The 54,351-nt window shown below is 61.7% G+C and carries 63 protein-coding genes, 2 tRNA genes and 1 other RNA gene (2 of these 66 only partly in view); 36 read left to right on the forward strand and 30 right to left on the reverse strand.

The annotated features are described in order from the left end of the window. The 3 genes from O7A05_RS34375 to O7A05_RS09095 all read left to right on the forward strand — a co-directional run. Positions 1-186 carry the 3' portion of a DUF6894 family protein gene (locus O7A05_RS34375; RefSeq protein ID WP_415926981.1) on the forward strand. It extends 51 nt beyond the left edge of the window, so the window shows 186 of its 237 coding nt (coding positions 52-237); its start codon lies beyond the left edge, outside the window; its stop codon occupies positions 184-186. Positions 187-372: 186 nt separating this feature from the next. After that, complete coding sequence (locus tag O7A05_RS09090) at positions 373-1,158, forward strand: ATP-dependent DNA ligase (RefSeq protein ID WP_337092655.1); 786 nt, start codon at positions 373-375, stop codon at positions 1,156-1,158. Between the two features lie 151 nt (positions 1,159-1,309). Beyond that, positions 1,310-1,696, forward strand: a complete 387-nt coding sequence (locus tag O7A05_RS09095) for a hypothetical protein (RefSeq protein ID WP_337092656.1) — start codon at positions 1,310-1,312, stop codon at positions 1,694-1,696. 387 nt (positions 1,697-2,083) lie between these two features. Here O7A05_RS09095 and O7A05_RS09100 read toward each other — a convergent pair whose 3' ends face one another. After that, complete coding sequence (locus O7A05_RS09100) at positions 2,084-2,578, reverse strand: phage tail protein (protein ID WP_337092657.1); 495 nt, start codon at positions 2,576-2,578, stop codon at positions 2,084-2,086. Positions 2,579-2,637: 59 nt separating this feature from the next. Next, positions 2,638-2,919 (reverse strand): hypothetical protein, encoded by a 282-nt coding sequence (locus O7A05_RS09105; protein WP_337092658.1) that lies wholly within the window; start codon positions 2,917-2,919, stop codon positions 2,638-2,640. Between the two features lie 382 nt (positions 2,920-3,301). On the opposite strand from O7A05_RS09105, the gene O7A05_RS09110 reads away from it, so the two are divergent. The 7 genes from O7A05_RS09110 to O7A05_RS09140 all read left to right on the forward strand — a co-directional run bounded on the left by O7A05_RS09110 (position 3,302) and on the right by O7A05_RS09140 (position 6,291). Beyond that, positions 3,302-3,511 carry a hypothetical protein gene (locus O7A05_RS09110; protein WP_337092659.1) on the forward strand — a complete coding sequence of 70 codons (210 nt, stop codon included), beginning with the start codon at positions 3,302-3,304 and terminating at the stop codon, positions 3,509-3,511. 27 nt (positions 3,512-3,538) lie between these two features. Continuing rightward, positions 3,539-4,009, forward strand: coding sequence for a hypothetical protein (locus tag O7A05_RS09115; protein ID WP_337092660.1), 471 nt, complete (start codon positions 3,539-3,541; stop codon positions 4,007-4,009). A 62-nt stretch (positions 4,010-4,071) separates the two neighbouring features. Then, entirely contained in the window at positions 4,072-4,260 is a 189-nt protein-coding gene (locus O7A05_RS09120) for a hypothetical protein (protein WP_337092662.1), read from the forward strand. 42 nt (positions 4,261-4,302) lie between these two features. Further along, on the forward strand, positions 4,303-4,812 hold the full coding sequence (locus O7A05_RS09125) for a superinfection exclusion B family protein (protein WP_337092663.1): 510 nt from the start codon (positions 4,303-4,305) through the stop codon (positions 4,810-4,812). 124 nt (positions 4,813-4,936) lie between these two features. Next, complete coding sequence (locus O7A05_RS09130) at positions 4,937-5,158, forward strand: hypothetical protein (RefSeq protein ID WP_337092664.1); 222 nt, start codon at positions 4,937-4,939, stop codon at positions 5,156-5,158. Positions 5,159-5,168: 10 nt separating this feature from the next. Further along, positions 5,169-6,035 (forward strand): DUF6011 domain-containing protein, encoded by an 867-nt coding sequence (locus O7A05_RS09135; RefSeq protein WP_337092665.1) that lies wholly within the window; start codon positions 5,169-5,171, stop codon positions 6,033-6,035. A gap of 34 nt (positions 6,036-6,069) precedes the next feature. Next, positions 6,070-6,291 (forward strand): hypothetical protein, encoded by a 222-nt coding sequence (locus tag O7A05_RS09140; RefSeq protein WP_337092666.1) that lies wholly within the window; start codon positions 6,070-6,072, stop codon positions 6,289-6,291. Positions 6,292-6,353: 62 nt separating this feature from the next. On the opposite strand, the gene O7A05_RS09145 is transcribed toward O7A05_RS09140, so the two are convergent. Continuing rightward, complete coding sequence (locus tag O7A05_RS09145) at positions 6,354-6,869, reverse strand: hypothetical protein (RefSeq protein WP_337092667.1); 516 nt, start codon at positions 6,867-6,869, stop codon at positions 6,354-6,356. A gap of 17 nt (positions 6,870-6,886) precedes the next feature. Continuing rightward, positions 6,887-7,594, reverse strand: a complete 708-nt coding sequence (locus tag O7A05_RS09150) for a hypothetical protein (RefSeq protein ID WP_337092668.1) — start codon at positions 7,592-7,594, stop codon at positions 6,887-6,889. A 730-nt stretch (positions 7,595-8,324) separates the two neighbouring features. On the opposite strand from O7A05_RS09150, the gene O7A05_RS09155 reads away from it, so the two are divergent. The 5 genes from O7A05_RS09155 to O7A05_RS09175 all read left to right on the forward strand — a co-directional run bounded on the left by O7A05_RS09155 (position 8,325) and on the right by O7A05_RS09175 (position 11,791). Next, on the forward strand, positions 8,325-8,708 hold the full coding sequence (locus tag O7A05_RS09155) for a hypothetical protein (RefSeq protein ID WP_337092669.1): 384 nt from the start codon (positions 8,325-8,327) through the stop codon (positions 8,706-8,708). An 18-nt stretch (positions 8,709-8,726) separates the two neighbouring features. Further along, complete coding sequence (locus O7A05_RS09160) at positions 8,727-9,062, forward strand: hypothetical protein (protein ID WP_337092670.1); 336 nt, start codon at positions 8,727-8,729, stop codon at positions 9,060-9,062. Positions 9,063-9,921: 859 nt separating this feature from the next. Then, positions 9,922-10,197, forward strand: coding sequence for a type II toxin-antitoxin system RelE/ParE family toxin (locus O7A05_RS09165; protein ID WP_337092671.1), 276 nt, complete (start codon positions 9,922-9,924; stop codon positions 10,195-10,197). Between the two features lie 12 nt (positions 10,198-10,209). Continuing rightward, on the forward strand, positions 10,210-10,545 hold the full coding sequence (locus tag O7A05_RS09170; protein ID WP_337092672.1) for a HigA family addiction module antitoxin: 336 nt from the start codon (positions 10,210-10,212) through the stop codon (positions 10,543-10,545). A gap of 136 nt (positions 10,546-10,681) precedes the next feature. After that, a complete protein-coding gene (locus tag O7A05_RS09175) occupies positions 10,682-11,791 on the forward strand; it encodes a RelA/SpoT domain-containing protein (RefSeq protein WP_337092673.1) in 1,110 nt (369 codons plus the stop codon). 37 nt (positions 11,792-11,828) lie between these two features. Here the strand turns inward: O7A05_RS09175 and O7A05_RS09180 are convergent, their stop codons facing one another. From O7A05_RS09180 to O7A05_RS09230, 11 genes are all read right to left on the reverse strand, one after another. Beyond that, positions 11,829-12,122 (reverse strand): hypothetical protein, encoded by a 294-nt coding sequence (locus tag O7A05_RS09180; RefSeq protein ID WP_337092674.1) that lies wholly within the window; start codon positions 12,120-12,122, stop codon positions 11,829-11,831. Then, positions 12,119-12,862 (reverse strand): hypothetical protein, encoded by a 744-nt coding sequence (locus tag O7A05_RS09185; RefSeq protein WP_337092675.1) that lies wholly within the window; start codon positions 12,860-12,862, stop codon positions 12,119-12,121. Before O7A05_RS09185 ends, O7A05_RS09180 begins: the two co-directional genes overlap by 4 nt. Before the next feature lie 343 nt (positions 12,863-13,205). Beyond that, positions 13,206-13,282 (reverse strand) — tRNA-Met (locus O7A05_RS09190). 100 nt (positions 13,283-13,382) lie between these two features. Further along, positions 13,383-13,667 carry a hypothetical protein gene (locus O7A05_RS09195; protein WP_337092677.1) on the reverse strand — a complete coding sequence of 95 codons (285 nt, stop codon included), beginning with the start codon at positions 13,665-13,667 and terminating at the stop codon, positions 13,383-13,385. A 129-nt stretch (positions 13,668-13,796) separates the two neighbouring features. Continuing rightward, complete coding sequence (locus O7A05_RS09200) at positions 13,797-16,664, reverse strand: hypothetical protein (protein ID WP_337092678.1); 2,868 nt, start codon at positions 16,662-16,664, stop codon at positions 13,797-13,799. Then, entirely contained in the window at positions 16,654-17,073 is a 420-nt protein-coding gene (locus tag O7A05_RS09205; RefSeq protein WP_337092680.1) for a hypothetical protein, read from the reverse strand. The genes O7A05_RS09200 and O7A05_RS09205 overlap by 11 nt, the downstream gene beginning before the upstream one ends. Next, on the reverse strand, positions 17,070-17,909 hold the full coding sequence (locus tag O7A05_RS09210; RefSeq protein WP_337092681.1) for a hypothetical protein: 840 nt from the start codon (positions 17,907-17,909) through the stop codon (positions 17,070-17,072). Before O7A05_RS09210 ends, O7A05_RS09205 begins: the two co-directional genes overlap by 4 nt. Continuing rightward, the gene (locus tag O7A05_RS09215; RefSeq protein ID WP_337092682.1) at positions 17,902-18,180 is read right to left on the reverse strand and encodes a hypothetical protein; all 279 of its coding nucleotides are present in this window, start codon (positions 18,178-18,180) and stop codon (positions 17,902-17,904) included. Before O7A05_RS09215 ends, O7A05_RS09210 begins: the two co-directional genes overlap by 8 nt. Before the next feature lie 11 nt (positions 18,181-18,191). After that, positions 18,192-19,670, reverse strand: a complete 1,479-nt coding sequence (locus O7A05_RS09220; protein ID WP_337092684.1) for a DEAD/DEAH box helicase — start codon at positions 19,668-19,670, stop codon at positions 18,192-18,194. 1 nt (position 19,671) lies between these two features. Then, positions 19,672-20,163 carry a hypothetical protein gene (locus O7A05_RS09225; RefSeq protein ID WP_337092685.1) on the reverse strand — a complete coding sequence of 164 codons (492 nt, stop codon included), beginning with the start codon at positions 20,161-20,163 and terminating at the stop codon, positions 19,672-19,674. A gap of 40 nt (positions 20,164-20,203) precedes the next feature. After that, positions 20,204-21,853, reverse strand: coding sequence for a site-specific DNA-methyltransferase (locus O7A05_RS09230; RefSeq protein ID WP_337092687.1), 1,650 nt, complete (start codon positions 21,851-21,853; stop codon positions 20,204-20,206). 620 nt (positions 21,854-22,473) lie between these two features. On the opposite strand from O7A05_RS09230, the gene O7A05_RS09235 reads away from it, so the two are divergent. The 9 genes from O7A05_RS09235 to O7A05_RS09275 all read left to right on the forward strand — a co-directional run bounded on the left by O7A05_RS09235 (position 22,474) and on the right by O7A05_RS09275 (position 26,862). Beyond that, positions 22,474-23,103, forward strand: a complete 630-nt coding sequence (locus O7A05_RS09235) for a helix-turn-helix domain-containing protein (protein WP_337092688.1) — start codon at positions 22,474-22,476, stop codon at positions 23,101-23,103. 127 nt (positions 23,104-23,230) lie between these two features. After that, entirely contained in the window at positions 23,231-23,713 is a 483-nt protein-coding gene (locus O7A05_RS09240) for a hypothetical protein (protein WP_337092689.1), read from the forward strand. Then, positions 23,710-24,693, forward strand: coding sequence for a YqaJ viral recombinase family nuclease (locus O7A05_RS09245; protein WP_337092690.1), 984 nt, complete (start codon positions 23,710-23,712; stop codon positions 24,691-24,693). The genes O7A05_RS09240 and O7A05_RS09245 overlap by 4 nt, the downstream gene beginning before the upstream one ends. Before the next feature lie 2 nt (positions 24,694-24,695). Then, complete coding sequence (locus O7A05_RS09250; RefSeq protein WP_337092691.1) at positions 24,696-25,658, forward strand: hypothetical protein; 963 nt, start codon at positions 24,696-24,698, stop codon at positions 25,656-25,658. 11 nt (positions 25,659-25,669) lie between these two features. Further along, a complete protein-coding gene (locus tag O7A05_RS09255) occupies positions 25,670-26,035 on the forward strand; it encodes a helix-turn-helix transcriptional regulator (RefSeq protein WP_337092692.1) in 366 nt (121 codons plus the stop codon). After that, the gene (locus O7A05_RS09260) at positions 26,032-26,232 is read left to right on the forward strand and encodes a hypothetical protein (RefSeq protein WP_337092693.1); all 201 of its coding nucleotides are present in this window, start codon (positions 26,032-26,034) and stop codon (positions 26,230-26,232) included. Before O7A05_RS09255 ends, O7A05_RS09260 begins: the two co-directional genes overlap by 4 nt. 12 nt (positions 26,233-26,244) lie before the next feature. Continuing rightward, positions 26,245-26,496, forward strand: coding sequence for a hypothetical protein (locus tag O7A05_RS09265; protein ID WP_337092694.1), 252 nt, complete (start codon positions 26,245-26,247; stop codon positions 26,494-26,496). 14 nt (positions 26,497-26,510) lie between these two features. Then, positions 26,511-26,735, forward strand: coding sequence for a hypothetical protein (locus O7A05_RS09270; protein WP_337092695.1), 225 nt, complete (start codon positions 26,511-26,513; stop codon positions 26,733-26,735). Next, complete coding sequence (locus O7A05_RS09275) at positions 26,722-26,862, forward strand: hypothetical protein (RefSeq protein WP_337092696.1); 141 nt, start codon at positions 26,722-26,724, stop codon at positions 26,860-26,862. The genes O7A05_RS09270 and O7A05_RS09275 overlap by 14 nt, the downstream gene beginning before the upstream one ends. Before the next feature lie 85 nt (positions 26,863-26,947). Here O7A05_RS09275 and O7A05_RS09280 read toward each other — a convergent pair whose 3' ends face one another. The 3 genes from O7A05_RS09280 to O7A05_RS09290 form a co-directional block, all read right to left on the reverse strand. Continuing rightward, a complete protein-coding gene (locus O7A05_RS09280) occupies positions 26,948-27,379 on the reverse strand; it encodes a YybH family protein (RefSeq protein ID WP_337092697.1) in 432 nt (143 codons plus the stop codon). A gap of 106 nt (positions 27,380-27,485) precedes the next feature. After that, positions 27,486-28,031 carry a group I truncated hemoglobin gene (locus O7A05_RS09285; RefSeq protein ID WP_337092699.1) on the reverse strand — a complete coding sequence of 182 codons (546 nt, stop codon included), beginning with the start codon at positions 28,029-28,031 and terminating at the stop codon, positions 27,486-27,488. 324 nt (positions 28,032-28,355) lie between these two features. Beyond that, a tRNA-Thr gene (locus O7A05_RS09290) sits at positions 28,356-28,431 on the reverse strand. Positions 28,432-28,767: 336 nt separating this feature from the next. Between O7A05_RS09290 and O7A05_RS09295 the strand changes: the two genes are divergently transcribed. Continuing rightward, on the forward strand, positions 28,768-29,964 hold the full coding sequence (locus O7A05_RS09295) for a hypothetical protein (RefSeq protein WP_337092700.1): 1,197 nt from the start codon (positions 28,768-28,770) through the stop codon (positions 29,962-29,964). 154 nt (positions 29,965-30,118) lie between these two features. On the opposite strand, the gene O7A05_RS09300 is transcribed toward O7A05_RS09295, so the two are convergent. Then, positions 30,119-31,720 (reverse strand): cisplatin damage response ATP-dependent DNA ligase, encoded by a 1,602-nt coding sequence (locus O7A05_RS09300; RefSeq protein WP_337092702.1) that lies wholly within the window; start codon positions 31,718-31,720, stop codon positions 30,119-30,121. Between the two features lie 67 nt (positions 31,721-31,787). Then, positions 31,788-32,798: a ligase-associated DNA damage response exonuclease gene (locus tag O7A05_RS09305; protein ID WP_337092802.1), complete on the reverse strand. Its 1,011-nt coding sequence runs from the start codon at positions 32,796-32,798 to the stop codon at positions 31,788-31,790. 110 nt (positions 32,799-32,908) lie between these two features. On the opposite strand from O7A05_RS09305, the gene O7A05_RS09310 reads away from it, so the two are divergent. Both O7A05_RS09310 and O7A05_RS09315 read left to right on the forward strand, forming a co-directional pair. Beyond that, complete coding sequence (locus O7A05_RS09310; protein ID WP_337092703.1) at positions 32,909-33,850, forward strand: class I SAM-dependent DNA methyltransferase; 942 nt, start codon at positions 32,909-32,911, stop codon at positions 33,848-33,850. A 74-nt stretch (positions 33,851-33,924) separates the two neighbouring features. Then, positions 33,925-34,299 (forward strand): hypothetical protein, encoded by a 375-nt coding sequence (locus O7A05_RS09315; RefSeq protein ID WP_224514169.1) that lies wholly within the window; start codon positions 33,925-33,927, stop codon positions 34,297-34,299. Positions 34,300-34,422: 123 nt separating this feature from the next. On the opposite strand, the gene O7A05_RS09320 is transcribed toward O7A05_RS09315, so the two are convergent. The 7 genes from O7A05_RS09320 to O7A05_RS09350 form a co-directional block, all read right to left on the reverse strand. Further along, entirely contained in the window at positions 34,423-35,364 is a 942-nt protein-coding gene (locus O7A05_RS09320; RefSeq protein ID WP_337092704.1) for a 2-hydroxyacid dehydrogenase, read from the reverse strand. Positions 35,365-35,404: 40 nt separating this feature from the next. Next, positions 35,405-37,033 carry an ABC transporter ATP-binding protein gene (locus O7A05_RS09325; RefSeq protein WP_337092705.1) on the reverse strand — a complete coding sequence of 543 codons (1,629 nt, stop codon included), beginning with the start codon at positions 37,031-37,033 and terminating at the stop codon, positions 35,405-35,407. Continuing rightward, a complete protein-coding gene (locus tag O7A05_RS09330) occupies positions 37,030-38,169 on the reverse strand; it encodes an ABC transporter permease (protein ID WP_337092707.1) in 1,140 nt (379 codons plus the stop codon). Before O7A05_RS09330 ends, O7A05_RS09325 begins: the two co-directional genes overlap by 4 nt. After that, positions 38,169-39,263: a microcin C ABC transporter permease YejB gene (locus O7A05_RS09335; protein ID WP_337092708.1), complete on the reverse strand. Its 1,095-nt coding sequence runs from the start codon at positions 39,261-39,263 to the stop codon at positions 38,169-38,171. Before O7A05_RS09335 ends, O7A05_RS09330 begins: the two co-directional genes overlap by 1 nt. A 30-nt stretch (positions 39,264-39,293) precedes the next feature. Further along, a complete protein-coding gene (locus tag O7A05_RS09340) occupies positions 39,294-41,171 on the reverse strand; it encodes an extracellular solute-binding protein (protein WP_337092709.1) in 1,878 nt (625 codons plus the stop codon). After that, entirely contained in the window at positions 41,171-43,051 is a 1,881-nt protein-coding gene (locus O7A05_RS09345) for an extracellular solute-binding protein (RefSeq protein WP_337092710.1), read from the reverse strand. Before O7A05_RS09345 ends, O7A05_RS09340 begins: the two co-directional genes overlap by 1 nt. Positions 43,052-43,307: 256 nt before the next feature. Beyond that, on the reverse strand, positions 43,308-43,946 hold the full coding sequence (locus O7A05_RS09350; RefSeq protein ID WP_337092711.1) for a c-type cytochrome: 639 nt from the start codon (positions 43,944-43,946) through the stop codon (positions 43,308-43,310). A gap of 192 nt (positions 43,947-44,138) precedes the next feature. Here O7A05_RS09350 and O7A05_RS09355 point away from each other — a divergent pair, with 192 nt between their 5' ends. Together O7A05_RS09355 and O7A05_RS09360 are read left to right on the forward strand one after the other, a co-directional pair. Next, positions 44,139-44,867 carry a 3-deoxy-manno-octulosonate cytidylyltransferase gene (locus O7A05_RS09355; RefSeq protein ID WP_337092712.1) on the forward strand — a complete coding sequence of 243 codons (729 nt, stop codon included), beginning with the start codon at positions 44,139-44,141 and terminating at the stop codon, positions 44,865-44,867. Between the two features lie 9 nt (positions 44,868-44,876). Further along, on the forward strand, positions 44,877-45,740 hold the full coding sequence (locus O7A05_RS09360) for a prephenate dehydratase (RefSeq protein ID WP_337092714.1): 864 nt from the start codon (positions 44,877-44,879) through the stop codon (positions 45,738-45,740). Between the two features lie 251 nt (positions 45,741-45,991). Here the strand turns inward: O7A05_RS09360 and O7A05_RS09365 are convergent, their stop codons facing one another. Genes O7A05_RS09365 through O7A05_RS09375 form a run of 3 tightly spaced genes read right to left on the reverse strand, consistent with a single transcriptional unit; the run spans position 45,992 to position 47,720 of the window. Continuing rightward, positions 45,992-46,294 (reverse strand): Dabb family protein, encoded by a 303-nt coding sequence (locus tag O7A05_RS09365; protein WP_337092716.1) that lies wholly within the window; start codon positions 46,292-46,294, stop codon positions 45,992-45,994. A gap of 10 nt (positions 46,295-46,304) precedes the next feature. Then, positions 46,305-47,246, reverse strand: coding sequence for an NAD(+) diphosphatase (gene nudC, locus O7A05_RS09370; protein ID WP_337092718.1), 942 nt, complete (start codon positions 47,244-47,246; stop codon positions 46,305-46,307). 54 nt (positions 47,247-47,300) lie between these two features. After that, positions 47,301-47,720: an HIT family protein gene (locus O7A05_RS09375; RefSeq protein ID WP_337092719.1), complete on the reverse strand. Its 420-nt coding sequence runs from the start codon at positions 47,718-47,720 to the stop codon at positions 47,301-47,303. 182 nt (positions 47,721-47,902) lie between these two features. On the opposite strand from O7A05_RS09375, the gene ffs reads away from it, so the two are divergent. The 7 genes from ffs to O7A05_RS09410 all read left to right on the forward strand — a co-directional run. Beyond that, positions 47,903-47,999, forward strand: an RNA gene (ffs, locus tag O7A05_RS09380) — signal recognition particle sRNA small type. 105 nt (positions 48,000-48,104) lie between these two features. Then, positions 48,105-49,916 carry a DNA polymerase III subunit gamma/tau gene (locus tag O7A05_RS09385; protein WP_337092720.1) on the forward strand — a complete coding sequence of 604 codons (1,812 nt, stop codon included), beginning with the start codon at positions 48,105-48,107 and terminating at the stop codon, positions 49,914-49,916. A gap of 22 nt (positions 49,917-49,938) precedes the next feature. Continuing rightward, on the forward strand, positions 49,939-50,262 hold the full coding sequence (locus O7A05_RS09390) for a YbaB/EbfC family nucleoid-associated protein (protein ID WP_040993963.1): 324 nt from the start codon (positions 49,939-49,941) through the stop codon (positions 50,260-50,262). A 216-nt stretch (positions 50,263-50,478) separates the two neighbouring features. Then, complete coding sequence (locus O7A05_RS09395; RefSeq protein WP_337092721.1) at positions 50,479-51,462, forward strand: cell wall hydrolase; 984 nt, start codon at positions 50,479-50,481, stop codon at positions 51,460-51,462. A gap of 100 nt (positions 51,463-51,562) precedes the next feature. Further along, a complete protein-coding gene (recR, locus tag O7A05_RS09400) occupies positions 51,563-52,168 on the forward strand; it encodes a recombination mediator RecR (protein ID WP_224514127.1) in 606 nt (201 codons plus the stop codon). A gap of 59 nt (positions 52,169-52,227) precedes the next feature. Continuing rightward, complete coding sequence (locus tag O7A05_RS09405) at positions 52,228-53,475, forward strand: lytic murein transglycosylase (RefSeq protein WP_337092723.1); 1,248 nt, start codon at positions 52,228-52,230, stop codon at positions 53,473-53,475. Positions 53,476-53,739: 264 nt separating this feature from the next. Continuing rightward, positions 53,740-54,351, forward strand: partial view of an ABC transporter substrate-binding protein gene (locus O7A05_RS09410; RefSeq protein WP_415926982.1) — the 5' end (the start) only. The gene runs 1,026 nt beyond the window's last position; the window shows 612 of its 1,638 coding nt (coding positions 1-612); its start codon is at positions 53,740-53,742; its stop codon lies beyond the right edge, outside the window.

Consider the following 54,351-nt stretch of genomic DNA (forward strand, 5'->3'; position numbering starts at 1 on the left):
GCACACGGAACCAGCCTCCCAAGCGAAGAGGCGGCCAAGATCAGAGGCTTCGCAATCGTCAGCAAACTTATGCTCCAAAAGGGCCGCACCGAGGGCGATGACGTAGTCTGTACAATCCGCGACATTACCGGCCACCAGATCATGCAGATTGCACTTGTGTCCGGAGCGCCCGTTGTCCGCGCTTAACCGTTGCGCTTTCGTCACCAATCCCGTCTTGCCGCGCTATTTCGTCTCGCAAGGCTCTGGGGGAAGCGGAGGAACGGGAAGGGGACGGGAACCAGACCCGTGGCGGCCCTACCCACCGCTGACGACGGAAGGAATTCGGAACTATTTTAGTAAATGCTGATTGAATCGCGTTCTTGCGAGTCAGTCATGCGTCTTGTGTTCATTCCGCCAATGAAGCCCAAGCTCGTGAAGAGCCCACCCCTCGGCGACGACTGGATTCATGAGATCAAGCTGGACGGCTATCGAACGCAAGTCGTCATCAACAGCCCCGATGATATCCGCGCCTATTCGAGTTCCGGTGCGGACTGGACGAAACGTTACCTCGGCATCGTTGAGGCCGCCCGCGAGCTAGGCGTTGAGTCCGCCATCATTGACGGCGAAGCCGTGGTGCCTGGCGACGATGGCCGGCCCGACTTCCACAAGATGCAACGGGTTATCCAGAAAGACCCGTACGCCGCCATCCTTGGCGCCTTCGATATCCTGCACCTCAATGGCCACGATTTGCGAGACATCGGCTGTAAGGCGAGGCGGGAAATGCTCTACAGCATCGTGAAGCCCGGCACCCGGATTCAATTCAGCGAGGCGTTGCCAGGCGACGCCGCCTCGATCTTCTATCTGGTCGATCAAGCCGGGATTGAGGGCGTGGTGTCTAAGCGCGCTCATAGCATCTATCGCAGCGGCCCGACTGCGAACTGGGTGAAGACGAAAAGTTACAAGCACACTGATCTTGATCTTGTCGGGGTCGAGCGCGAGGCCGGGAAGCCAACCATTGCCAGGTTCGTGGAACCGGGCACCCACCATTATGCGGGGCCGCCGTCATCACCCTCGGCCGTGAAGCTCGCGAACGGCTATGGGCGAAGGTCAAGGCGAAGGCCGGCGGCGCCCCGCCAAGCGAGGCGATGCGAAAAAAATACCCGGCGACGCAATGGGTGAAACCTGGCTTGCGGGCCACAGTGAAACACTTGCGAGGCGAAGAGTTCTTGCGGCACGGGTCGGTTATAGGGTGGTCAAACGAAGCTACGAGCGGTTGACTCTACATAAGATAACGCTAATGTTTTATTTTCGAACAAGAGGGGGACGATCGATGTCTATTCGTGCTTATCGTGACCTGTCCTTCGCACTTTCCCTGAGCGGGATCGACGACATAGCTTCGCAAGATGCATTTCTACAAGAATTGAATGACGCGTATGATATTAAGTCAAATCCGGCGCTGGCGAAACCCGACGACGAAGAATTAAACGCCCTTGCGACACTTTTGCGCGCCTTATTCGCCAAGTATGGTGTTTCGGATACGCAGGAGCAAGACTTTGCAATTTCTATTATAGGCGCTGTTGTCTTTCGTAATATCCACGACGATGCCGGGAAATTCACGCCGTTTAACCCTGTTATTGTCGGGGCCGTTATTGCGGTTGGAGCCACCGTTGCGATTTACCTCGTCTGGAAGTATCTGGTTCGGTATCAGCCTCCATGATCTCGCGCCCGTGATATGTCGGCAGCATGCTGATGACCGCCACATGACGAAGTCTCACGGGCGCGCTATCGTCAACTGATTGATGTCGTTGTAGGAATCCGCTGGGCTCGGGCACGCCGGGACCGGTGCGACGCATTCGCAAAATCAATGGATGATACACGCCGCGTATATTACAGGTATGCTTTTCCGGTTTTCAGACGCTAGAGAGAATGTGCGCCGCAGCGTCCCCCTCACCCCTGGCACCGCCGGCGGAGGACCCGCGAAATCGTAAGCGATTGATATGATTGATGTTTCGGCTCTTTGGCCCTCTGGCATTGATCCTTCCGCCGAGGGGTGCAGCGCGATAGGCCGAGGCCTGATGCATCAACGTTTGTGAAGGGTCGAGGATCAACCCTTGAAGGCGTATCGCTTCAACTGCCGCACCACGTTGGCGGTGAGCCGGTCTTGAGCATCGGCGATGATCTCGCCTTGCTCAATGGCTTGGGTCATGACCTGGGTAACACCTGACCCCCATAGTTCTTTGATCGGGAATCGCTTTTTCGTGGTGCGGGCGAATACCCCCTCATGCCCTGACCGCATTATCGCAATGAAGGTGTGCTTATACAGCTTTCGGACGCCCCAGGCGTTTGCGGTGACACCCGCTTTCGTTTGCCTCGCCGCGAACTTTATCAGGGCGATGGGTCGGCCCGAACCTCGGATAACAGCGGTTAGGGTTGTGGGTTTCGAATAGGGATAGATGTGGATTGAGGGATCAACGTCGGCCCGCTTCAATCCCCCTTGCTTCGCTACGATGCGAGCCGCGTTGGTGCGGACCTGTTTAGCCGTGGTGTTGACTGCCACGGAAAGCGCCTGATGGAGCCGGGCGCCCTGCAGCTTGCGCATGAGGGCGCGGACCTCCGTCGTATTCCAGTCCGCGCGTATCTCAAGGCCGGACATCGGCCCTACTTCGTCTTGCCTTTGCGGACCTCGGCCACGGGCTCGACCTGGGCGACCTCGGCGGCCTCACGCGGCAGAGCACCGGCGCGGCGCAACCGGGCGATGGTATCGGCCCCGACATCCTCGGGTAGCGGGCCTTTGCGGAACTGCCTCGGGCTACCACGGTCAGCCACGATCATGTCGCGTATGATGTCCATTGCGGGAATCCTTCTATGGGCTCGGGAATGACGCGCATAAAGCCGGATTCGTTTGCGGTTCGTCAACATCCACGCTTCGCGGTTCGGCATGTATTTTTCCTGAAATCGTCCATACGCCCGAAAAATACAGCTAACCCGTTGTTTCTATATATATAAATTTATTTGTATGAAAATATATAAATAAATAAACCCCGTCACGCTTATGCCTATGCGCTACGCGCCTCGCATTTGCCTGTATGCGCTGAATAGCTATTTGTTTTTGCCCGATTTTCCATACACTCAAATAAGCGCTGCGAAATCAGCGGATTAGGTGTATTTTCCGGCCTATTTTTCCTTGTATTTTCCGCGATGTATACGTGTGGACATGGCGTCATGGCCGAAAGAGTTGGCATTCTGCAAACTGGGCTCTTGCGCTTTCGATATTCGCAGCGTATATCAACGTTATCGAAACGCAAACGAACGAATTGCCCCGATGTCCGACACCGCCTTCAAGTCCGCGCCTTACGCCTCCTACACCACGATCGAGCTGGCCCGCGCCGCTGATGCCCCGCGCCTGTCCACGGCCGAGCGCATCCGCATGCTTGACGAAATCAGCCGCCGCGAGCGTGTCGAGGCCGGCGATATGGACAGCATGACTCCCGGCGAGCGGTTGCGCTTCATCAAGTCCGGCGAAGCCCGCTAACCCGCATCCGAACCGAGGGGCACCCGCATGCCTAAGACCGTTTACACCGCCATTGACGCCAACGGGGTCGAGCACACCCGTAAGACCGACCGCACCTATACCCACACCGTTGTTTTCCAGCGCTCAAAGGACTCCGCGATTACCCGCGCCAACGAAGACGTCGCCCACAACACGAAGCACGCCCGCGAACAGTTCCACCACGCCGCCGCCACCATCGAAGAGAACAAGGGGTTTCTGCGGGCCAAGCGTTGCGACATCCTCTGCCGCGACGATGTCTACGCCACGAAGATGCAGACCGAGGGCAAGGGCTTCGTTGCCAAGTATGGCACGCCCGAGGGCTACGCCGCCGCCAAGCTCGCCGAAGCCCTGGCAGCTATCGAGGCCACCGACTGGACGGTCTGGCATAACGCGGGATGGTGTGGGCGCCACGACCTCGCCCTCAAGCTCGCCGCTCAATCCGGGCCTTCTGCCGTCATCCTCCCGGCGACCGCGAAGTAAGGCCCACGGGGCTGGCGGGGATGACCCGCCGCCCCCTTCACCCCAACCCAGGAATCAGCACGATGGCAAACCCCACTTTCCGCCGCGTCGTCCGCCTTTGGGATGACGCCACCAAGAGCGTTGTTACCCGCGAAATCGAGATCAACATTGACGTGGACTCGCTCGCCGTGGCGCTCGCGAAAAAAGCGATCAAGAATAAGTCCAAGAAATCGAAGCTGGTGGCCGGCGATATCACGGGGGCCTTGGTCTGACGGCCGATACCCTCTATACGTGCCGGTTATTTGAGGGGGTGAATGTCGATGCCTGATTGGCTTAGCAGTCTGTTCTCGCTTACCAAGGAGATAAGTTCCAAAGCCGCCCTGCCGATCTTCATCGCGACGTTTGTATTGCTGTTTTTGCCTGATCCCTACAGCCAAAAAATAGGACTCGATCAGTTTCGCGACACGTATCGAATTTGGGTGGGTGTTCTGTTGCTCCTATCGGGCGCCGCATTAATCACAAATGCGATATGGGCTATCGCTGGCTTTCTGAGGCCCAAAATAAACACATGGCTTTTCGTTCGCGAAAAAAGGAAAACGTTGCGCAGTCTGACCGCCGATGAAAAGGCGATACTTCGGCGGTTTATTATAGATGGCGAAGCATCCGTGCACGCCAATTTGAACAGCGGGCCGATCAACCTCCTGGAGCATAAGGAGATTGTAACCAGGGCCGCTAACGTATCCGTGAGGTTGACGATATTCTCTTACATCATGCAGCCGTGGGCTCGCGAATATCTTGAGCGGAACAGAGACCTTCTGAATTGAAACACAAGGCTGGACCGCTCGACCTTTAAGCGAAAAAAGATCACATTCCGAGCGTTTGCATATTGCAACCATGATATTCGCTATGTATATGAGTGTTGTGGAAACGAAAACGAAGGCCGAAGCAATGCACTACTTCTCTTTCCGCGCCGCCTGCCCGAACCGGGCGAAGCTCGCCACGATGACGAAAGAGGCCGCCGCCGATTGGGCGGCCTCGGCCTCGACCGAGTGTTCGGAAGTCTCGCGCCTCGCCGAAATGGAAACGTTCTTCAACCTCACCCGCGCCGAAACCAATGCGCTGCACCGGGCCGCCGTTGACGCCCGCGTCGCCGCTCGCTTCGCGAACTAAGGGGGCTGACATGGTGAACTTTGACGACCTCGATACGGACCCGATGACCTCGATCCCGGTGGCGCCTGTTGCCACCCCGGAAGAGATCCGCGCCGCCGCTCACATAGCCAACGGTGGCGACGCCTCATTCCCGTGCCCGAAGTGCAACGGAACTGGCCGGTGGGGTGCCGCCCGCTCTTACGATTGGAAGCCTTGTTTCAAGTGCCAGGGCAAAGGCAGGGTGTCCAAGGGTGTCGCCGCCGCCGCCAAGGGCAAGGTGACGCGGGCCGCGAACCTCGCGGCCGCTAAGGGCGAGTTTGAGGCAGCGAACCCGGACCTGATGAAAGGCCTTCGCGAAATCGCGGGCTGGCATTGTTTCGCCGGTGAACTGCTTTCGAAGTTCGAACAGTACGGCGAGCTAACCGCCGGCCAGGTCGGCGCCGCGTTGAACAGCCTCGCCGAGGTGAAGCGGAAGCGCGAGGAAAAGGCGGCGGCTCGAGCCTCGGAAACCGCCGATAGGTCCGGCGAGGTCGGCGTCGACCGGATTAACGCGCTGTTCGCCACCGCCATGGAATCCGGTTTGAAAAAGCCGCTGTTCCGCACCGAACGCCTCACGATCAAGCCGGCAAAGCTTCACCCCGGCACCCTCTACGTGACCGACAAGACGGCCGGCGGTGAGTACGTGGGCAAGATCGTCAACGGCCAGTTCACGGCCCGGCGTGAGGCCGCCCCGGACACCCTGGCGCTGCTTTGCGCCATCGCAGCGGACCCGCTGAAAGCCGCCATCGACTACGGCCGGTCCACCGGGGTTTGCGGCTGCTGTGGCCGCGAGCTTACCGACACCAAATCCGTCAAGGCCGGCATCGGCCCGATTTGCGCAACCAAATGGGGCCTTTGAGCCCACGCCTTCCCCTTGAAAAGGATCAACTGCAATGGGCAAGACTACCCCGAAAGAAATGAACGACTCCGACGTCGTCGCCGCCGAGCAAGCATTGCTCGCCGCAAAGGTCCGCAACATCCTGATACGGGAATGCATGCGGATCGGCGACGATGGCAACCTAGAAACCGCCGGCCTTCTCGCGAAGGCTGTCCGCGCCCTTACCTCTGATCAGATTTTGCGGATGCGCCGCGCCATCCTGGGGGCGGGTCAATGAAGCCGTACATTGGCGTCGTCTGGAAAACTGCCGGCCAAGGCCAAGACATCTCGGTCAAGCAACTATTGGGCATGCGAAATAAGGTATTTGAGAGCATCCACGGCATCACTGGCAGCTTGTTCGCTACAAAGTGAAAAGTCTTTCTCAATAACCACGTCCTTGTGCTTTACGTCCTTGTCGCAATTACCGTGCGGCCAGCAATTGTGGCCAATAAATACGTTCCGCAAGCAAAGCCGGTCCTTCGTACAAAACACGGTTATATCAGTTCTGAGCGCTTCTTGTCGAACATCAATTTCATCCAAGTTACCCCATGTGGATTCAGAAATAATATTCTTCATGGCGCCCATCTCCGATTGGTCGAATGAAATCGATTTACGTACTACGCTGAATTTGGAGCGGTCGCCGCCATATTTATAAGCGGTCGACATGCCTGCCACTACACTTACCGGGCACCTGAATGATTGCGCCAGCAGTTGCAGGGCGTCGCCCGCCTCATCGCCAAAAGCGTTCGAGGACGGAGACACAGTCGTAAACACCGTGGTACAGACTATGGCGAAAATCGTGCCAATCGTGCGCATTCGGTCCGTCTCTGTTGTTATTCATCATCCCGACAGTAAGTATACCTTATGCCGTTAATAACTCTCTGAGGCTCGCATTGAGAAGCTTGGCCGTCCCACCCATGAGTAAGCCAACACGTCACATAGCCCTCACCATGGACAATGTGTGTACATCGCGTTAGGTCGAACTGCACCTCGGCGTTTCCATTTTTAAGCTGCTTACGCACCTCCGCAGTATGCCTCCGAACACTCTCTTCCAGACGCCTTCTAGCTTCCTCTGCTGTCGCTTCCTGCGCTTCGTCGGCTTGTAATTTTTCCTGCACCGCTGCTTCATAGCCTGAGCTGAGTGCATCACCGTTCCGTTTGTTGGTTTCTTCCGCGCCTTCAGCTCTCTTGGTTGCGTCCTTCAGCCGGTCCGAGAATTTGCTCTTCGTCGTCGTCTCCGGTCCGGAAGCTTTACTGCACTCATCCATGCGGTGGTTGTAGGCTCGAATCAGATCATTGCGGCGCCCAAATTCCTTGATGCAGTTGTCATGGTACGGCATATCGCCCATACGCGTATGGTAATCCGGGCAAATCTCTATGACCTTTTTATAAACCGGAAGGTGGCCTGTGTTGCTGGGACAGGTTTTGCCGCGAACCGTTGCCTCGACCTGAGACATGCTGATGTCTTGCGACCGGGCAGGAATTTCCATCAGCGCGAGAAGAGCCAATACTGCGATCAATCGATCACATAGGAGGAACATTGCCCATCCTCTGGACGCGGCGCCCCTAGCGGCCCACAGTTCCGCGCGTTTGGTTCGTTGGGTTGAACCGCCGTAAATAACCGGCAGCTAAATTAGCGTCGTACATTAATATAGATTTCTATGCCTTTCCAGCGCTTTCGCTGAACTCGCCGCTGTGGCCCGCAAGCCTCGATGCATTACGAGGACATATAGGCCCCGAGTTCCACCCTACACCGGGGCATATTGAAGCGCTGCAAAGGGTCGCAGCTAGCAGATAGTACAACGCGGCCTATCGGCGGTTTCTTTTCTCTACTTCGGTGTCGTTGACGGAAGAAACGAGGCCGCTCACAAGTTAGTTTGTATTAGCGTGATGTAATAAGCATATTAGTTGCATCACGAATTGTTAAAAACTTTTGCTCGGCTTGTCATCTTAGTTGCACGGTAAATAATCCGTGATAGAAGCCTGATCGGGCTTAGCAACCCTGACGAGACTGAGGGCGCGACAACGCCCGAGAGTGCGCACGCTTAGCGGCGCCGCACAACCCTGGCTCTTCGGCCGGGGGCGGCGCGCGTATGTCCAAGCCTCCGGGCTAAAGGCGCGTCGGCTTGTCGTCTCGATAAGTTGCTAACCCCCGGCTCGCCGCCCGAAGAACGCGGCCCTGCATGCCAGTGTCGTACAAAATGTACTATTGATTTCGTGCGGATTGTACGTTCTAATTTCGTTCTCACATTTGTTCGGAATCAATTCAGCATGAAACGCCGCCTCAAACTCGCACTATCCGCCTTCACCAAACGGCCGCTCGCCGCGTGCTCGGCGCCGCATATCGAGGTGAGGCCTCGGGCCTCTACTCCCCGTCCTCTCTACATCGCCACTGGGCGAAGTTATCGCGCCAGGAACGGCGCCAGGATCGGCCCGCTTCGCCCCTTCCGCGACGAGGAGGACGGCCACCACAAAGATGAGGTCGGTCGGTCCGCATGGTTCTACGCCGATGGTATCGGCGCATATGATCGCTTCGGTCACTTCCTATCCGGCCAAGCCGGGGAAAGCCCCCTGGATTGCGTGGCAGAGTGGAAACCAGCCCAAATCATCGGCTTCGATCAATTCTCTATCGTAGCGCCTTTCCTATCCCACTAAAGCAGCCGGGGAAAAATCATGATCCAGCTACCGCAATCCGCCCCGTTGCCGTGGGCGATCAAAGAAAGCGCGGGCGTCGCCGAATTGGTTGACGCCAACGGCGAACCCGTCATCACTTCGGACGACGAGGGGCTTGTCGCCCCTTCTGAGGTGTGGGCTTTCATTCTGGCCGCCGTCAACGCGTACGCCTATGACCGCCGCCGCAACAGCGCCGGTGTGCTGATGCCGAAGCGGCCGGAATTGGCGATGGACACCGCCTTTATCGGCTACCTCAACGAATGCGAAGAGAAAGACATGATGCCAACAATCGCGGCACTCTGGCCCCGTTTGATCGACGCGGCCTTGAGACGATAGAGCCGCGTCTACCTTTTGTCGTGGTGCCCGGTAAGAAGACGGCAAGTTGCGGGAAATGAGGCAGATTGAAAGTTACCAATAAAGGGTGTAGATTAGCAGTTGCTCACGATTGAACCGTTGCTACCCATCACACCCGGAGGGGATCATGTGGAGAGCAATCTTAGTTTTGTGCCTGATAGTGCCGCTGCCTAGCGGAAAAGCGAATTCAGCCAACTATGTAGTCTGCGTTGGGCAATACCATGACACGGGTGCGTGCATTTCCGCGAGAGGCAACCTTGCCTGTATAGGTGCAAATACTTGTATCGACTTTCCTTTCGATAAACAGCTAAGTTGTGGAATTTCATTGACCGATATTTGTAGAACCATGTGCCACGGTAATTCGGTCTGCACAATAAGCCCAGCCCATACCGGTGAGGGCGGCCATCAGTGCGGCTATGCATGGTTACATGTTCAATGCTGAGACCACAGCGCCCGTCTAGCCGGCGCGGTGGCCGTAGGCCCGGACGATGCAATTAGCCTTGCCCTGGCACAGATAACAAGGCCGCTCGCATTTGCTATCACAGATCATAAGCGCGACCTCGGCGGCGGTTGGCTTCGCCGAGGCGGTCATTAGCTTGAGCCCCACAAAATAGGCGGTGTCCGGTGCCAGCACGACGCGTCGGCACGCGTTTCCCCGAGCGATCAACAGCGCGGCTAAATCAGCCTCATTCGTCCACCGCCGTGACATCGTTCCCGCCTCTGGAATTTATTCCTATGATGGGAACGCCCCGCAAACGGATCAAGCCCGAGCGATCAAAAAAGTTCGCGCAACTGTAATCTATCAGTTGACAGTGTAATCAGATTGATTACAGTCAATTTCATGATTATGACATTCAGAAACAAAGCCCTCGCCAACCTCTGGCTGACAAGCCGGTCAACCATTGATGCGCGGATGCACCGCCGCATTTTGGTCCGGCTAAACGCCATTGATGCAGCGGCTACGGTTGCCGACATCAATCTTCCGGGCTTCGATTTCCACGCGCTGCACGGCTTCAACCCGACCCGCTACAGCGTCCATGTGAATGGCCCGTGGTGCCTCACATTCGAGTTCGAAGGCGGCAACGCCTACCGCGTTGACTTCGAGCAATACCACTAGGAGAATAAGATCATGGCTGATGACAAGACTAGGCGGAACACCGTAGACATCCCGGCTAAGGCGGACCCGAACCGCTGCCCCTCGCACCCCGGCGAGCTTATCGCGGATCTGTTGGAAGACGCCGGCAAGAGCAAGATGGCGGTGGCCGAAATGCTCGGGATTTCCCGCCAGCAGTTCCATTCGGTACTAGCGGGCCGGAAGCCCGTAACGCCGGACATGGCGGCGCGCCTCGGGAAGCTCTTCGGGAACGGCCCCGGCCTCTGGCTACGCATGCAGGCGAACTTTGATGCCTGGCACGCCGCCCGCGAGGTGGATGTAAGCGCCATCCCTACGATCAAGGCGGCCTAGCCCTACCGGCCGCCTTCGAGATATAATTGTTTAAATGATTCCATTCGGCAGACCTACGGGCCTGTTCGCGAGTCCGATGGCTGACTACCCGCAACTAGGGTTTAGTATGAAGGCAGTCCGCAAGGCGGGAGACCGCTTGGCGCAAGACATCGTCTTTAATCAAGACATGACCAGCACTGACTTTGCTTCCGTTATAGAAACCTTCGCGGTGGCAAATAGCTTTCGGGATTCGCACGTGATGCCAATGCGCTCGGTGTTCTACTCCGTGCGCCATAAGCTCCGCCAATACGGTATTCGCGGCGACATGGCCGCAAGGCCGAAAAGGATGCCGTCTATTAGAAGGAAACTCAGCAGCAGTACTATCAAGTTCGATCAAATGAATGATCTCGGCGGGTGCCGCGCGATCATGCACGACATTCGTGGGGTTCGCACCTTGATAGCGGCCATCGAGGATTCCTTCCCGCATCCAATCAGGCAGCGATACCCATACATTGAGAGGCCGAAGGCGGACGGTTATCGCAGCCATCATATCGTCTTCAATTTCAACCCGAGCGGCGCGGAACAGGTTGCGTTTGCAGGCAGACGGATCGAGCTACAAATCCGCACTCGCCTACAGCATTCATGGGCAACCGCTGTCGAGGCCGCCAGTCTATATCGCGGCGAAGATTACAAGCACGGCCAAGGCGACCAAGATTGGCTGCGCTTGTTTGAATTGGCGGGCGCGGAATTTTCGCATGTCGAGGAATGCCCAATTGTTGAGGGCATGCCCAACCACGACGAGCGCGTAAAAGAGCTTAAAGACCTAAACCGGAAACTTCGCGCGACTAGCGTTCTTGAGAACATCAAGAATGCCACCCATTTCGCCGAAACAAATCGGCATGATGCTGGGAAATATTTCCTGATTAGATATCGGAAAGACCACACCGTCGCCGTTGAGGGCTACGATAGCATTATAGTCGCGACGCAAGAGCTTGGTGACGCCGAATTCAGGATCGCGTCCGGTCAGGACGACGATAGGGTCGTGCTGGTTGAGGTCGGGAAGATCAGCAAGCTTGTGCAGATGTACCCGAATTACTTTGGCGACGTGTCCCTGTTTGTCAGCAATCTCGGGGAAATTTGCGAAGGCAGAAAGCCGGTAGAGTACAGCATGGCGAAGCCACAAGTCGTGGCCTCTAAGCCACGCGAAGTCGGCAGTACCACGGCGCTCTACCGGCGATATACGAAATGGTTCGAGAAGAAGCGCTAAAACTGACCCGCTAGGGCAGAAGCGCGATAGCGCCAGATCAGCGCCACTCGGCGACGTCGACGCCGCCATCGGGCCGGAAGGTCAAACGATACTGGAAATCGCCGAACACGTTGTCGGTGCCGTCATCCGGCCCGCACCAAACCTTGACCACGTTGCCGCGAGCGGTGGCCGGCTTAGCCGAGGCCATCTTGACCAGAGGGCAATTGAAGCCCTTCCCCTTGATCAAAGCGGTCGTGTCTTTGACCATCACCGGGGTTAGCTCGATTTGAACCGCGAGCGCGGGCGTAGCTATAAACGAGCCGAGCGCGGCGACAGCGAGGATCTTTTTCATACCGCGAGGTCTAGCGTCGTTTCGGCCAGGTCCGCAAGCCCGGCGCGCTCTAGCGCCGGTTCTAGCAGCCGCAAGACCGCTTCGCGCTTTTTCGCCTTTAAAGACAAGTCTCCGTCCAGGCCGACCTCATGGAGCCAAGTTCCCCGCCATTCGCAATATGCCTGCCTGAGTTCGGCTCCCGGCAAAGCTGCGAATGAAGTGATCGGCCGTTGCGGCACGGTGTTAGGATCCGTGTGGCGATAGAGCACGTTCCAATTTGCACCGCCGGTATCTAGGTGGTTGGCGAACCAGTCCAGTCCGAAATCCAGAGGCTCGCGGCCGACCGCATCAAATCGAAAGAAGCAATAGCCAGCCCAGAGAAACCACCGCGCGCCTGCCCAACGCAGATCGCCGTGAAAGGCCGCGTCTTTAAGGGGTTCGAAGGGGTCGCATGGCTGTGTCGGGAAAAGATCCTGGTCAAGGAATCCGAATGCGGCCGGCGCGGCCGGCTTCAGAATGTTATGCCACATCCAATTCATTGCAGCGCCATGGGAGCGGCTGGCATTTCTTGCTGTCCATGGATTGACAGGCAGCCTGACATAGACGGCGCCATGTCTCGCGCACACTTGCTCGTTCTCATTGGCGGCCGCTTCGCCGACGCTGTTGTCCGCAATGATGTGCAGATCGTGGCGAACCAATCCCCGCGTCAATCGCAACTGCAAATCTAGGCATTGAGCATCGCTGAATGCTATGGTCAGCAATACACGGCGGTCCCGAGCGGCGGCGCGGATAGCCTGGATGTCGCCTTTCCTTGCTCGTTGCCACAGAAATCGCGCGTCAGTAGCTCTATAGCGAATAGATTTATATGCATGGGTGATGGGCCGAAGGCGGCTCCAATCCTGCAATTTGTACTCTCGTAATCTGATCATGGCGGCAGCCCTTACCCTCCAATGGCAGCGCCCGCAACAATTCCGTAGGGCGGCACGTCCATTGTGACAACCGAGCCCGCCCAACATGCACGGGTGAGCCTGGCGCGGTCCACCGCGCCGCTATCCTGAATAGCCAGGTAGGCGAACGGCGTGCCTTCGGCCCATTCGGGCGAATTGGTTGCGGGGGGCGGATTTGAACCGCCGGCCTGTCGGGCATGAACCGACCGCGCTACCGGGCTGCGCTACCCCGCGAGAAGGGCACTAAGCCCGAGTCGTTTGCGTTTCTTCAACGGCCGCAACGAAAAAACCCGGGATCGCTGCCGGGTTTCGAGACATAGTGTAATCGGCGCGATCAGGTCGCCCACGGAACCGCGAAAGTTCGATGCCAGTCGGCAGCGCGGGGTTTGAAGCGGTAGTCGGCAAAGGTAGCGGCGACGGTACGCTTGGCGCCGAGCGTCGCGGGTTTTCGCACCATGTCTTCCGAAGCCCGCATGATCGCGAAGCCGCCGGGAACCGCGAGAATGGGCGGGGCCGGTAGTTCATGCTTCATGCTGGCGACCGAGACGGTGGCGAACTCGGCGGCCGGTGCAGCACAAGCCGGGAAGGCGAGGCAGCAAACCGCGAAGATAGCAGACACGAGAAAGCTTCTCTTGAGCATCTTGGTTCCCTGGTTTCATCAGTCAAAAAAAGCGGCCCGCCCTGGGAGGTCTATAGAGCGGGCCGCAACATCACGATAATCAACGAGTCGTTTGCAATTTGTCAACGATCAATCCGCGTCTTCACCGGGCTCGCGCTCGCCGAGCAAGGCGTTAAGCGGGACCGTTACAAACGGCGTATTGATCCCGCTGGAAAAGTAGCGGTTCCCCTTGCCTGGGATCGCGCCAGGTATCGCCTTCAAGATGTCTCGATACTTGGTTGCCCCCCATTCCGTGTTTTTTAGGATCAACCGTTTGAAGCTTTCGTGCGACGTTGTGATGTCCGCGACCATGCCGTCCGGCCCACGCCATACGCGAATGCCGAGGCGGGCCAGGGCGGACACCGCAGACGCTTTTTTCTTGTTCGGTTCCTGGGTGCCGTAGCCGTCATTAGGCGGCATCATATCGGCGGCGAAAGCGGCCAGTTCCAAAAGCTCGCCAATGGTGCGTTCCCATTGTCCGCCCTCGGGCGTGTTGTGCCGGACAAGGTAGCCGGTGACATGCTGCAAAAACCGTTCGGAATCCTTTGTCGCGCCCTTCGCGGTGTGATCCGTCCAGTCGTTGGCACGAAGCCACTTCAAGGCCTCTTCCACCGTTACCGGCTTGGTCGTGTTGAGAAGGTAGGCGCCGGCCAGCATCGGCCCGAGCTGGTCGCCGAGGCGTTGTGTCCCGAGGTGCTGAGTAGCCGCCACGGTGAACACGTCCACGTAAGCGCGTAGCGTCGGCAGATGGGCGATGGTGCGGGCTAGAAGGCGCTTCGAAAAGCTCGGCGAGAGCAGGCCCACGATATCGGACAGAAGCTTTTCATAGTGCTTTTTATTCATCGCCTTTTCTTCGTCCGTATCCCGTGACGGGTCCGCGAGCGACAATTGCGTGATGCGGGTTTCGTCCGCGTACCCTTCAATCTGAGTGAAGATGGAGGCAAACACGAACATTGATCGCGCTCGGAAGCCCTTCGTTTTCTGGCCGGCGGTGCCCTTCAAAATCATGCCGTCACTTTCCGAGGCGGCGACGCGCGCCAGGTCCATAATCGCCCTGATGCGGTTTTGATTGTTTTGATCCTTCGGCTCGACTTCGTCAAAGATGATGGGCAAGGCATCCATGCCGAGGGCGCCGCGCACGCCGGCCTCGGTCGTATTGCCCACAACGCTTAAGCCGGTGACGCCGAGGCAGCGCTTGATTATTTGATCCATCACAGTCGACTTGCCCGAGCCCGCCGGGCCGTTCACCCAGATATGCGGGCGCCATTTCAGGAAGCCGCACACCGGGGCCACAACGCACCATCCCGCTAACAAGTAGCCGGACAGCGGGGAAACCCACCGAAGGCTTTTGCAAAGCTCTAGCAGGCGCCGGGCTTCGTTCGTTGAAACAGGCTCGTCAACCTCAACGGCTAGGGCCTCGCCTTCGTCATAGACGTACCGGCCCCGGTGGTCGTGGAATGATGTCTCTTGACCGTCCACGATTAGCCGGTCGCCGGCATGGTAGACGGCGGTTTCGCCTTCGAACCATGCGCCCCGGCCGCGCACCGAATTGTGCGGCACGAACTTGCGGCGGGCCATGCAAGCTTGCATGCAAGCGTTGATCGCCGCGTGCCAGTCGACGCCGCTCTTCGAACCGGGGAATTCCGATTCCCACCATTGGAGCTTGGCGAGTCGCATCATGTTGTTTGATGACATTTGCGAGGCGTTGAGGGCGATGACTTGCGCCACGTTGGAGGGCTGAAAGAACAGCGTCGTTTCATCCACGCCAAGGCACCGGAAATGAGGGGCGCCGAAGTCAGCTAGTGGGTGCTCGGCCTTCGCCACGCGCTCGCGCGGCGCCGGCTCGCCGAAGTCTTCGCTTGGTCCTTCACCGCCCCGGTAATAATCGTCGGGGTCCGTGGGCAGCGGCGGGTTTTCGTCCGCCGCCGGTTTCGGGTTGAGCGCGGCGTCGATGACTTCGCGGACCGCGTCGAGGCCGCTTTTGCGGGCGAGGTCATCGAAGTCGGTAAGCTCGATTTCGGCGTCGTCAAACACGGGGAAGGCGACGACGCCGCCCACGGCTTCCGCCGCGTCCTTCGCTTTCGTGACGCCTGGGTTGAACCGCCCGTCTGGCATCTTCACAAGCCGGTCGTTATCCGCCGCGAACAGAATGCGGGCCTTCGGATACTTCGCCCTTATCGCCTTTGAAGCCGGGCCGAGGTTGCCGGCGTCGAACGCCGTAATAGTGAGGTAGCCGGTAGCCTGATGAACGCGGGCGGCGGTGCTGTAGCCTTCGGCGATGGTGATAACGAAGTCGGCGCCAGGATCTTCGGGCCGCTTGCCGATCGGATGATAATTCCCCTCTTTCGCAGTGCCCTTGAGAAACCGTTTCGTGCCGTCATCGCCGATAAGCTGGACGCTCGCCAGTTCGGCGCCAGGCGTGTACAGCGGCACGACAAGGGAACCGGCGCGGGCGGTGCGCGGGTCTTCCTCGGGGTCTACCACGTATTTGACGTTTTGCTTCAGGCGCCGAAGGCCAGGGAAGGGCGGCAGACCCTTTTTCGCGAGGTAGGGGTGTGAAGCCGGCGCCTTCTCTGTAGCGGCCATGATGAGGCCGGCAGCGGCGGCAGCGGCGGCATTGAGCGCGGCCCGCTCTTCCTCGCGTTGCTTTTGCGTTTCCGCCATGCGCTTTTTCAGTTCGGCGCGTTCCGCCGCCGTCATGCTGGACGGGCGCTTTTCCGTCCATGTATCCTGAATTCCAGTTTGCAGGTCGCCGAAGGCGCCCGAGGCCGGGGTGTCGAGGTGCAGCACATACCAAACGTGTTGGTTCTTCGCCTTTTTCTTGCCCTGGGCGTTGGCGCGGTGCACCTTTCCATCGGCTATCGGGTGCGATGCCCCGCGCGAGTTGGCGGTGTCCATATGGACGCCCGCCGAGCGCATTGCGTCGAGGAATTCGAGGATTTTCTTTTCACTGTCCACGGTATGCCTTGAGACTTTCTAGCGCGTCCGCTTCACTTCTGATGATCGTTCCGATGCCCCCGGCCGAGGCCACGAAACCGGCGAAATGGGCCTGTTCGGTCGTGGGTCGCCCCGTCCCGTCTTTCACTTCCCAAGACCCGAACACGGCGACCCGCTTGCCGATCATGTCCGGGGTTATATCGATGGTGAGGAGTCCGATGATGTCACCGGACCCGGTGCAAAGCCCTGCTTTGATGGGGTAGGCGTCGAGCACGACTCGCTCGCCACCTCGAGCACGGTAGACCTCGCCGGGCGACAATGAAAACGATTTGCCCGCCCATCCCTTTGCCGTTGTGTTTCTCCACACCGTAGCGCCGGCCTTGGAAAGCGCGATCAGGCAACGGTTCATAAGATTGGTGCCGGTGCTCATAGCAGCGCCGCCGTGGGCTTGAACGCCTCGCCCGGTTCCGCCGGCTTCCATTTGTCAAAGTCCGCCTCGACCTGGCCGTAGTTGACCGGGTGAGCGGCGCGAAGGTTGAGCGGCGAGCGGCCAGGAATGTAGCGCCCCCGTTCCTCGGCGTGGGCGAGCCACCGCATATCAAGCCACCGCTTGCGATCAATCTTGAGGTGCTTGAAATCGCCAGGCGTGACGAAGCCCCGGCGCTCCAAAACTATGCAAATCTTGATCGCCTTAATCTTCCACTCGGAAAGCTGAGACGGCCCCGAGGCGCCGGCCGCGACGTCTGGCACATAGTCCGGCACCTTGCACCGTTCCGCCGGGCAATGGTCCGCCCACTCTTCCCGCCAATCATATTTGCCAAGCGCCGGCAGTTCCGGGGTGAACACCGGCTTATCACTGTCACGGGAACGCCAAGAGGTAAGGCCCCATCGCTCCGCTTGCGCCCGCGCCTCTTCGTCCCGCGAGGCCTGGCTTTGCACCTCAACCACGGTGATGCCGAGGTATCGAGCAATCGCCTTCATTTCCACACCGGCAGCGCCGTAGGGCACCAAGGCGGCGCGGAAGTCCGGCGCCGCCCGCTCGCCATTGCCCCGGCCCGCGTACAGGCCTTCGGCGGCCTGCAACAGCACCTTGGCGTTGAGGGTCATTTTTGCCTCAACGCCGATTTGGGCGCCTTCGGTCTGGCGCACCAAGAGGATGTCGAAACCGGCGGTTTCCGCGTAAGCGGTCCAGCCGTCCGGCAGGCCAGCAATGAAGGCGGCGCAAAGCGCGGCCTCATTCTCAAAAACGGACTTGACCTTAGCCATTGGTGGCCGCCGGCTTCTGCCGCTCGCACACCTCGGCGTAATGCCGCAAGACCTCGCCGGCAGCGGCGGGGCCGTACCATTCGACAAGCTTCACCGCCAGGGCGTCAAGAACACCGAAGGCGGCAGCGTCCGCCGGTAGGCCGTCCCGAACGTGAGCGGCGAGCACGGCGGCCATGGCAACCTGTCCGCCCTTGCGCACGGTGTTGTGCTTGATCGCGTCAAGCTGTGTCATCTGTCCGGATTTGATGTAGTCGGAATAAGAGCGGGGCATTGCTTCACCTTTCATCGAACGTATCGGGTTTGGGATTTCGCCATGCGGGCGGCGTGAACGTGCTTCGCCCACCCGTGGGGGTTCTTCATGCCGCGCATCTTCCCGAGCGCGACGAGGTCTTCGAATGACTTTGCTTGGCTTTGCTCGCGCCTGGCCTCAACCCGCTTGGCGCGGTCGACTTCCGCCAGTTCGCCGGCCAGTTCCTGCACGGTGCGGCCCATCGTGGGGTAAACATGATCGCATTGCGGACAGGTCGGCGCCGGCTGATGGACGCGGAAACAATTCGGGCACTGGCGGGTCGTTACGGCAGGCTCGTCGTCGTCATCGTCTTTCGAGCGTTTCTTTTTCTTGTGGCCCTCAAGCGTCCACTCGCGGTCGTCATCCGGCAGGCCGTGGCCGCGCCCGCCCTGATCCTTCGGAATGCTGTTGCCGGCGTGGTCGAGGATAAGCGCGAAAGGCTTCGGACCCGCTGCAATCGCCATGAGGCGGCCGGCCTGGGTTTCGAGGTCAAAGCCCGGCGCGTAGACGGGGCGAAGCACACGGCCGACTTGCTGTAGGAACAGCGCCAGCGAGTGGGTCGGCCTCAAGAAAATGGCGACCTCAATCGCCGGCAAATCGAAGCCCTCTGACACAAGGTCGACCGAGGAAAGCACCTGAATTTCGCCGCGCTCGTAAGCCTTGAGAAGCGCGTCGCGGTTCGGGGAATCGCCGTCAATGTGGGCGGCCCGATAGCCTGCAGCTTGGAACTGCTCGACAACGCTCAAGCTGTGTTTGATCGAGACGCAAAACACCATTGCCTTGCGGCCATGGGCGAGGCGCCGGTAATGCTCGACCGCGTTGCCAGTGATGGCGGTCGCGCCCATGCGCTTCTCAAGCTCGGCTTTGTTGAAGTCCGTGCCGGACCGCTTGACCCCGCCGAGATCCGGCGAGGAAGGCGCGTACATGCGATAGGTGGACAGGTAGCCTTGTTCCATCAGCCAGGCCACGCTTGGGCCTGTCACCATCCGCCCGAACCATTTCCCTAGCCCGGTGCCGTCAAGGCGTTCCGGCGTGGCGGACAGCCCGACTATCTTCGCCTTTTTGGCGGCGTATTCTTCGATGATGTCGGCCCACGTCTTCGCCCCGGCGTGGTGCGCTTCGTCCGGCACATAGAGGTCGGGGGCGCCGTATTGATCCATGCGCTTGCCGAGCGTCCCGATGCTGGCGATTTGCACGGGCTGGCGCCGGTCGCCGGTCATGCCGGAAGCGATGATCCCGTAAGGAATGCCGACCTTGTCGAAGGTGAGCGCGGTTTGCTTGATAAGCTCGCGCCGGTGGACGCCGAACACGACCCGCTTGCCTCGCGCCGCCGCCGACTTCGCCATGTAAGCGGCGAGCCCGGTTTTGCCGCCGCCGGTCGCCATCTGGACAAGCACGGCATTGACTTCGCGAAGCGCGTCCCGCGCCTCAACGATTAGCTCTTGCTGGTAGGGGCGAAGAACGAAGGCCATCTTACGCCGCCACCGCCTCGCGCTCGTCGGTAGCGATAGCGTCGCGGACCGCGCGGCGCTCGGAAGGGGTGCCCCGGCCAGTCGTCAAAGCGTCATTGAAACGGCAGTACGGCGCCCGGCTGTCGAGATTCCGCGGTGCCCCGCAAAACAGCGAAGTTTCGCGGTCGTAGTGTTCATGATGGCCCCAAAGCGGGAACTCGCACCCGCATGAGGTCAGGCGGCCACGGGGCACGCCGTCAAAGCCTGGCGCCTTCTCGGGGAATCTTGCTTTGAAAGCCTTCGGCGCCGGCCCCTCGACATGAGTCTTCGGCGCCATCGTCTTGTGAAAGCGGTTCGAACCGTGTCCACGCGGCCGGAACTTCTCGGGGTTGCGGCGAGCCAGGCCGTAAAGCTCTTCCGGGCTTGACCCGCAAAGCTCGGCGATCTCGGCGCCGTTCATTCCTGTGGCCCAAAGGCGCGCGGCCTCGGCCTTGTTTTCGGCTGTCCATTTCATGCGTCAATTCTCCGAATCGTTTGCATTTTGCAAACGCTTGTTACGCGGCAACGGCCTTCCGGGCGTTGATTTGCGAGACGTGGGCGACGGTGTCATCGCCGAAGAGCGGTAGGCCCTCGGCGGGCTCTATCTCTGTCCGCGCACGTTTCTTCGTTTCCGGGCCGGCGAGCATAAGCGACATGCGCTTCGCAATATCGGCTTGGTATTCTTCCTCCCGCTCTATCAGGATGGCGTTGCACCCTTCCCAAAAGGCGGCCTCGCCAGTGGTGCCGGTGCCAGCGAACGGGTCGAGCACGGTTCCGCCCTTGTGGCAGATGAGACGGACAAGCCAGCGCATCAGGTCCACCGGCTTAACCGTGGGGTGTTTTGAGCCGAGGCGGTCGTCGCCGTCCGCCTTCGCCGAATAGAAGAACCTGGACGCGCTGCCGGCGTCGAGCCGAGGCGGGAAGGGGTCACGCGCGCCAATCGGGTTATAGACGTTGTTCCGCTTCCGCTCGCCATGCTCGGGGCCTACGGCGCCCTTCTGGCCCGACGCATCGGGGAACGCGGCCACAACTTCCGCGCTGCCATCGTGCAGGATATTGGCCGGGTAGCGGCCGTCGACCGGGCGGGCCTCGCCCTCTTTCCCGAGGCCGGAATTCGACTCGTTCCATGTGTTGCCGCCGCCGGCCTTGCCGCCCCATCCCGTGGGCTTCTCGGCGTCAATGCGGCAAGCGTCCACGTTGATGCCGCCGGTTCCGTGGGCCAGGGTGTTTTCCGCTACGGTGCCAATCATCGGCTTGCGGGCCAGGCATATCGGTTCCCATGCCGGTTTAAGCGCGGTGCCCCATCCATCCCATTCGGCGGCCTCGGGCGTCCCGTGCGAATAGATATCGCGCTCATAGGCGGGACGCTCTTCGCCCTTCCCGGCGCTGAGAAGCGCGCTGTTGCGCATATCGTTGACAAGGGTTTCAGTGCCAAGGAAATGGCCGAGGAAACCGCCCTTGCGGCGGAACGCCTTGTCGATCCGGCCGCGCAAGCCTTTGGACACCTTGCGCTTGTCCCGGCTCTTCGCCCATTTGATAAGCCGGTCGTACCTGGCGCGCACCTCGGCCCGTTCGTCCAGCCATTGCCGGAACAGATGGTCGTCAATGCCCTTTGAAACGCTATGGTTCTTCGGGAAGCCGGTTCCGTAGCACCATGCCAGCATCCCGCCGAATTGGCTGTCTTCGATGCAGCGGAAGAACGCTTCAACCTGGGCCGACGAAAGGGTTTCGAGGAACCGCACAACGGGGGTGTCACTGGCGAGCATGTTGAGAATGTTGTCGCGGACTTCGAAGCCGGCGCGAGCGATGGCGGACGCCATGTCGTGATAAGTCCGGGTGCCCGAGAAGGCCACCAAGTAGCCGCCAGGTTTCAGCACGCGAAGCACCTTTGCCCATAGGTCCGAACGGAAGGCGATATCGCCGCCGTCCCATGTCTTGCCCATGAAGCCAGCGCTAGACCTGGCAAACACGCCCGCGCTGCCTTCCTTCGGCTCGGACGGCGCCGCGTCTTCGGCGCCGAAGCGGGCCACAATCGAGGTGAGGTGGTAGGGCGGGTCGCAGCATACCGCGTCGACCGAGCCCTCGGGGATATCGTCAAGGCGGGCGAAGCAATCGCCGCCGAGTAGGACGACCCGGCCGTCCAGAAATTCCGTTCGGTTCTTCATGCTAAAACAAGTCCCCTTGTTGCGGTTCGGGTGCCGGGGGCTTCGGCGCCGGGGGGTCCACCGGCTCGGCCTTGCGCACCGTTTGCATTTCGTCAACGCGATGCGCGTAGCATCGCCAATTCCCGAGGCGGCCAGCCAAAAGTTTGACGTTGTAACCGAAGCTCGCGGCGCCGCCGCACACTTCACAAACAAAATCCCCAGGGCCGGCGACTCGTGTCACGATTGATATAATCCGATAATCGTTGACAAAATGCAAACCATGTTCCCCGCCGGAACGCAAGGCCCCAAAATGGCCCCATTAAAAAGATCAACTCGGAAGCAATTTCGCTAGGTCCACCGTGAGCCCCCTTTTTACCGCGATCTTAAGCAGTTTTGGCACATATGCGGCCGGAACAGTGCCCGCCATCCCCGGCGGCCGGCGCTTCGCGTTATCCCATCCGGCGATTGTGGAAGGGCTTAGGCTGAGTAACCGGGCGAGGTCCGCGCGTTTTCCGTTTGCAAACAAAAGAGTGACATATTGCAAAGGCGTGTTAACTTTCATTGCTGATACCGTTTGCTATTTGTTAACAAGGCTGATACGGACTTGATTCGTTAAGTGCATGAGGGGAGTGTTGAGCGTAATGACGAAGCCCGACGTCGACTGGTTTCGCCGCAAGCTTGAAGAGCACCGGCTTTCGCAATCCGGCCTTGGCCGTATGCTTGGTATCGATAAATCGAGCATGAGCTTGCTTTTGGCCGGCAAGCGCAAACTCACTCTTACCGCCGCCGCCGATATGGCCCGCATCTTGGGCGTTACCGCGACCGAGGTCATGGAACGTTTCGGAGTTCGCGTTGACGGCATCCGGGCCGGCGATGATGTCACGCCCCAAATGCTGCCCTTTGAGGGCTGGATTGATGAAAGCTCCCATGTGATCCCCGACTCGTCCGGGCGCCGCAAGCGCATGGTTGACGTGGGAACGAACGTTGAGCCCGGTTCCAGCGCTTTCCAGTGGCGGACGCCGCAAAGCAAAATGGACGTTCTGGACGGCTGGATAGTGGTGTCTGGCCCGAGGCGCGAGGCCGACGACAAGATGATCGGCCGGGGATGCGTGGTAGGCCTCAAGGGCGGCGACATCATGCTTCGGCTTGTCCGCCGGGGCTACTCGCCAGGTACGCACCTTCTCTTCGGCATCATGGGCACGCCGGACGTGACCGAAGGCGAGGTCGAGTGGTACGCGCCCATTGTGATGATGAAGCCCGCGACGGCCTGATACAGCGCACGTCCGGTTGATAATCTCAAATTCTATCAATCTGTCGCACTTTCCCGATTGACGGCCTCGATAGCGTGTTTGCATATTACAAACAGTTGGCAAAACGCAAACGAAGGATTCGGGGTACATGTTGGTTTCTACAGGCGGGGTTTATCGCTCCCAAGGCGGCAAAAAGGTCGGGCCGTTGCGCCCTTATCGGGAAGGTGAAGACGGGCCGGCGCGCGATATCCTGGGCCGCCTGGCATGGTTTGTAGCCGAGGGTATCGGCGCCTTCGATAAATTCGGCCAGTGGCTAAGCGGCGGTCTTGAAGACGCGAACCACCTTGTCGCGGAATGGGAAGGCCCCGCCGCCATCGACGGCCATATCGAGCGCGGCGCCGCCGACTACGACCTCACCATCGGAACCCTGATCCCGCTCGGAACATTGCTGGCCGAGGTCCGTGTCGCCGGCACGGAAGTGCGGGTCGACGAGGCATGGATTGAAGTTCCGGGCCTCATGCTTACCCTCACCGGCCAACAAATCGGAACACTCGGAGTATACCACGCCGGCCGCTGGCGCACTTATCGCGCCATCATCGAAGCGGCGGCGCTCGCCGAGGTGCGCGCATGAGCAAGGCGCCATATTCCGCCGAGGCCGAATGGTGTTGGCCGCGCAAAGAAAGCACCTGGCACAAACTCCGCAAGCCGGACATCACCGCGACTAGCGCGGCGGCGCTCTTCGGGTGCTCACCCTACATGACGCCGTTTGACATGTTCCACCGGATGGCGGGGAACATCACGGTCGAGTTCGAAGAAACCGAGCGTATGCTTTGGGGTAAGCGTTTGCAAAATGCAATCGCCCTCGGCGTGTGCGCCGACAACGGATGGGAAATCGTAGACGCTCACCCCTTCCTCTACGCCAGGTCCAAGACCGTGGCCGGCATGGGGGCTTCGCCCGACTACATCATCACGGATCCCGCGAGGCCCGAACTTGGGTACGGCGTGCTTGAGATCAAGAACGTCGACCTGTTCGTGGCCGGCAAAGACTGGTCAGAAGACGAAGCCCCGCCGCACATCGAGTTTCAAGTGCAGCATCAGCTTGCCGTCACCGGCTTTATGTGGGGCGTTGTGGCCGGCCTTATCGGCGGCAACACTGTCAAGGCGTTCCGACGCGAGCGTGACGCCGAGGTGATCGCGGAAATCATCAGCCGCGTTGAAGACATGCACGGCCGAGTGAAGCGCGGCGAAGCCCCCGCGGCTGACTACCTCGCCGATTATGAAACCATCCGCACGCTTTACCGGCATGCCACGGTGGCGAAGTCCTTCAACCTCGACCTGCCTGGCGAAGAGCCCGAGCTTGACCCGGCGAAGCTGCAGGAACTTTTCGCCGCGAAGTACGCCGCCGACATCGCGTTCAAAAACGCCAAGGAAGACAAGGAACGCACCTCGGCGGAATTGCTCGATTTCATCAAAGACACGGAAACCGTGTTCGGCGGCGGCTGGAAGCTTTCCGCCAGCACCGTGCACCGCGAAGCGTCGACCGTCACCTACCCCGCAACCTCTTATCGCAACCTTCGGCTTTCGAAGCCGAAGCCAAAGAAAGGCAATTGACTATGACGAATTCAACCGCCGTTGCCGTGGCTTCGCCCCAGGCGCACCGCACCGTTTCCGTGTTCTCCAGTGAAGCCGATTTCACCGCCGGCCAGCGGCTTTGTAAGGCGCTGACAAGCTCCAACCTTGTGCCCGCGAACTATCAGGGTGAGGGCAACATGGGTAACGCCCTGATCGCCCTCGACATGGCGAACCGGATGGGGATTCCGCCCATCATGGTTATGCAGAACCTCAACGTGATCGAGGGCCGGCCTTCGTGGGCCTCGCAATTCGTTATCGGTGCCCTCAACTCTTGCGGCCTGTTTTCGCCGATCCGCTTCCGCAAAGTGAAGCTCGGCGAGCAAGAGGTAACTTATGAGCGATGGGCCGGTCCGAAGGGCAATCGCACGAAAGAGAAGGTCAAGGCCAAGGTCATCAATATCGAGTGCACCGCTTACGCGGTCGAGAAGGCCACCGGCGAAACGCTTGAAGGGCCGACCGTGTCCATCGCCATGGCGGTAGCCGAAGGCTGGTATTTCCGCCCCGGTTCGAAGTGGGTGACGATGCCCGACCTTATGCTGATGTACCGCGCCGCCGCGTTCTTCGGCCGTCTCTACGCCCCGCACATTCTCAACGGCATGCCGAGCGCCGACGAGGTCGCGGACCTCATGGAAATGCGGGACATCACCCCGGCAGCGGCCGAGACGCCGGCAGTAGCGGCCGAGACGGTGGCGCCGAAGGCGAAGCCCGCCGGCCGGCCTCGGGGAGTGCATGCCGCGATGTCAGCGGCGAAGGAAGCCGAGAAGCCGAAGGACAAGGCCCCGGTTGCCGGCCAGGTCATCGACGCCGAGGCGGAAGAGATCCCGCACGACGAGGAAACCGGCGAAATCCTCGATACCGACCCGGACGGTGACGCCGAGCGCGGCGCCGGTGCCGACGATGTCTTCGGCGTTGACGAAGACGACGACGATTTCACCCCGGCTTGAGGTGAACCGCAATGACCGGGATTGAATTTGCTCGCGACCTCCAAATCGCAGCGACCGGCGCCCGCCGGGCGCTGGCGGTGGCGGAAAAGGCGGTTGCGGATTTGACCGCGAAGGCCGAGGCGTTCGCGCTTTCGCTCGGTCAGCCCGGCGACGCCGCCCTGGCCGCTGTAGCCGCTAACGGCGACGCGCTTCTCACTGGCGATGACGTCGCCAGCATCTTGCGGGTGAGCAAAGCCACGCTCGCCCGCTGGCGGGTGCTCGGCACCGGCCCCGGCTATGTCAAGAAACAGGGCCGTATCCTTTACCGGGCCGAGACGGTGGAAAAGTTCGTGACCTCCAAAGAGCGCACCAAGACGCGCGAAGAGGCCAAGTCATGAGCGTGGGCGCCGAGGTCTATACGCGCACCGTCAAGGTGCTTGACGCCTACGAACGGGCCGCCCTGGTCCGTGACAACGATACGGGCCGCGAGGGCTGGATTTCCCTAGCTCACGCGGACCTGTCACCCGCCGGCCCGCTCCACGTCTTGACGGTCTCGGTCGAGGTGGCCCGCGAGGCGGGCTTACTTCCAAACTGATGCGGGGAACCAATGAACGCGGCCGAAGACCTTTCGTTGATCGATGAATTTGACCTTAGCCAGCAATGCCGGGCGATGTCCGCTTTGCAGGCCGAGCGCCAGCGCATCGCCATGCCGGTGGCGGTGATGGAGTTGAAATCGGGCGTTTGCATGAATTCCTTTTACGCCTGGCATGGTGGCTTGAGGGAACCGACCCTTGGTTGCCTGGTCGCCGTGGCTCAAACGCTCGGCTTCGACATCATCATGAGGCGCCGGAAAAAGTGACAACCCTTTCAGAATTGCACGCCGCCGCCGAGCGTAAGGCGGCGGCGGCCGAGGCCATCGTTGCCAAAGAACATGCCGCGCTAGAGGCCGACTTAGCCTTCGCCCGCGAGCACAAGCAAGCGATGGGCGCCGGCTACTGGCAACCCCTTCACCGGGCGAAGCTTCAGGCGAAAACGGCCCGAGCCCTCGCCGATTCCTACGCCGAACTTTTGGGAGAATTGCAGAATGAAAACTCTTGATCGCATCGTCCACGGCATGGCCTACGCCTACGGCGCCGTGCTCGGCGTGGGCTTGGCCTGCACAAGCGGCTCGCTTTTGCCGATCGGCTTGCAAGCGGCCTGCCGATTGCTGGCGCCGCTGTTTTGACAGCCCCGAGACCATGGCGGCGGCGCTCGCGGGCGCCGCTGTGAGGCGTGACGAATGGGGCAAGCGTCGCGCCGTAAAGCTCCTTCTATTCTGAGACTAGGGAAGCGGGCGGGCGGGTTGAGGTTATCGGATCGGCATGACGAAGGATGATCCTCCACGCGCCTTCTTCACGTCGGAAAATGGTAGTGACCCGAAGCGCTAGGGGCACCAATTTGTTGCTCCCGCCGACTTTGGATCGGTATCGCTCGATCTCGATTATGTAGCCTAAATCCGCCGTCGCATACTCGGAGATACGCTCAAAGCCAGTTGCTTGGCCGTCCCGGTAATGGGTGGCGGCCCCATCCATGGTGGCGGCGGCATTTTCCCAGCCCTTCGCCGGGGGCCCGAACGGATTGGCGATAATAACGTCATCCTGTCGCGAGTAGAGATGTTTCAGTGGTTCAGAATCGCCCTTCGCGAAGGCGTCCAAAGCCAGATGATTTTGCTCGATAAATTGAGTCAGGTCAGAGGTTAACATCTTAGCGCCCACGGGTGATCAGTGAGAGAACTTTATCCGAAAAGTCTGTCCGCTGCTCGCGCTATCTCACTTCCTGAAGTACATACACGAGCCTGGGGCCGCGGCTTCAGCCCTTTTCGCGGTAGCCGGCAGTAACCTCGTCTTTGTGCGCGGCGAAGGCTGCCAATACCTCGTCCTTCTCGGGCTTCGGAACCTTGAAGTGGTCCAGGGTGCGCCCGAGCTCGGCTGCGACCTCATCAAATTCCGCAGGAGAGATTTTGAGGCGGCGGTGGGCTTCCTCAAGGCCGAGCGGAGTCGAACCCGGCTTGGTGGCCACAAACTTAAAGGGGCCGCCCGAAACATCGCAGACCCAAAGCGTGCGCATAAACTTGAGGCCGGGCAGCCGTTCGAGGTTCTTGGTGTGCCATTCCCGTAGCTGCGGGTTCTTGGATTTTTGGCCGACAATTGGGTTCTTCACGACGGCGTCGCTGAAGTAATCTACCACGGCCGCGATGGCAAACACGCCACCCAGCCGCTCATACAGACTTTTCTCCGTGGTCTGCTTGGTCTGAGCGAGCGCTTCAGCGGGCAATATAGCCGTCGACGCGGCTGCTGCCGCCAGCACAGCGACGACGCCCCGTCTTGTGAGAGGAATCGAAACAGTCGTTTTCATCTCTGGTCTCCTCCAAGCCAACCAGAGCAAGCCGCAGCATGTCTGGCGGCAAATATCCTAGTGCGTGCTGCACATGTAGGAGAGTCTGGTGCGGCCTTTGGCTTCGTCAAGCTGCTGCTAATGGAACATCATGACATGGGAGAAATTGATTAAATCAGCCGGCGCGGGCAAAGCTATCGCTCTAGGGCGCCGTTGAGGTGTCCAGCCGAAAGCCTTTTGAGATGTTGAAAAAGGCGAACAAATGAGGGCCGGAAATAGTTGGCAGGCTGTTGGCAGGCGTTTTTTCGCTCTAGCCGCTGAAACCCGCAAAGCCTTGAGAAATATTGGTGCCGCTTGCGTGACTCGAACACGCGACCCCATCATTACGAATGATGTGCTCTACCAACTGAGCTAAAGCGGCCCGGGAAGCGCTGAGCTTCCAGAATGGGCTGGGTGATAGACTCAACCGCTCGCTAATTCAAGATGGGCAGCGCTGAATTCCGGTCTTGCCGGCGGCAATTCCGATCTACGGTTACCGCGCGATGGGCGCGGTCGCGGCCCGTGGCGACGTGCGGGCCGGCCGTCCTTTGTGCCCGGCTGGCCGGCGCGGTCGTGCCGGCGGTGACGAAAAATGTTGATTCTTCAACAAAAAATGCCGAAATGGCTTTGGCCGGCAAGGCAGCCGCTCGCCGTTGATTGATTGGTCGTCCGCGGGCAACGATCAGACAACCGGGAGCGAACGCGCAGAGGAGCTCGCTTGGACCCCATCGAGAAAGCGATCCGGAATGCCTTCGAGAAAGGCAATGCCGAGGACCGTGCGTTCCGAGAGAAGGTCTATCGATCGGCCTTTGCCGCGCTCGACCGCGTCCTGCAAGCCAATCCGAACGTCACGGTCGAGGCCGCCATCAGCCGCCGAAAGGCAGTCCAGGCCAAGATCACCGAGATCGAATCGGAGTTCCTGCCGGCCGTGCCAGAGGTGACGCTGCCGCCGGAAAACGTCGCGCCCGCCGGCCATGGCGCGCCGGATCCCCGCGTCGAAGCGCCAGCCGAATCGGCCGCGCCGGCGGTCGATGCGCCGCTACCGCCGTCGCAATCAGCACCCTCCCCCTCGATCACCGTCGACGGCCCGGTACAGCCCGATGCTTCGGACCGGCCGCGCTCGCGCGTGCTGCCGCGCGTGCCCGACATAATGCCGGATGAGACAGCGCTTCCCGATGCGCCCTCGCTCGATGATTCGCCGGGCGCTCCCGTCGGCAACGGCGCCCAGGTCGCGCCTGACCGGGACGAGCGGCGGATCAGGGGCCGGCGCTTGCCGCTGACCGCGATCTTCGTCGTCGCGACATTGCTCGCGGCCGCCGGCATCGGCCTCTATTTCGCCAAGCAGACCGGTGTCTTCAAGACCGCGGCCGAGCTCAATACCGGCCCGCCGGAACCGACGCCGACGTTGGACGACGAGGATTCCTCGCAGCCGGCCGAGCCAGGTTCGCCGCAGAAGCCGGGCGAGGCGGACCAGTCGAAGAACTGGATCAACGTCTTCTCGCCCGCCGACCCGACCCATGTCAGCGCGCCGTCCGACGCCGCCGCCGAGGTGATGAAGGACGACACCGGCCAGTTCCTGCGCATCCGCTCGGGCGCGTCCGGTTCGGCCATTGCCTTCGATGTCGGCCAGGGCGTGCTGGAGAAGCTTGCCGGCAAGCATGCCATGTTCGACATCGTCGCCCGTTCGGAAGAAGGCAAGGAGACGCAGATCTCGATCGACTGCAATTTCGGCGATCTCGGCGATTGCGGCCGCAAGCGCTACGCGGTCGGTCACGAGCGGAACGAATATCTGTTCGACGTGCAGTTCCCGAACAAGCATCCGGGGGCCGCCGGCACCATCGCCGTCAATTCCGACTTCGACCAGAAGGGCAAGTCGGTCGATATTTACGAGATCCGCGTGTCGATCGCGGAGTGATTGCGTCGTTGTACCTGTCCACGCAAGCGCAGCACTCCACCCTTCGCGCCGAGCTCCCATCAAGGGAGGTAGGACATGGCGCCAACCCCTACCTACCCTTGATCGGGAGGTCGCGCCGCAGGCGCGGGTGGGGTGTAGCGCCGGCGCCGATTTCCTAACTATCCAGCAACGCCTGCAGCGTCTCGATGCGGTCGGCTTCCGCCGCCGGCTTGTCCCAGCGCAGCCGTGAGATGCGGGGAAAGCGCATCGCCACGCCCGATTTGTGGCGGGTCGAGCGGTTGAGGCCTTCGAACGCCACCTCCAGCACCAGGCCGTTCCTGCGGTCGGCGCGCACCGAGCGCACCGGGCCGAAACGCTCGATCGTGTTGTCGCGCACATATTTGTCGATCTCTCTCAGCTCCTCGTCGGTGAAGCCGAAATAGGCCTTGCCGACCGGCACCAGCTCTTCCGATCCCTCCGGGCCGGACCAGACGCCGAACGTGTAGTCGGAATAGAAGCTCGAACGCTTGCCGTGGCCGCGCTGCGCATACATCAGCACCGCGTCGATGGTGTGCGGATCGCGCTTCCACTTGAACCAAGGGCCCTTCGGCCGGCCGGCAAGGTAGGGCGAATCCCAGCGCTTCAGCATCACCCCTTCGATGATTGGATGCGGCGGCGCCTGGCGCAGCCGCTCCAGCGTCTCCCAGTCGGAAAACGCGACCAGCGGCGAGAGATCGAAGCGGCTCGGGTCGAGGGTTTTGACGAAAGCATCGAGCCGCTTGCGGCGATCGGCGAAGGGTAGCGCGCGCAGGTCCTCGCCGTCGATCTGCAGCGCGTCGTAGCAGCGCATGAAGGCCGGATATTGCTGCTGGATTTTTGGCGACACGCTCTTGCGGTTCAGTCGCTGCTGCAGATCGGAAAAGGTTCCGGTCGCCTCGCGCGGATCCCCGACCAGCAGCTCGCCGTCCAGCGCCGCCTCGAAATTCATGGCGGCGGCAAGGTCCGGGAAGGCGCCCGACACGTCGTCCCCGGTGCGCGAATAGAGCCGGCGCACACCGCCTTCGCACACCGCCTGCACGCGGATGCCGTCCCACTTCCATTCCGCCCCATAATCGGCCGGGTCGAGCTTTTCGAGGTCGCCATCGTCGACGGCGTTGGAAAGCATCACCGGCCGGAACAGCGCGAGCGCTGCGCTCCTCGGCTTTTCCGCCCGGCCCTCCAGCCAAGCGAACAGCTGGGTGTAAGGCGGCGCCAGACCGTGCCAGAGCTCCTCGATCTCGGCGACGTCGACTTGGCCGAGGTCGGCCAGCGCCTGCTTTGCAAGTCGCGCAGACACGCCGATGCGCAAGCCGCCGGTCACCAGCTTGATAATGGCGAAGCGCGCCGAGATGCTGGCGTCGTCGAGCAGCCGCGCCAGCACCCTGGGACCGTCGGAGCGGCTTGCCGCCTGCAGCCTACCGACCACCTCGGCAAGCGTCGGCACATGATTGGGGATGTGCCCTTGTGGTTGCGGCCAGACCAGCGACACGGTCTCGGCGAGGTCGCCGACATAGTCGTAGGAATAACCGAACAGCACCGGGTCCATGCGCTCCACCACCAGCGCGCGCAGCATCGCCGGCTTCACCGCCGCGATGTTGAGATCGCCCGTGATCGCCGCCAGCGCCAGCCCGCGATCGGGATCCTCGACGCTGCGGAAATAGTCGGTCAGCAGCGTCAGCTTGCCGTTGCGCGACGGTGTCAGCACGAGACGGTCGAGGAGCTCGGCGAAGCGGTTCATGGGCACGCAGCTCGCGGGACTTGGCGTTCCGGCGCGGCGTTGCCAATTCCCGCATCAAGAATCGCCATCAATCGCCCTCGTCCTCATAGCCAACGAGATGCAGCGGCCGCGCCGCGATGCCCTCCAGTTCGCACCAGCGCACCAGCGCCTCCTCGCGGCCATGCGTGACCCAGATTTCCTCCGCGCCGGTTTCCTTGATCGTGATGATCAGCTCGTCCCAATCGGCGTGGTCGGAAATGATCAGCGGCAGCTCGACGCCGCCTTGCTTGGCGCGCTGGCGGATGCGCATCCAGCCCGAGGCGAAGCAGGAGATCGGGTCGGGAAAACGCCGCGCCCAGCGGTCGGCGAAGGCCGACGGCGGCCCGACGACGATGGCGCCGGCAAAATCGGCCTTGCCGCGGCTTTCAACAGTCGCTGGCTCGAGCTGCCCAAGATCGATGCCCTGGCTTTGATAATATTCGCTGAGCTTCGCCAGCGCGCCATGGATATAGATCGGACTGTCATAGCCGGCGTCGCGCAACAGCCGCATCACGCGCTGCGCCTTGCCGAGCGCGTAGGCGCCGATCAGATGCGAGCGTTCGGGAAATTGCGCCGCCGATCTGAGCACGCGCGCGATCTCCTCATGGTCCGGCGGATGGCGGAACACCGGCAGGCCGAAGGTCGCTTCGGTGATGAAGACATCGCACCGGATGGGCTCGAACGGCAGGCAGGTGGCATCGTTCTGACGCTTGTAGTCGCCGGAGGCGACGATGCGCATGCCCCCATGCTCGACGCAGATCTGCGCCGAGCCCAGCACATGCCCGGCCGGATGGAAGGTGACGGCGACGCCGTTGATGTCGAGTGTTTCGCCGAGCGCAGCGGCCTGCGTCGTTCCGGCGAAATCCTCGCCATAACGCAGCCCCATGATGTCGAGCGTCTCTTGCGTGGCCAGCACCGAGCGGTGGCCGGAGCGCGCATGGTCGGAATGGCCATGCGTGATCAGCGCCCGCCCGACGGGCCGCACCGGATCGATGAAGAAATCGCCGGGCGGGCAGTAGAGGCCCTCCGGCCGGGGCTTGAGCAGGTCGCTGGCGCGCATGGCTTTGAACATAGTGGCTAAATTCCGCGCGGGAAGCCTGTTGCAAGAGACTGCTGACTCGTCCTACAGCCCCTTGCCGGCTCCGCCTCGCCGGTGGGATTCTTCAAAAGATGAAACCGCTCCAGGCCTCGTCGGGCGATTTTAACGCCGACCGTCGCGCCGATTTCGCCGAGATGCTGCTCGCCTCGGGCGAGCCGGCGCAGGCGGCCGAACTTTTGCTCGGCGCGATGGAACTGGCGCCGCAATGGGCCGCGGGCTGGTTTCGCCTCGGCGAGATGCAGGAGGCGGCTAACCTGCTCGACCAGGCCGCGCAGGCCTGGGCCATGGCGGTGAAGCTGGACCCCGCGGATCGCCTTGGCGCGGCGCTCAAGCTTCAACTGATCGGCAAGGCGCCGGCCGCAGCGGCGCCGCCCAGCGCCTTCGTCGAGACCTTGTTCGATCACTATGCCGACAGTTTCGAGGACTCGCTTGTCCAAAAACTCGGCTACGGGCTGCCGGATTTTCTTGAGCGCGCCATCCGCAAGGCAAGGCCCTTCCGGTTCCGGCTGGCGCTCGACCTCGGCTGCGGCACCGGCCTGATGGGCGAAAGGCTGCGGCCGCTCGCCGACCGACTGGAGGGCTACGACATCTCGGCCGGCATGCTGAAGAAGGCGAAGGCCAAGGGCATCTATGACCGGCTGGCCAAGGCCGACCTCCAGCATTTCTTTTACACAGGTGACAGGGCTGACCTCGTGGTCGCAGCCGACGTGTTCATCTATCTTGGCGCGCTCGAACGCATTGTCGGCGCGGTCGCGAACATGCTTGCCGAGGATGGCCTGTTCGCCTTTTCGCTCGAGACGCTTGCCGGCGGCGAGGATTTCGCCCTTTTGCCGTCACGGCGTTATGCCCATTCCGAGGCCTATGCGCGGCGCCTGCTTTGCGCCAACGGGCTTGCAGTCCTGTCGCTGGAAAGCATGGTTATCCGGCACGACCGGCGTGATCCGGTCGAAGGTCTGGCCATCCTGGCCGGCGTGCCCGCGGCCGCCGAGATGGGGAATCCGGCAACGGCATGAGGTCGGCCTTGCTGCGAAAAAGCCTGAATGGCATGGTCCGGGTTGCGCGGGGCGGATACCATGAGGAGATATCCATGCGCTGGACCATGGTTGCATTGGCATCTTGCCTGACGGTCGCCGGCTGTGTCGGCGGCACGTCGATGGCCGAGCGTCAGGACGAGGATGTCCAATCCTCATTGCAATATGACGATGTGCCTTGCGACCAATTACTGGCGCAGCGCAATCAACTGGCGCGGCAGAACAATCTGCCCGTCACCGCCAAGCCGAGCTTCTCCAATCCGGCGATGGGCTTCGGCCCGTTCATACCTGACACGCGCTCCAAGGCGCAGCGCGCCAGCAACAAGGCGAGCGGCGAGATCGACGCCATGAACCGCTCGATCGAACGCCGCGACTGCGGCAAGCCGAAGAAGAAGGAGACGCTCGGGCTGCCCGGCTCGAAGCCTTCCTGAGAATTTGCGACCCGCCTGCAACCGACCGGATCGCCGGATTTTTCGCCGACCTTTCTTGTTTGATCTCTAAAATCAAAGAGATAGATGTCACCCGAAAACCGCTGCACTTTGCGGCATCATGCTCTAATACCCCGCCTCGCGGTCGACCAGGTTCTCGAGCTTCTCGCCGCGCTCGAAGGCTGCCATCTGGCGCAGCATGATCGGCACCAGATGAGCCGGATCCGACGTCGCCGCCGCATGCGGCGTGACGAACACTTTCGGATGGCTCCACAGCGGGCTGGTCTTCGGCAGCGGCTCGACCTCGAACACGTCGAGGCTCGCTTCCTTCAGCGTGCCGTCCTCCAGCGCGCGCACGATGTCGGCATCCTTCTGCAGACGCCCGCGCCCGGCATTGATCAGCACGGCGCCGCCAAGGCCGTTGCGCCGGCGCAGTTCCTTGAGCAGCCCGTAATTGACGATGCCTTGGGTCTGCGGCGTGAGCGGCAAGAGCACGACCAGGATATCGGTGGCGTTGAGGAACGGGATCAGCCCCGCCTCGCCGGCATAGGTCGAAATGCCCTTCATCGGCCGTTCGCTGCGCGACCATCCGTTGACGGCGAAGCCGAGCGACAACAACGCCGAAGCCGCGGCGCGGCCGAGACTGCCAAGCCCCATGATGCCGACGGAGACGTCGCCGGCTACCCGTTGCGGCGGCTCGTGCCAGATCTTCTTCTGCTGCTGGGCCCGGTAAAGCGAGGCCTGACGATGATGGTCGAGCACGCGCCAGACGACATATTCCATCATGTGCTGGGTAAGATTGTCGGCGACGACCTTAACGATCGGCACGTCGGGCAGGCCGGGATCGGCAAAGATGTGGTCGACGCCGGCGCCGATCGAGAAGATGGCGCGCAGATTGGGAAGCGATTTGAGAAGGTTGGGCTTCTGCTTCCACACCACCGCATAGGTGATCGACGGATCGTCGGCGCCGTTCGGCTCCAGCACGACCTCGCGCTCGGCCGAGAGCAGTTCGTGCCAGCGCTGCGGGTGGATGCCCGTGAGGGCAAGCAGGATTTTGCCTTTTTCCATTCTCGGATTTTTCTTCCCTGTTTCTCCAGTGCGGGTCGGGTTACTCGCTGACCACGCCGGTCGGTGCGGTCTCGATCTTGAAGGCCGCCGCCATCAGCGCCCGCGTATAGTCGGTTTGCGGGTTGCTGAAAATCTGCTCGGAAGGTCCCGCCTCGACGATCTGGCCATTGCGCATGACGATGACGTCATTGGCAAGGGCGCGGACGACCTTGAGGTCGTGGCTGATGAAGAGATAGGCGAGATTGTGCTTGGCCTGAAGGCTGCGCAAAAGGTCGACCACCTGCGCCTGCACGCTCATGTCGAGCGCCGAAGTCGGCTCGTCGAGCATGACGAAGCGCGGGTTGAGCACCATGGCGCGGGCGATGGCGACGCGCTGGCGCTGGCCTCCGGAAAACTCGTGCGGGTAGCGGTGGCGCGTTGCGGGATCGAGGCCGACTTCCTTCAGCACGGCGACCACCTTGTCGTCGCGCTGGTCGGCCGAGAGTTTCGGCTCGTGGATCTTCAGCCCTTCCTCGATGATCTCGGAGACCGAGAGGCGCGGGCTGAGCGATCCGAACGGATCCTGGAAGACGATCTGCAATTCGCGTCGCAGCGGCCGCATGGCGCCGAAGGAGAGCTGGTTGATGTCGCGTCCGTTGAAATTGATCGTGCCGGTCGAGGAGATCATCCGCGCGAGCGCCAAGCCCAGCGTCGTCTTGCCCGAGCCGGATTCGCCGACCACGCCCAGCGTCTGGCCGGCCCGAACCGTGACGTCGATGCCGTCCACGGCCTTTACGTGGTCGACCGTGTTGCGGAAGAAACCCTTCTTGATGGGGAACCAGACCTTGATGTCCTTGCCCGTCATGACGGATTTGGCGCCCGGGTTGGCTGCGGGCGGCTTGCCCTTCGGCTCGGCGGCGAGCAGATGCTTGGTGTAGTCGTGCTGCGGGTTGGTGAAGATTTCCTTGGTCGGGCCGCTCTCGACGATCTTGCCCTTGGTCATGACGCAGACGCGGTCGGCGATCCTGCGCACGATGCCGAGATCGTGCGTGATGAACAGGAGCGACATGCCCTTGCGGCTCTTCAGCTTGGCCAGCAGTTCCAGGATTTGCGCCTGCACGGTGACGTCGAGCGCGGTCGTCGGCTCGTCGGCGATCAAAAGCTCCGGCTCGTTGGCCAAGGCCATGGCGATCATGACGCGCTGGCGCTGGCCGCCGGAGAGCTGGTGCGGATAGGCGTCGAGGCGTTTCTGCGGATCGCGGATGCCGACCTCAGTGAGCAGCTCCAGCGTGCGCGCGCGCGCCGGTGCGTCGCGCAGGCCCTGATGCAGTTGCAGCACCTCGACGATCTGCTGCTCGATCGTGTGCAGCGGGTTGAGCGAGGTCATCGGCTCCTGGAAGATCATAGTGATCTTGTTGCCGCGCACGCTGCGCAACGCCTTCTCGTTCATGGCGAGCAAATCGGCGCCGCCGAACAGGATCTTGCCCGACGGATGACTGGCGGCCGGATAGGGCAGGAGCTTCAGCACCGACAGCGCCGAGACCGATTTCCCGGAGCCGGATTCGCCGACCAGGGCGAGCGTCTCGCCCTTGGCGATGTCGAATGAGATATGGTCGACGGCGATCTCCTGCTTGCCGCCCTGCGTGAAGGCGACGCTCAGGTCCTGGACGGAAAGCAGGGCTTGGCTCATTTGAACGTCTTGCGCGGATCGAAGGCGTCGCGCGTCGCCTCGCCGATGAAGACCAGCAGGGACAGCATCAGCGAGATCACGATGAAGCCGGAGATGCCGAGCCAGGGGGCGTTGAGGTTGCGCTGCGCCTGTTTCAGCAATTCACCGAGCGAGGCCGAGCCGGGCGGCAGGCCGAAGCCGAGGTAGTCGAGCGAGGTCAGCGTCGAGATTGAGCCCGAGAGAAGGAAGGGCAGGAAGGTCAGCGTCGCCACCATGGCGTTCGGCAACAGGTGGCGGAACATGATGGTGAGGTTCGGCACGCCAAGCGCGCGCGCCGCGTTGACATATTCGAAGTTGCGCGCGCGCAGGAATTCGGCCCGCACCACTCCGACCAGCGCCACCCATGAAAACAACAGCAGCAGGCCGAGCAGGATGAAGAAGCCGGGCGGCAGGATGGCGGAAATGATGAGCAGCAGATAGAGCACCGGGATCGCCGACCAGATCTCGATGAAGCGCTGGAAGAGAAGGTCGGTCCAACCGCCGAAATAGCCTTGCACCGCGCCGGCCGCGACGCCGATCAGCGAGGAGCCAAGCGTCAGAATCAGGCCGAACAGAACCGAGATGCGGAAGCCATAGAGCACCCGCGCCAGCACGTCGCGGGCCTGGTCGTCGGTGCCCAGCCAGTTCCAGTTGCCGACGGTGCAGTTAGCATCGGCCTCGCCTTGCGGATACTGGCTGCAGCGGGTCTTCTTGTCGTAAAACCAGGACGGCTTTGCCGGCGCCGGTTCCGGAATGGCGTTGTTGACCGTCTGATAGGAATAACGGACCGGCGGCCAGATCATCCAGCCATTGGAGTTGATCTCGTCCTGGATCACCGGATCGCGATAATCGGTGACGGCATAGAAACCGCCGAACTTCTCCTCCGGATAGGCGACCAGGACCGGAAACAGGATCTCGCCCTTGTAGGAGGCGATGATCGGCTTGTCGTTGGCGATCAGCTCGGAAAACAGCGACAGCACGAACAGGAACAAAAAGATCCAGAGCGACCAGTAGCCGCGCCTGTTGGCCTTGAAATTCTGCAACCGCCTCTGGTTGAGCGGCGACAGAAATGGCCTGCGGGGCCGCGCCGGCGCGCTTTCGATCGCGGCCTCGGCCATCAGATGTCTCTCCGCTCGAAGTCGATGCGCGGATCGACCCAGGTGTAGATCAGGTCGGACAAAAGGCCAACGAACAGGCCAAGCAGCGAGAAGATGTAGAGGGTGGCAAACACCACCGGATAGTCGCGGTCGATCACCGACTTGAAGCCAAGCAGGCCGAGGCCGTCGAGCGAGAAGATGTTCTCGATCAGCAGCGAGCCGGTGAAGAAGGCCGAGATGAAGGCGCCGGGAAAGCCGGCGATCACGATCAGCATGGCGTTGCGGAAGACGTGGCCGTAGAGCACTTTGCGCTCCGACAAGCCCTTGGCGCGCGCCGTCACGACATACTGCTTGCGGATTTCCTCGAGGAAGGAGTTCTTGGTGAGCAGGGTGGTCGTTGCGAAGGCCGAGAGCACGAGCGCCGTCAGCGGCAGCGTCATGTGCCAGAAATAGTCGGCGATCTTGCCCGGCCAGGACAGCTGATCCCAATTGTCCGAAACGATGCCGCGCAGCGGAAACCAGTCCCAGAACGAACCGCCCGCGAACAGCACCATGAGCATGATGCCGAACAGGAAGCCGGGAATGGCATAGCCGACGATGACGACGCCGCTTGTCCATACGTCGAACGTCGAGCCGTCCTTCACCGCCTTGCGGATGCCGAGCGGGATCGAGATCAGGTAGGATAAAAGCGTGATCCAGAGGCCGATGGATATGGAGACGGGCATCTTCTCCAGGATCAGGTTCAGCACCGAGATGTCGCGGAAATAGCTGTCGCCGAAATCGAAGCGGATATAGTTCCACAGCATCATGCCGAAGCGCTCGAGCGGCGGCTTGTCGAAGCCGAACTGCTTTTCCAGCTTCTTGATGAATTCGGGATCGAGCCCCTGCGCGCCGCGATATTTCGAGCCGACATCGCCGGCTGCGTCGAAATTGCCGCCGCCGGCGTCGCCGCCACCGCTGCCGAGGCGATCGTTGCCGCCCTGGTTGGTCAGCCGGGCAATCACCTGCTCGACCGGGCCGCCCGGCGCGAACTGGATGACCGCGAAGGAGATCGCCATGATGCCGAACAGCGTCGGGATCATGAGAAGAATGCGGCGCAGGATATAGGCGCCCATCAGGCGACGGGGCCCGCGCGAACAGTGATGTCAGGCTTTGCCAATCTTTGCCGCCTTGCCCTTGTCGAACCACCACAGCGCCTCGACCGGAAAGCCGAAATCGGGTTTCTGTTCGGGGAAGCCGAACATGTCCCAATAGGCGCTTCGGTGATTCGCCAGATACCAACTTGGAATCCAATCGCGTCGCGCGCGCAAGGCCCGGTCCAACGCACGCATGGCGGTGGTCAGGCTTTCACGATCCTTGGCGGCGCCGACGGCATCGATCAGCGCATCGACTGCGGGGCTTGCAACGCCCGACAGGTTGCGCGAGCCCGATACTGCGGCGCTGCGCGAGTGAAAGAAAATTTCCAGATCGTCGCGGGTCGGCGTGGCGCTGAAATTGAAGGCGGCCGAGAGCAGGTCGAAATCGAATGTCGATTGCCTGAGCTGGTACTGCGCCGAATCCACCAGGCGGATCGAGGCATCGATGCCGATGGCCTTCATGTTGGCGATCCAGGGCGAATAGACCTGCACGAAAGTTTCGTCGTCGACCAGAAATTCGGCGGCCAGCCGCCCGCCCTTGTCATTGACCACGAAATCGCCGGAGCGCTTCCAGCCGGCCTCGGCGAGCAGTTTCAGCGCCGCGCTCAGTTGCTTGCGGTCCCGCCCGGACCCGTCCGACGGCGGTTGCGTCACCGCTTCGCCGAAAGTCTCCGGCGGCAGCTGGTCGCGCAGCGGCTCAAGCAGCGCCAGCTCCTGCGGCGTCGGCATGCCCGCGGCACGGAAGTCGGATTTTTCGAAGCAGGATTGCGAGCGCTCATAGGAACCATAGAAGAAGTTGCGCCGTGTCCATTCGAAATCGAAGCAGAGCGCGATCGCTTGCCGCACGCGTGGATCCTTGAACTGCTCACGCCGCTGGTTGACCGCGGTGGCCTGCATGGAAGGCACCGTTTCGGCGGGGAATTCGTGCTTGACCACCTTGCCTGCGGTAAAAGCTGGAAAGTCGTAGGCCGTCGCCCAGACGCGCGACGTAAACTCCTCGCGGTAGAGGATCTCGCCCTTCTTGAAAGCCTCGAACCCGGCCGCGCGATCCTGGTAGAATTCGATGCGGATACGCCCGAAATTGTTCTGGCCGCGATTGACCGGCAGGTCGTTGCCCCAATAGTCGAACACGCGCTCATATTCGATCCAGGCGCCGGCCGACCAGCGCCCGACCTTATAGGCGCCTGAGCCGAGCGGCGGATTGAGCTGCGAGGAATCGAACGGGTTGGCCGCAAAGAAGGCCTTCGAAAGGATAGGGAATCCGACCACATTGAGGATCGTGCGGGCCGATTGCTTGCCGGAGAATTTGAGCTCGACCGTGTGGGTGTCCTTCGCCACCGCGTCATCCAGATGCGTCAGTGACAGCGCGTAGTCCGGATGCCCTTTGTCTTTCAGCAGCTTGAAGGTGAAGGCAACATCGTCGGCGGCGAGTGGCGTGCCGTCATGGAAGCGCGCCTGCGGGCGCAGCGAGAAGGTGAAGGTGTTGCGGTCGTCGGAAATCGTGACACCGTCGGCGATCAGTCCATAGACCGCGTCCGGCTCGTCGAGCGCCCGCACCATCAAGGAATCGAAGCACATCTCCATGCGCTGCGGGGAATCGCCCTTGGGGACGAACGAATTCAGCGTGTTGAAGGTCTGCGGGCTCTGGTTGGCGCCCCAGTTAGGCGGCGAGAAGTTGAAGGTGCCGCCCTTGGGCGCATCGACATTGACATAGTCGAAATGCGTGAAGTCGGGCTTGTATTTGAGGTCGCCGAAGGCCGACAGGCCGTGCAGCTTGTCGCCGGTCGGGGTGTCGGCAAAGGCCCGGGCCGGCAGCAACGTGGCGGCCGTGGCCGCGGCGCCGAGCGCGAGGAAGTCGCGGCGAGGAAGCAGAGTCCGCCGCCGCATCAATTGACGCCTTTGTACTTGGCGGCCAGCGCCTTTTCCTTCCCGGGGTCGATCCACCAGGAATCGATGTCCGCGCCGCGGTAACTGGGCTGCATCTGTGGCATGCCGAACTTGTTCCAGTAGGCCAGCCAAATCACCGCGCGATAGTATTGCGGAACGACGTAGTAGTTCCACAGAAGGACACGGTCGAGCGCATGGGTCGCGGCGACGAGGTCGTCTCGATCGGTGGCGAAGATGATGCGGTCCACGAGAGCATCGACGACCGGATTCTTTATCCCGGAGTAGTTGCGCGATCCCGGCGTGTCGGCGGCCTTCGAACTCCAGAAATCGCGTTGCTCGTTGCCTGGTGATTCCGACTGCTGTAGCTGGCTAGTGATGACGTCATAATCGAAATTATTGACGCGGTTGATGTACTGCGTCTGGTCGATCATGCGCAGATTGGCGTCGACGCCGATCTTGCGCAGATTGGCGATCCAGGGGCTGGAGATCACTTGATCGGTGTCGTTCCAGCCAAGGATCTCCAATTTGAACAGTTCGCCGGTCTTGGCGTTCACCATCTTGCCGCCCTTGATCACCCAGCCCGCCTGGGCAAAGAGGTCGACCGCCCGCTTCAGGTATTTCCGCTCCGCCTGCGGCGAGTCATAGACTGGTAGTTTGAACTCTTGCGTGAACAACTCGGGCGGCAGCTTGTCGCGGTATTTTTCGAGGATCTCCAGCTCCTTGCCCTGCGGCAGTCCGCTCGACGCCAGCTCCGTGCCCTGGAAATAACTATGGGTGCGTGTGTTCGAATTGTAGAAGAGCGTGCGGTTCATCGTTTCGAAATCGAACGGAAGCGTCAGAGCCTCACGCACCAGGCGGTCTTGGAACAGCGGTCGTCTCTGGTTGAGTATGAAGGCCTGCATGGGTTCCGGGGAGGTGGTCTTGAACACCTGCTTGACCACGTCGCCGGCGCTCACCGCCGGAAAATTATACGCCGTATTCCATCGCCGAGAGCTGTTTTCCGGCTTGATGTCGTCCAGCCCACCCTTGGTGAAGGCTTGCCAGGCGGCATTGTCGTCAAGGATGTAGGTGAAGCGCTGGGTGTCGAAATTCTCGCGGCCGATCTTCACCGGCAGCTTGGCGCCCCAATAATCCGGCACGCGCTGCCAGACGATCTCCGAGCCCGGCTTGAAGCTGGCGATCTTGTAGGCGGCGGAGCCCAGCGGCGGCTCCAGCGTCGGCCTGGTGATGTCGCGCTTCTTGCCGCTGGCATCCGTGCCTTCCCACCAGTGCTTCGGCAAAACCACCAGATCGCCCATGATCTTGGGCAGCTCGCGGTTGCCCTTCTGGTTGAAATGGAATTCGACCTCGCGGTCGGAGATCGCCACAGCGTCGGTGACGCTCTCGAAATAACGGTTATATTGCGGGGCGTTCGCTTTCAGCACATTGAACGACCAGACCACGTCATCGACGGTGATCGGCTGGCCGTCGTGCCATTTTGCTCGCGGATCGAGTCGGTAGGTCGCGGATGAATAGTCGGCCGGATATTTGTAGGCCTCGGCGACCAGCCGGTGGCTGACGCTGCCCTCGTCGGTGGCCTGGTCCATCAGCGTGTCATAGAGCAGTCCGCCGCCGAAACCGACCAGCCCCGCGGCAGGCGATCCCTGCACGATGTAGGGGTTGAAGCTGTCGAAGGTGCCGGTGACCACGGAGTTGTAGGTGCCGCCCTTCGGAGCATCCGGATTGACGTAGTCGTAATGCTGGAAATTCTCGCCATATTTTGAAGGCCCGATCAGCGACGACGTCGTGCGCCACTCATCGGCGAAGCCGGCCTGCAGGCTGGCGGCGAAGGCGAACACCAATGCCGATGCGAAAAGCGTGCGGAAACGGCCAACCTTCATGCGTTCTCCTCGTCGCGAGCCCTGGAGCGTTCATCGTTTTATGGGAACGATGGCCGCTCTATCGCTCTGTTTCGACGCAATTCCGGACGGAAAACCCGGTTCCACTTTCCTGGAATTGCTCTGCCCACCCGCAATCTAGATCATTTGACGCCGGTGAAAACCGCAAGTGCCGCCTTTGTTGCCGCCCATGCAGCTTCTCTAACAGAAAAGCCGGGACGAACCCGGCTTTTCCAAGGAAGTCTCTGCGACAAATTGTTTATTGGGCGGGCGCGGCGGGCTTGGCCGGAGCGGTTCCCTCGGCCGGCTTGGTCGCGTCGGCGGGCTTGGAAGCGTCGGCGGCGGCACCCGGCTGCGGCAGCGGCTTCGGATTGTCCGACAGCGTGCGCAGATAGGCGATCACATTGGCGCGGTCTTCTTCCTTCGGCAGGCCTGCAAAGCCCATCGCCGTGCCCTTCACGAACTTCTTCGGCGCGGTGATGAAGTGATTGAGGTTCTCGTAGGTCCAATGCTCCTGGCCACCCTTGGAGAAATCCTTCATGCCGGCCGAGTAGGCGAAGCCCTCATGCTCGGCGACGGGGCGGTCGACGATGTCCCAAAGATCCGGACCGACCTTGTTCGGGCCGCCCTTTTCGCCCGAATGGCAGGCCTGGCACTTCTTGAAGATGGCGGCGCCCGCCTCGGCATTGGCAGTGGCAAGCAGGTCGGCGATCGGCTTTTCAGCCGCGGCAGGGGCGGCCGGACCGCCTTCGGTCGGTTCCTGCGCTTCGATGGCGAAGCCGGGCTTTTCGGGCGCCGGCGAGGCGAACAGCCCGTCCGAGACGATGCCTATTGAAAAGACGATGAAGCAGGTTCCCAGAAATCCGCCGAGCAGCTTGTTGACTTCGTTGGAATCCATACGCCCCTTGCTCCCTTTTCCGGCGGACCGTCCCGTCCACTCCGTCCGTCGGTATCGCGAACTGCCCTGAAAGGCCAGTCAAACCGGGCGGAAACTAGGTCTTTTGCTCTGGCGTTGCAACACCTATAAGGGCGCTTCCAGTGAGACCTTTTGCCACTTTCCATCCGCTTTTTTCGGCCGCCCAAAAATCCGATGTCGACCTTGATCCTGATCCCCGCCCGCATGGCCTCGACGCGTCTGCCGGGCAAGCCGCTGGCCGACATTGCGGGCGCGCCGATGATCGTCCATGTCGCCCGTCGCGCCGCCGAGGCCGGGCTTGGCCGCGTGGTGGTGGCGACCGACACCGAAGCCGTCGCGCAAGCCGTGCGGGCGCATGGCTTCGAGGCGGTCATGACCCGCGCGGATCACGAATCGGGCTCCGACCGCATCTTCGAGGCGCTGACGGCCCTCGACCCCGAAAAGCAGGTGGAAACGATCGTCAACGTCCAGGGCGACCTGCCGACCATCGACCCCGAGATCATCGGCGCGTCTCTGCGGCCGTTTGAGGACAAATCGGTCGATATCGCCACGCTCGGCGTCGAGATCGTGCGCGACGAGGAGAAGACCAATCCCAATGTCGTCAAGATCGTCGGCTCGCCGCTGTCGGCGACACGGTTGAGAGCGCTCTATTTCACCCGCGCCACCGCGCCCTGGGGCGAGGGACCGCTCTATCACCACATCGGCCTCTATGCCTATCGTCGCGCGGCGCTGGAACGCTTCGTGGCGCTCAAGCCGTCGCCGCTCGAGCGCCGCGAGCGGCTGGAGCAGCTGCGCGCGCTGGAAGCCGGCATGCGCATCGACGCCGAGATCGTCAAATCGCTGCCGCTCGGCGTCGACACGCCGCACGATCTCGAACGCGCCAGGCAAATCCTTTCAAAATGAGACATGAGCATGCCTGAAAAGACCAACAGAATTTCCTTCCAGGGCGAGCCCGGCGCCAATTCCGACACGGCATGCCGCAACATGTTCCCCACAATGGAGCCGTTGCCGTGCCCGACCTTCGAGGATGCCTTCAACGCGGTCGAGACCGGCAAGGCCGAGCTCGCCATGATCCCGATCGAGAATACGATCGCCGGACGCGTCGCCGACATTCACCACCTCTTGCCGGAATCGAAGCTGCACATCGTGGGCGAATATTTCCTGCCGATCCACTTCCAGCTCATGGTGCTGCCGGGTGTGAAGCGCGAAGAGATCAGGACCGTCCACAGCCATATCCACGCGCTCGGCCAGTGCCGCAAATATATCCGCAAGAACGGCTGGAAGCCGGTGGTCGCCGGCGACACGGCGGGTTCGGCCAAGATGGTGTCGGAGGTCAGGGACCGCACCATGGCCGCGCTGGCGCCGGCTTTGGCCGCCGAGCTCTATGGGCTCGACATCGTCGAGAAGAATGTCGAGGACACCGATTCCAACGTCACCCGCTTCGTCGTGCTGACCAAGAACAAGCAATGGGTGGAGCGCCCCGCGGCGGACGCAAAGATGATGACCACCTTCATCTTCCGTGTCCGCAACGTGCCGGCCGCGCTCTACAAGGCCATGGGCGGCTTCGCCACCAACGGCATCAACATGACCAAGTTGGAGAGCTACCAGCTTGGTGCCTTCACCGCGACGCTGTTCTATGCCGACATCGAGGGCCACCCGGACGACCCGTTGGTCAAGCTGGCGCTGGACGAGCTGCGCTTCTTCTCGCGCGAAATGCGCATCCTCGGCGTCTATCCGGCCAGCGCCTCGCGCGAGCAGTGGAAGGTGGCGGATTAGGGCTAGCTTCGGGTTGGCCGAGACGCCGCCGCTTCGTTATCCACGGGCGGAGCAAGGAGCGAAGCGACGCGCGCAGACCCGAGGATCCATGCCGCTACGCTGGAGCGCCGCCCAATGTTGCAGAATTCTGCTCCGTTGCGTTCCCCATTAAGGTCACGGCATGGATTCCAGGGTCTCCGCTACGCTCCGCCCTGGAATGACGAACCGATGGAGGTTCCGCGCTAACCTGCGACGTTTGTGCTCAACCCCTCTCAGCCAAATCCCAACGGCACGTAGTCGATCTCCAAAAACTTCTCGACCTCGGGCACCCAGCGGTCGCGCACGAAGGCGACATGGTCGGGATGCTCGTTGTAGCGCGTGTAGGCCGCCTGATCGGCGAACTCCATCGAGAAGCCGAACTGGTAGTCGTTCTTCGGGCTCACCTGCCGCAGCTGCTCGAAATGCGCGACGCCCTTGATCCCGGTCAGGATCTTCTTCGCGTCGTGGAGGAAGCGTTTTGTCTCCAGCGACTGCAGCGGATGCTTCAAGGTGAACACGACGGTGTGGCGGATCATTCTTCTGCTCCTATTCGCTGTCGACCCAGGCGCGGATGAGGTGATGGGCGATTGCCCCTTTCGGCGGTGTAATCAGCCCGTCGGCATGCTGCCTGTCCAGCATCGTGCGCACCTCGTCGCGAAAGAACCAGCGGCAATCCTCGAGCTCGTTGAGGTCCGCCTGGATATCCTCGTTGAGCGGCTCGCCGAAGCAGCCGATCATCAGCGAATAAGGGAACGGCCAGGGCTGGCTGGCATGGTAGACGACGCGGCCGAGCCGGATGCCGGCCTCTTCCAGCGTCTCGCGCCGCACTGCCGCCTCGATCGTCTCGCCCGGCTCGATAAAGCCGGCAAGCGCCGAATACATGCCAGGCGCGAAATGCCTGCCGCGCCCCAGCAGGCATTTTTCGCGCGTCACCGTCAGCATGATCGCCACCGGGTCGGTGCGCGGAAAGTGGTCGGTGCCGCAGGAGGGGCAATGGCGCCGGTAGCCGCCGGCGCGCATCTCCGAGCGGTTGCCGCATTTCGAGCAGAAGGCGTGGGTGGCGTGCCAGGCAAGAAGCGCCCCCCCTTGCGCCAGCGCGCCGGCGGCGGCCTCGTCGATCAGCCCCTGCATATAGACCGAGCGGTAGTCGATCGCCTTGATCGTTTCGGGCAGCTTTTCCGGCTCGACGCCGGCGGGCACCGCAAGCACAGGGCCTTCCTCCGAAAGGCCGAGCAGCACGCCCTGGCCGAGCGAAGCCTCGAAGGCCTGGCTTTCATCCGCCTTGAACCACGGGTCGAACGTGCCGTCCTCCAATTTGAGGTAAAGTCGGCCGGCATGCATTAGCATCAGCCGCGCGGTCCGGTCGGCCAGCGCCTTTTCGACCGCATCGTCGGCCCGGTTCTCGGATTGACGGTCGATCCGGTTGCCGGCGAAACCGACGAATTGACTCGGTTCGCGCAAGGGCGCGTCAAACAGGCGAAAGCTCATGGGGACTCGGGCGGGCTGAGGAACACAAGGGGCGCTGAATGGACACTGGTCAGCTTATAGCGCCGCCTTTATCGTTTCGGCAAACCGCCTGATGTCGGAGCGCTCGTAGGGCTCGCGTATGCCGTGGCCCCAGACCGGTCCCGGCCAGCCGGGATCGCCCTCTGAGCGGGCGACGACGTGAACATGCAGCTGGCGCACGATGTTGCCGAGCGCGCCGGTGTTGATCTTGGTGCAGCCGGTCACCCGCTTCAGCGCCTGCGCCACCATATTGGTCTCGAAGGTCAGCATCGCCTGGTCAAGCGGCGTCATTTCGTGGATTTCTTCCACGCCGGGCCGCTGCGGCACTAGCACCAGCCATGGCCAGCGGCGGTCGTTCATCAGCCTGAGCTCGCAAAGGCCAAGCCACATAAGCTGCTCGCTGTCCGCCTCCAGCCGGGCGTCCAGCGTGAATCCGGCCTCGAGGCCAGGCAGCATGGGCATTTCCTTCACTTTTGTTGTAAGCATTTTCCAAACCCGGAACGCTAGAGCGGCGGCAAGGTGGCTGCAAGCGATTCATTGACCGCTATTATCGATTTGAAGGACTTTCCGCCTCGATGCGGCTGCGGGTTCCGGCTCGGCCCTTGCATTTCGCTGCTGAATTGCCGATATGGAACCCGGGAGGTTGGTGGTGGACGATCCACTCGCCAACCGGGTCAGGTCCGGAAGGAAGCAGCCCTAACGAGCCCGGAACGGGTCATTGTTCCAGCCTCCCACCTCTTCGCCTCTCTCCCGCGACATTGACGGCGCCAAGCCGTGCGGGCGAGACTATGCGCAGGAATCGGCCGCCTTCCGTCGCGGTCTGGGAGCTTTTGACGGCGAATGAGTGAAGCCGGAAACTTGGGGACGGAAAGCCTGGAGACCGGCAAGGCCGGCGCCTATCGCGTCCTGGCGCGCAAATACCGCCCTTCGAATTTCTCCGAGCTGATCGGCCAGGAGCCGATGGTCCGCACGCTGACCAACGCCTTTGCCACCGGCCGCATTGCCCAGGCCTGGATGCTGACCGGCGTGCGTGGCGTCGGCAAGACGACGACCGCACGCATCCTCGCGCGGGCCCTGAACTACAAGACCGCGACCGTCGACCAACCCTCCGTCGACCTTTCGATCCCGGGCGAGCATTGCCAGGCGATCATGGAAGGCCGCCATGTCGACGTCATCGAGATGGACGCCGCCTCGCACACCGGCATCGACGATATCAGGGACATCATCGACCGCGTGCGCTACGCGCCGGTCTCGGCCCGTTACAAGGTCTACATCATCGACGAAGTGCACATGCTCTCCACCCAGGCTTTCAACGGCCTGCTGAAGACGCTGGAAGAGCCGCCGCCGCACGTCAAATTCATCTTCGCCACCACCGAGATCCGCAAGGTACCGATCACGGTCCTGTCGCGCTGCCAGCGTTTCGACCTGAGGCGCATCGATGCCGGCGCGCTGGTCGGGCATCTGGCCTCGATCGCCGCCAAGGAAGGCATTTCCGTCGATGACGAGGCCCTGGCGATGATCGCGCGGGCCGCCGAAGGCTCGGCCCGTGATTCGCTCTCCATCCTCGACCAGGCGATCGCCCATGGCAGCGGCACTGTCAGCGCCGACGCGGTGCGCGCCATGCTCGGCCTCGCCGACCGCGCCCGCATCATCGACCTGTTCGAGCATGTCATGAAGGGCGACGTGGCAGCGGCTTTGGCAGAGTTCCGCGCGCAATACGACACCGGCGCCGATCCGGCTGCGGTGCTCACCGACCTTGCCGAGTTCAATCACCTCGTTACCCGGCTGCGCTTCGTGCCGGCGGCAGCCGACGATGCTTCGCTTTCCGAGGACGAGCGCCGGCGCGGCGCCGAATTCGCCGGCACGCTTTCGGTGCGGGTGCTGTCGCGGACCTGGCAGATGCTGCTCAAGGGCATTCCCGAGGTGCAGTCCTCCAACCGCCCCGTCAGCGCCGGCGAAATGGTGCTGATCAGGCTGGCGCATGCCGCCGATCTGCCGACGCTGGACGAGGCGCTGAAATCGCTGGAAGGCGCGGGGCCGCTGCCGAATGGCGCGCCGCGCGCCAATGGCGCACCGGTCGGCAATGGCGGCGGCGCAAGCGCTGTCGCGCAGACCCGGATGCCCGGTTCAAATGGCGGTGCGCAGACCATGCGCCTGGTCGAAGCGCAGCCCGCGCCGGCTGCGTTTGTCCCAGCGCCGGAGCCGGTTGCCGAAACCCCTGTCGTTCCGGTCAAATCGCTGGCCGACGTCGTCGCGCTGGCCGACGCCAATCGCGACATGGCCTTCAAGGTGCTCCTGAAACGCTGCGTCCGGCCGGTGCGCATCGAGCCTGGCCGTCTCGACGTGGCGCTGACTGACGACGCGCCCAAGATGCTACTCAACGACCTGACCTCCAAGCTGCGCGCCTGGACCGGTCGCAACTGGCTGGTGTCGCTGTCGAAGGAAGAGGGCGGCCAGACACTGGCCGAGATGGAGACGACGAAGCGCGAGAACGCTTTCTCCGATGCCAAGAGCGACCCGACCGTCGCGGCCATTCTCGCCCGCTTCCCCGGCGCCAAGATTATCGACGTGCGCATTCCGGACGTGCCGGACGTGGAAGAGGCCGAGGCGGAAGTGCCGGTCGAGCCTGCGGCCGACGACGACGAAATTTGAAACAATCTTAGAGGACCACCCGATGAAAGATCTTCTCGGCCTGATGGGCAAGGCGAAGGAAATGCAGGCCAAGTTCCAGGCCATGCAGGACGAGATCGCCACACTCGAAGCCACCGGCCAGGCCGGCGGCGGTCTGGTCAGCATCACGCTGACCGGCAAGTTCGAAATGAAGGCGCTGAAGATCGATCCGTCTTTGATCAAGGCGGACGAAGCCGAGATCCTCGAGGACCTCATCCTTGCCGCCCACAATGACGCCAAAAATAAGGTCGAGCAGGTGATGCAGGAGAAGACCAAGGCGCTCACGGCAGGCTTGCCGATTCCGCCCGGAATGAAATTGCCGTTCTGAGGCGGTGTCCACCAGTTAATTGATTATGAACGGAAATTGAGTCGGGGCTGCAATATTAACCATTTGCCGGCAATGCTCACGGGCTCATTTCGCGGCATTCATAAAGTTTTACCCAAGTCTAGAAGTTGCTAACCTTCTAGCCATCTTTTTGCCTGAAAGAGTCTCATTCTTGCCACATCTCGGGGCGGGCTGGCATCTGGACATGGGGCTTTTTTGGTGATCGCGACGCGATGGAAGACGCCGCTGCTGCTTATCGGCATCGTCACTTCCCCTTTGCTCCTGGCCGGTTGCAGCCAAACCACTTCCTCCCATGGCATGTCGGTGTCGGGTCTGACCGGCGCCCTTACGCCGAGCTTCCTCAGCTCGCGCTCCTACACGATGAAGGACAAGGAATGCCTGCAAAGGGCGATGTTCTTCGAGTCCAACCGGTCGAGCCGTGACGGCATGATCGCCGTCGGCACGGTCGTGATGAACCGGCTGCGTTCGGGCCAGCATGGCAACACCATCTGCGAGGTCGTCGGCGAGCAGGGCCAGTTCGCGCCCGGCGTGCTGACGCGGCCGATGAACTCGAGGGCGCTGCCCGACGTCGAGGAAGCCGCGAACGCGGTGCTGAAAGGCGAGCGCAAGGCCAAGCTCAAGAACACGATGTATTTCCACACCGCCGGCCTGCGCTTCCCCTACAAGAACATGCATTACACCATGGTGGCCGGCGGCAACGCCTTCTACGAGAAGCGCGGCCGCAACTGGCAGCCGCTGCCGGACGAGCCGATGGTCGCCATGGCCTCCGACAAACAGCAGAAGATCGACCCTGCCGCGCCCGTGCTGGTGGCTTCCGCCGAGCCGGTGGTCAAGACGATCGTACGCCCGGATCCGGCCAAGCAGGCCGCGATGAACGCGGCCGAACCGACGCTTCCGGCCAAGGCGGCAATCGTTCCGGCCGAAGCGACCTACGTGACAGCCGCTGCTGCCCCCTCGCAGAAATCCGGCCGCCTCGCGCAGAAGCCGACGGTCGTGGCGATGCAGGAGCCGATGGCCGAGCCGGACGCCTCGCGTTTCGGCGGCACGCTCAAGGGCCGCTACATCTCTTCGGTGCCCAGCGCGCCGCAGGAAGCGTCGATGGGCTTCCAGTCGACGCCTGAGAATACCGACGCCATCGGCGCGATGATCGCCAGCCAGGATCGGCCGCTCGAAACCAACTGAAGCCCATTTCATCCGTGGCTGGGCCCGCCATGGCAGCATGGCGGGCCCTGTGCCCTTGCTGGCTGTTCCAAACCGCTCTGAAAAATCCTAGATCAGAGCGATGTCGAAGAGAATCGCCGGTCCGGAAATCGAACGCCTGATCCAGCTCCTGGCCAAGGTGCCGGGGCTAGGGCCGCGCTCGGCGCGGCGTGCCGCGCTTCATCTCATCAAGAAGAAGGAACAGCTGCTCGAGCCTTTGGCCGCCGCGATGGGCGAGGCGGTCGACAAGGTGCGCATCTGCTCGACCTGCGGCAATGTCGACACCTCCGATCCTTGCATGATCTGCACCGACCCGCGCCGCGACGCCGGCACGCTGATCGTCGTCGAGGACGTCTCGGACCTTTGGGCGCTCGAGCGCGCGGCGGCGATGAACGTGCGCTACCATGTGCTCGGCGGCACGCTCTCGCCGCTCGACGGCATCGGTCCCGACCAGCTCAACATCCGCTCGTTGGTCGACCGGATCGCCGGCGGCGAGGTGAAGGAAGTCATCCTTGCCGTCAACGCCACGGTCGAGGGGCAGACGACGGCGCATTATCTGACCGATCAGTTGTCGGGTTTCGAGGTGAAGGTGACCAGGCTGGCGCATGGCGTGCCGGTCGGCGGCGAGCTCGATTACCTGGATGAAGGCACGCTGGCTGCGGCGTTGCGGTCGAGGACGGCGTTTTGAGGGGACTGGGGAGGGGGCGCGCTGTGACTGGAATGCATCCTTCGAAGTCGGGGGATGTGATGGAACGCTACCTTTGCGTATTCGCCGCTGTTTGCCTTTTGGCGGCGTTGGTTTGCTCCTTCACCCTCCCCTCCTACGCCGCCCCCATCGACGACCGGTTCCAGGCCTGGCTTCAAACCGACCTCTGGCCCGAAGCCAAGTCCAAAGGCATCTCGAAAAAGACCTTCGACGAGGCCTTCCTCGGCGTGAAGCCGAACCTGAAACTGCCCGATCTCGTCCTGCCCGGCGAGAAACCGACGACGCCGCAGAGGCAGCACCAGGCCGAGTTCGGCCCGCCTGCCGACTATTTCGCCGAGAAGATCATCCGCGCCGTCACCTTGGGCGGACGCACACGCGAGGGCGCCAACGCCCGGGTGCTTGGGCTGATCGAGAAGCGCTACGGCGTGCCGGGCGAGATTGTACTGGCGATCTGGGGTCGCGAGACCGGCTTTGGCGCGGCCAAGATGCCTTACGACGCCTTCGAGGTGCTGGGCACCAAGGCGTTCATGTCGACGAAGAAGGATTTCTTCCGCACCGAGGTGCTGGCGGCGCTCGAAATCGTCGAGCGCGGGCTGGCGCCGGTCAATGCGATGAAATCGTCCTGGGCCGGCGCGCTCGGCCAGCCGCAATTCATGCCGACCTCCTTCTTGAAGCACGCCGTCGACTTCGATGGCGATGGCCGGCCCGACATCTGGAATTCGACGCCCGACGTGCTCGCTTCGATCGCCAACTACCTCGTCCATTATGGCTGGGCGCGGGGTCGCGGCTGGGGGACCGAGGTGACGGTTCCAGCAAATGTCTCCTGCTCGCTCGAAGGACCCGACCAGGGCAAGAAGATCTCGGATTGGGTGGCGATGGGCATCAGGCGTGTCGACGGCAAGGCGTTTGCGGCGAGCGAATTGAAGGCCGAGGGTTTCCTGCTGATGCCGGCCGGGCGCAGCGGCCCGGCCTTCGTCGTCACGCCGAACTTCTATGTGCTGAAGCAATACAACAACAGCGATCTTTACGGCCTGTTCATCGGCCATGCCGCCAACCGCATCGCCAAAGGCGACGCCATCTTCGTCGGCGCCTGGGGCGCGGTCGGCGATCTCCACAGTTCCGATATCGCCGCTCTGCAGCGCGCGCTGGAGGACAAGGGCTACGATGTCGGCAGCGCCGACGGCCTGCCCGGCTTCAAGACCCGGCGCTCGATCGGCATCTGGCAGGCAAAGAACGGCAAGCCCGCCACTTGCTTTCCCGATGCGGGCCTGGTCGCGCAGCTGAAATAGCTGCCTCCCAAGGGACCGACCCTGGTAAGATTTTTGCGGATTGGCGGCTTCAATTAGCCGGCGCATGGGTCGACTCATCGCGATCCGTTTGGTCCGATATAGTGTGTCGCAAAATGCGCGTTGTCGGTTCGAAAACCGCTGAATAGGGTGTTGACCAACTGGACAAAAAACACGACGGTAAGCGGTCAAAGCTGCAGCCGGCTTGCAAGAATAATACAGCCCTGAGCCGAGAACTCAGGTCAAACAGAACAGGGAACGATCACCATGATGCTGGAAAAGTTTGCTCTCCGCTCTCGCGCCTTGCTGGCGGGCGCCGCGCTGTCCGCGCTGCTCGTCGCGCCCGCTTTCGCGGTCACGCCCGCCGATACGCTGGTCGAGGGTTTTGCCATCGACGACATCATCTCGATGGACCCGGGGGAGGCGTTTGAGTTGTCGACGGCCGAAGTCACCGGCAACACCTATGATCTGCTGGTCCGGCTCGACCTCAGCGACACGTCCAAGGTCAAGGGCGACCTTGCCGAGAGTTGGACCGTTTCCGATGACGGCCTGACCTACAGTTTCAAGCTGAAGCCCGGCATGAAATTCGCATCTGGCAATCCGATCACCGCAGCCGATGTCGCCTATTCCTTCGAACGCGCCATCAAGCTCGACAAGAGCCCGGCTTTCATCATCAACCAGTTCGGCATCACCGGCGACAACGTCACCGAAAAGGCCAAGGCCGTCGACGAAACCACCTTCCAGTTCGTGGTCGACAAGGCCTATGCGCCGAGCTTCGTGCTGAACTGCCTGTCGGCCACCGTTGCTTCGGTCGTCGACAGCAAGCTGGTCAAGGAGCATGTCGCCGCCGTCACGCCGAGCGCGGACTACAAATGGGAC

The organism is Mesorhizobium argentiipisi (SeqCode), assembly GCF_037179585.1.
GTDB classification, from domain to species: Bacteria; Pseudomonadota; Alphaproteobacteria; order Rhizobiales; family Rhizobiaceae; genus Mesorhizobium; species Mesorhizobium argentiipisi.

Coding starts and splice junctions, on each gene's coding strand:
- O7A05_RS09090 (WP_337092655.1), top strand. CDS start 373: ATGCGTCTTGTGTTCATTCCGCCAATGAAGCCCAAGCTCGTGAAGAGC.
- O7A05_RS09095 (WP_337092656.1), top strand. CDS start 1,310: ATGTCTATTCGTGCTTATCGTGACCTGTCCTTCGCACTTTCCCTGAGC.
- O7A05_RS09100 (WP_337092657.1), bottom strand. CDS start 2,578: ATGCGCAAGCTGCAGGGCGCCCGGCTCCATCAGGCGCTTTCCGTGGCA.
- O7A05_RS09105 (WP_337092658.1), bottom strand. CDS start 2,919: ATGCCGAACCGCGAAGCGTGGATGTTGACGAACCGCAAACGAATCCGG.
- O7A05_RS09110 (WP_337092659.1), top strand. CDS start 3,302: ATGTCCGACACCGCCTTCAAGTCCGCGCCTTACGCCTCCTACACCACG.
- O7A05_RS09115 (WP_337092660.1), top strand. CDS start 3,539: ATGCCTAAGACCGTTTACACCGCCATTGACGCCAACGGGGTCGAGCAC.
- O7A05_RS09120 (WP_337092662.1), top strand. CDS start 4,072: ATGGCAAACCCCACTTTCCGCCGCGTCGTCCGCCTTTGGGATGACGCC.
- O7A05_RS09125 (WP_337092663.1), top strand. CDS start 4,303: ATGTCGATGCCTGATTGGCTTAGCAGTCTGTTCTCGCTTACCAAGGAG.
- O7A05_RS09130 (WP_337092664.1), top strand. CDS start 4,937: ATGCACTACTTCTCTTTCCGCGCCGCCTGCCCGAACCGGGCGAAGCTC.
- O7A05_RS09135 (WP_337092665.1), top strand. CDS start 5,169: ATGGTGAACTTTGACGACCTCGATACGGACCCGATGACCTCGATCCCG.
- O7A05_RS09140 (WP_337092666.1), top strand. CDS start 6,070: ATGGGCAAGACTACCCCGAAAGAAATGAACGACTCCGACGTCGTCGCC.
- O7A05_RS09145 (WP_337092667.1), bottom strand. CDS start 6,869: ATGCGCACGATTGGCACGATTTTCGCCATAGTCTGTACCACGGTGTTT.
- O7A05_RS09150 (WP_337092668.1), bottom strand. CDS start 7,594: ATGTTCCTCCTATGTGATCGATTGATCGCAGTATTGGCTCTTCTCGCG.
- O7A05_RS09155 (WP_337092669.1), top strand. CDS start 8,325: ATGAAACGCCGCCTCAAACTCGCACTATCCGCCTTCACCAAACGGCCG.
- O7A05_RS09160 (WP_337092670.1), top strand. CDS start 8,727: ATGATCCAGCTACCGCAATCCGCCCCGTTGCCGTGGGCGATCAAAGAA.
- O7A05_RS09165 (WP_337092671.1), top strand. CDS start 9,922: ATGATTATGACATTCAGAAACAAAGCCCTCGCCAACCTCTGGCTGACA.
- O7A05_RS09170 (WP_337092672.1), top strand. CDS start 10,210: ATGGCTGATGACAAGACTAGGCGGAACACCGTAGACATCCCGGCTAAG.
- O7A05_RS09180 (WP_337092674.1), bottom strand. CDS start 12,122: ATGAAAAAGATCCTCGCTGTCGCCGCGCTCGGCTCGTTTATAGCTACG.
- O7A05_RS09205 (WP_337092680.1), bottom strand. CDS start 17,073: ATGAGCACCGGCACCAATCTTATGAACCGTTGCCTGATCGCGCTTTCC.
- O7A05_RS09210 (WP_337092681.1), bottom strand. CDS start 17,909: ATGGCTAAGGTCAAGTCCGTTTTTGAGAATGAGGCCGCGCTTTGCGCC.
- O7A05_RS09215 (WP_337092682.1), bottom strand. CDS start 18,180: ATGCCCCGCTCTTATTCCGACTACATCAAATCCGGACAGATGACACAG.
- O7A05_RS09220 (WP_337092684.1), bottom strand. CDS start 19,670: ATGGCCTTCGTTCTTCGCCCCTACCAGCAAGAGCTAATCGTTGAGGCG.
- O7A05_RS09225 (WP_337092685.1), bottom strand. CDS start 20,163: ATGAAATGGACAGCCGAAAACAAGGCCGAGGCCGCGCGCCTTTGGGCC.
- O7A05_RS09230 (WP_337092687.1), bottom strand. CDS start 21,853: ATGAAGAACCGAACGGAATTTCTGGACGGCCGGGTCGTCCTACTCGGC.
- O7A05_RS09235 (WP_337092688.1), top strand. CDS start 22,474: ATGACGAAGCCCGACGTCGACTGGTTTCGCCGCAAGCTTGAAGAGCAC.
- O7A05_RS09240 (WP_337092689.1), top strand. CDS start 23,231: ATGTTGGTTTCTACAGGCGGGGTTTATCGCTCCCAAGGCGGCAAAAAG.
- O7A05_RS09245 (WP_337092690.1), top strand. CDS start 23,710: ATGAGCAAGGCGCCATATTCCGCCGAGGCCGAATGGTGTTGGCCGCGC.
- O7A05_RS09250 (WP_337092691.1), top strand. CDS start 24,696: ATGACGAATTCAACCGCCGTTGCCGTGGCTTCGCCCCAGGCGCACCGC.
- O7A05_RS09255 (WP_337092692.1), top strand. CDS start 25,670: ATGACCGGGATTGAATTTGCTCGCGACCTCCAAATCGCAGCGACCGGC.
- O7A05_RS09260 (WP_337092693.1), top strand. CDS start 26,032: ATGAGCGTGGGCGCCGAGGTCTATACGCGCACCGTCAAGGTGCTTGAC.
- O7A05_RS09265 (WP_337092694.1), top strand. CDS start 26,245: ATGAACGCGGCCGAAGACCTTTCGTTGATCGATGAATTTGACCTTAGC.
- O7A05_RS09275 (WP_337092696.1), top strand. CDS start 26,722: ATGAAAACTCTTGATCGCATCGTCCACGGCATGGCCTACGCCTACGGC.
- O7A05_RS09280 (WP_337092697.1), bottom strand. CDS start 27,379: ATGTTAACCTCTGACCTGACTCAATTTATCGAGCAAAATCATCTGGCT.
- O7A05_RS09285 (WP_337092699.1), bottom strand. CDS start 28,031: ATGAAAACGACTGTTTCGATTCCTCTCACAAGACGGGGCGTCGTCGCT.
- O7A05_RS09300 (WP_337092702.1), bottom strand. CDS start 31,720: ATGAACCGCTTCGCCGAGCTCCTCGACCGTCTCGTGCTGACACCGTCG.
- O7A05_RS09305 (WP_337092802.1), bottom strand. CDS start 32,798: ATGCGCGCCAGCGACCTGCTCAAGCCCCGGCCGGAGGGCCTCTACTGC.
- O7A05_RS09310 (WP_337092703.1), top strand. CDS start 32,909: ATGAAACCGCTCCAGGCCTCGTCGGGCGATTTTAACGCCGACCGTCGC.
- O7A05_RS09315 (WP_224514169.1), top strand. CDS start 33,925: ATGCGCTGGACCATGGTTGCATTGGCATCTTGCCTGACGGTCGCCGGC.
- O7A05_RS09320 (WP_337092704.1), bottom strand. CDS start 35,364: ATGGAAAAAGGCAAAATCCTGCTTGCCCTCACGGGCATCCACCCGCAG.
- O7A05_RS09325 (WP_337092705.1), bottom strand. CDS start 37,033: ATGAGCCAAGCCCTGCTTTCCGTCCAGGACCTGAGCGTCGCCTTCACG.
- O7A05_RS09330 (WP_337092707.1), bottom strand. CDS start 38,169: ATGGCCGAGGCCGCGATCGAAAGCGCGCCGGCGCGGCCCCGCAGGCCA.
- O7A05_RS09335 (WP_337092708.1), bottom strand. CDS start 39,263: ATGGGCGCCTATATCCTGCGCCGCATTCTTCTCATGATCCCGACGCTG.
- O7A05_RS09340 (WP_337092709.1), bottom strand. CDS start 41,171: ATGCGGCGGCGGACTCTGCTTCCTCGCCGCGACTTCCTCGCGCTCGGC.
- O7A05_RS09345 (WP_337092710.1), bottom strand. CDS start 43,051: ATGAAGGTTGGCCGTTTCCGCACGCTTTTCGCATCGGCATTGGTGTTC.
- O7A05_RS09350 (WP_337092711.1), bottom strand. CDS start 43,946: ATGGATTCCAACGAAGTCAACAAGCTGCTCGGCGGATTTCTGGGAACC.
- O7A05_RS09355 (WP_337092712.1), top strand. CDS start 44,139: ATGTCGACCTTGATCCTGATCCCCGCCCGCATGGCCTCGACGCGTCTG.
- O7A05_RS09360 (WP_337092714.1), top strand. CDS start 44,877: ATGCCTGAAAAGACCAACAGAATTTCCTTCCAGGGCGAGCCCGGCGCC.
- O7A05_RS09365 (WP_337092716.1), bottom strand. CDS start 46,294: ATGATCCGCCACACCGTCGTGTTCACCTTGAAGCATCCGCTGCAGTCG.
- nudC (WP_337092718.1), bottom strand. CDS start 47,246: ATGAGCTTTCGCCTGTTTGACGCGCCCTTGCGCGAACCGAGTCAATTC.
- O7A05_RS09375 (WP_337092719.1), bottom strand. CDS start 47,720: ATGCTGCCTGGCCTCGAGGCCGGATTCACGCTGGACGCCCGGCTGGAG.
- O7A05_RS09385 (WP_337092720.1), top strand. CDS start 48,105: ATGAGTGAAGCCGGAAACTTGGGGACGGAAAGCCTGGAGACCGGCAAG.
- O7A05_RS09390 (WP_040993963.1), top strand. CDS start 49,939: ATGAAAGATCTTCTCGGCCTGATGGGCAAGGCGAAGGAAATGCAGGCC.
- recR (WP_224514127.1), top strand. CDS start 51,563: ATGTCGAAGAGAATCGCCGGTCCGGAAATCGAACGCCTGATCCAGCTC.
- O7A05_RS09405 (WP_337092723.1), top strand. CDS start 52,228: ATGGAACGCTACCTTTGCGTATTCGCCGCTGTTTGCCTTTTGGCGGCG.